The 42,788-nt window shown below is 72.3% G+C and carries 40 protein-coding genes and 5 tRNA genes; 28 read left to right on the top strand and 17 right to left on the bottom strand.

Annotated elements, in window-relative coordinates; genetic code table 11:
• Both ACIPM1_RS26835 and ACIPM1_RS26830 read left to right on the top strand, forming a co-directional pair.
• On the top strand, window positions 1-887 hold an 887-nt coding region (locus tag ACIPM1_RS26835), incomplete at its 5' end, for a carboxyl transferase domain-containing protein (RefSeq protein WP_356194946.1).
• A 56-nt stretch (window positions 888-943) separates the two neighbouring features.
• Window positions 944-1,141, top strand: coding sequence for an acyl-CoA carboxylase epsilon subunit (locus tag ACIPM1_RS26830; protein ID WP_356194943.1), 198 nt, complete (start codon window positions 944-946; stop codon window positions 1,139-1,141).
• A gap of 266 nt (window positions 1,142-1,407) precedes the next feature.
• On the opposite strand, the gene ACIPM1_RS26825 is transcribed toward ACIPM1_RS26830, so the two are convergent.
• The 8 genes from ACIPM1_RS26825 to ACIPM1_RS26790 form a co-directional block, all read right to left on the bottom strand.
• Complete coding sequence (locus ACIPM1_RS26825; RefSeq protein ID WP_030793786.1) at window positions 1,408-1,989, bottom strand: ATP/GTP-binding protein; 582 nt, start codon at window positions 1,987-1,989, stop codon at window positions 1,408-1,410.
• Complete coding sequence (locus tag ACIPM1_RS26820) at window positions 1,970-2,542, bottom strand: DUF742 domain-containing protein (RefSeq protein ID WP_402438890.1); 573 nt, start codon at window positions 2,540-2,542, stop codon at window positions 1,970-1,972. Before ACIPM1_RS26820 ends, ACIPM1_RS26825 begins: the two co-directional genes overlap by 20 nt.
• Window positions 2,543-2,638: 96 nt before the next feature.
• Window positions 2,639-3,052 (bottom strand): roadblock/LC7 domain-containing protein, encoded by a 414-nt coding sequence (locus ACIPM1_RS26815; protein WP_030948713.1) that lies wholly within the window; start codon window positions 3,050-3,052, stop codon window positions 2,639-2,641.
• A 10-nt stretch (window positions 3,053-3,062) separates the two neighbouring features.
• The gene (locus ACIPM1_RS26810; RefSeq protein ID WP_402438888.1) at window positions 3,063-6,311 is read right to left on the bottom strand and encodes a nitrate- and nitrite sensing domain-containing protein; all 3,249 of its coding nucleotides are present in this window, start codon (window positions 6,309-6,311) and stop codon (window positions 3,063-3,065) included.
• 401 nt (window positions 6,312-6,712) lie between these two features.
• Entirely contained in the window at window positions 6,713-7,288 is a 576-nt protein-coding gene (locus ACIPM1_RS26805) for an ATP/GTP-binding protein (RefSeq protein ID WP_356194935.1), read from the bottom strand.
• Entirely contained in the window at window positions 7,269-7,667 is a 399-nt protein-coding gene (locus ACIPM1_RS26800; protein WP_019058642.1) for a DUF742 domain-containing protein, read from the bottom strand. The genes ACIPM1_RS26805 and ACIPM1_RS26800 overlap by 20 nt, the downstream gene beginning before the upstream one ends.
• A gap of 111 nt (window positions 7,668-7,778) precedes the next feature.
• Window positions 7,779-8,192: a roadblock/LC7 domain-containing protein gene (locus tag ACIPM1_RS26795; RefSeq protein WP_003973453.1), complete on the bottom strand. Its 414-nt coding sequence runs from the start codon at window positions 8,190-8,192 to the stop codon at window positions 7,779-7,781.
• A gap of 9 nt (window positions 8,193-8,201) precedes the next feature.
• Window positions 8,202-11,927: a nitrate- and nitrite sensing domain-containing protein gene (locus ACIPM1_RS26790; RefSeq protein ID WP_402438886.1), complete on the bottom strand. Its 3,726-nt coding sequence runs from the start codon at window positions 11,925-11,927 to the stop codon at window positions 8,202-8,204.
• Window positions 11,928-12,526: 599 nt separating this feature from the next.
• Here ACIPM1_RS26790 and ACIPM1_RS26785 point away from each other — a divergent pair.
• From ACIPM1_RS26785 to ACIPM1_RS26745, 9 genes are all read left to right on the top strand, one after another.
• Window positions 12,527-12,715, top strand: a complete 189-nt coding sequence (locus ACIPM1_RS26785) for a hypothetical protein (RefSeq protein WP_356194930.1) — start codon at window positions 12,527-12,529, stop codon at window positions 12,713-12,715.
• A gap of 172 nt (window positions 12,716-12,887) precedes the next feature.
• Window positions 12,888-13,673 carry a fumarylacetoacetate hydrolase family protein gene (locus ACIPM1_RS26780; protein WP_356194928.1) on the top strand — a complete coding sequence of 262 codons (786 nt, stop codon included), beginning with the start codon at window positions 12,888-12,890 and terminating at the stop codon, window positions 13,671-13,673.
• Window positions 13,666-15,150, top strand: coding sequence for a glutamate--tRNA ligase (gltX, locus tag ACIPM1_RS26775; protein WP_402438884.1), 1,485 nt, complete (start codon window positions 13,666-13,668; stop codon window positions 15,148-15,150). The genes ACIPM1_RS26780 and gltX overlap by 8 nt, the downstream gene beginning before the upstream one ends.
• A 104-nt stretch (window positions 15,151-15,254) precedes the next feature.
• Window positions 15,255-15,992 (top strand): HAD family hydrolase, encoded by a 738-nt coding sequence (locus ACIPM1_RS26770; RefSeq protein WP_402438882.1) that lies wholly within the window; start codon window positions 15,255-15,257, stop codon window positions 15,990-15,992.
• A gap of 90 nt (window positions 15,993-16,082) precedes the next feature.
• A tRNA-Gln gene (locus tag ACIPM1_RS26765) sits at window positions 16,083-16,154 on the top strand.
• 40 nt (window positions 16,155-16,194) lie between these two features.
• Window positions 16,195-16,267 (top strand) — tRNA-Glu (locus ACIPM1_RS26760).
• Between the two features lie 86 nt (window positions 16,268-16,353).
• Window positions 16,354-16,426 (top strand) — tRNA-Glu (locus ACIPM1_RS26755).
• A gap of 21 nt (window positions 16,427-16,447) precedes the next feature.
• Window positions 16,448-16,519 (top strand) — tRNA-Gln (locus ACIPM1_RS26750).
• 28 nt (window positions 16,520-16,547) lie between these two features.
• A tRNA-Glu gene (locus ACIPM1_RS26745) sits at window positions 16,548-16,620 on the top strand.
• Window positions 16,621-16,703: 83 nt separating this feature from the next.
• Here ACIPM1_RS26745 and ACIPM1_RS26740 read toward each other — a convergent pair.
• Entirely contained in the window at window positions 16,704-17,354 is a 651-nt protein-coding gene (locus ACIPM1_RS26740; RefSeq protein ID WP_402438880.1) for a MerR family transcriptional regulator, read from the bottom strand.
• Window positions 17,355-17,514: 160 nt separating this feature from the next.
• Here ACIPM1_RS26740 and ACIPM1_RS26735 point away from each other — a divergent pair, with 160 nt between their 5' ends.
• Window positions 17,515-18,000 carry a DUF4188 domain-containing protein gene (locus ACIPM1_RS26735; RefSeq protein WP_402438878.1) on the top strand — a complete coding sequence of 162 codons (486 nt, stop codon included), beginning with the start codon at window positions 17,515-17,517 and terminating at the stop codon, window positions 17,998-18,000.
• 160 nt (window positions 18,001-18,160) lie between these two features.
• On the opposite strand, the gene ndgR is transcribed toward ACIPM1_RS26735, so the two are convergent.
• Window positions 18,161-18,877 (bottom strand): IclR family transcriptional regulator NdgR, encoded by a 717-nt coding sequence (gene ndgR / locus ACIPM1_RS26730; protein WP_189900496.1) that lies wholly within the window; start codon window positions 18,875-18,877, stop codon window positions 18,161-18,163.
• A 185-nt stretch (window positions 18,878-19,062) separates the two neighbouring features.
• Between ndgR and leuC the strand changes: the two genes are divergently transcribed.
• The 4 genes from leuC to ACIPM1_RS26710 all read left to right on the top strand — a co-directional run bounded on the left by leuC (window position 19,063) and on the right by ACIPM1_RS26710 (window position 22,419).
• Entirely contained in the window at window positions 19,063-20,496 is a 1,434-nt protein-coding gene (leuC, locus tag ACIPM1_RS26725; protein ID WP_356191608.1) for a 3-isopropylmalate dehydratase large subunit, read from the top strand.
• 3 nt (window positions 20,497-20,499) lie between these two features.
• Window positions 20,500-21,093 carry a 3-isopropylmalate dehydratase small subunit gene (leuD, locus tag ACIPM1_RS26720; RefSeq protein ID WP_356191611.1) on the top strand — a complete coding sequence of 198 codons (594 nt, stop codon included), beginning with the start codon at window positions 20,500-20,502 and terminating at the stop codon, window positions 21,091-21,093.
• A 306-nt stretch (window positions 21,094-21,399) separates the two neighbouring features.
• A complete protein-coding gene (locus tag ACIPM1_RS26715; RefSeq protein WP_356191614.1) occupies window positions 21,400-21,630 on the top strand; it encodes a hypothetical protein in 231 nt (76 codons plus the stop codon).
• A 135-nt stretch (window positions 21,631-21,765) separates the two neighbouring features.
• A complete protein-coding gene (locus tag ACIPM1_RS26710) occupies window positions 21,766-22,419 on the top strand; it encodes an HU family DNA-binding protein (RefSeq protein ID WP_402438876.1) in 654 nt (217 codons plus the stop codon).
• Between the two features lie 100 nt (window positions 22,420-22,519).
• Here ACIPM1_RS26710 and ACIPM1_RS26705 read toward each other — a convergent pair whose 3' ends face one another.
• Window positions 22,520-22,723: a hypothetical protein gene (locus ACIPM1_RS26705; protein WP_356191620.1), complete on the bottom strand. Its 204-nt coding sequence runs from the start codon at window positions 22,721-22,723 to the stop codon at window positions 22,520-22,522.
• A 9-nt stretch (window positions 22,724-22,732) separates the two neighbouring features.
• Window positions 22,733-23,383 carry a 2-phospho-L-lactate guanylyltransferase gene (gene cofC / locus ACIPM1_RS26700; RefSeq protein WP_402438874.1) on the bottom strand — a complete coding sequence of 217 codons (651 nt, stop codon included), beginning with the start codon at window positions 23,381-23,383 and terminating at the stop codon, window positions 22,733-22,735.
• Window positions 23,384-23,526: 143 nt separating this feature from the next.
• On the opposite strand from cofC, the gene ACIPM1_RS26695 reads away from it, so the two are divergent.
• Genes ACIPM1_RS26695 through ACIPM1_RS26685 form a run of 3 tightly spaced genes read left to right on the top strand, consistent with a single transcriptional unit; the run spans window position 23,527 to window position 26,548 of the window.
• Entirely contained in the window at window positions 23,527-24,324 is a 798-nt protein-coding gene (locus ACIPM1_RS26695) for a lysophospholipid acyltransferase family protein (protein ID WP_402438872.1), read from the top strand.
• The gene (locus ACIPM1_RS26690; protein ID WP_402438870.1) at window positions 24,321-25,331 is read left to right on the top strand and encodes an NAD(P)H-dependent glycerol-3-phosphate dehydrogenase; all 1,011 of its coding nucleotides are present in this window, start codon (window positions 24,321-24,323) and stop codon (window positions 25,329-25,331) included. The genes ACIPM1_RS26695 and ACIPM1_RS26690 overlap by 4 nt, the downstream gene beginning before the upstream one ends.
• Window positions 25,332-25,390: 59 nt before the next feature.
• The gene (locus tag ACIPM1_RS26685; RefSeq protein ID WP_402438868.1) at window positions 25,391-26,548 is read left to right on the top strand and encodes a D-alanine--D-alanine ligase family protein; all 1,158 of its coding nucleotides are present in this window, start codon (window positions 25,391-25,393) and stop codon (window positions 26,546-26,548) included.
• Window positions 26,549-26,564: 16 nt separating this feature from the next.
• Here the strand turns inward: ACIPM1_RS26685 and ACIPM1_RS26680 are convergent, their stop codons facing one another.
• Together ACIPM1_RS26680 and ACIPM1_RS26675 are read right to left on the bottom strand one after the other, a co-directional pair.
• Window positions 26,565-27,047, bottom strand: a complete 483-nt coding sequence (locus ACIPM1_RS26680) for a DUF3515 domain-containing protein (protein WP_402438866.1) — start codon at window positions 27,045-27,047, stop codon at window positions 26,565-26,567.
• Window positions 27,048-27,067: 20 nt separating this feature from the next.
• Window positions 27,068-27,301 (bottom strand): Lrp/AsnC ligand binding domain-containing protein, encoded by a 234-nt coding sequence (locus ACIPM1_RS26675; protein WP_356191634.1) that lies wholly within the window; start codon window positions 27,299-27,301, stop codon window positions 27,068-27,070.
• Window positions 27,302-27,507: 206 nt separating this feature from the next.
• On the opposite strand from ACIPM1_RS26675, the gene ACIPM1_RS26670 reads away from it, so the two are divergent.
• Window positions 27,508-28,473, top strand: a complete 966-nt coding sequence (locus ACIPM1_RS26670; protein ID WP_356191636.1) for a thiamine-phosphate kinase — start codon at window positions 27,508-27,510, stop codon at window positions 28,471-28,473.
• Entirely contained in the window at window positions 28,473-29,276 is an 804-nt protein-coding gene (thiD, locus tag ACIPM1_RS26665; RefSeq protein ID WP_356191744.1) for a bifunctional hydroxymethylpyrimidine kinase/phosphomethylpyrimidine kinase, read from the top strand. Before ACIPM1_RS26670 ends, thiD begins: the two co-directional genes overlap by 1 nt.
• A 275-nt stretch (window positions 29,277-29,551) precedes the next feature.
• Here the strand turns inward: thiD and rpmB are convergent, their stop codons facing one another.
• On the bottom strand, window positions 29,552-29,737 hold the full coding sequence (rpmB, locus tag ACIPM1_RS26660; RefSeq protein WP_003993230.1) for a 50S ribosomal protein L28: 186 nt from the start codon (window positions 29,735-29,737) through the stop codon (window positions 29,552-29,554).
• Between the two features lie 266 nt (window positions 29,738-30,003).
• Between rpmB and ACIPM1_RS26655 the strand changes: the two genes are divergently transcribed.
• Window positions 30,004-31,860, top strand: coding sequence for a DAK2 domain-containing protein (locus ACIPM1_RS26655; RefSeq protein ID WP_402438863.1), 1,857 nt, complete (start codon window positions 30,004-30,006; stop codon window positions 31,858-31,860).
• A gap of 143 nt (window positions 31,861-32,003) precedes the next feature.
• On the opposite strand, the gene ACIPM1_RS26650 is transcribed toward ACIPM1_RS26655, so the two are convergent.
• Together ACIPM1_RS26650 and ACIPM1_RS26645 are read right to left on the bottom strand one after the other, a co-directional pair.
• A complete protein-coding gene (locus ACIPM1_RS26650; RefSeq protein WP_402438861.1) occupies window positions 32,004-35,069 on the bottom strand; it encodes a tetratricopeptide repeat protein in 3,066 nt (1,021 codons plus the stop codon).
• Window positions 35,066-36,910, bottom strand: coding sequence for an HSP90 family protein (locus ACIPM1_RS26645; protein ID WP_402438860.1), 1,845 nt, complete (start codon window positions 36,908-36,910; stop codon window positions 35,066-35,068). The genes ACIPM1_RS26650 and ACIPM1_RS26645 overlap by 4 nt, the downstream gene beginning before the upstream one ends.
• A 165-nt stretch (window positions 36,911-37,075) precedes the next feature.
• Here ACIPM1_RS26645 and recG point away from each other — a divergent pair, with 165 nt between their 5' ends.
• From recG to rpmF, 6 genes are all read left to right on the top strand, one after another.
• Window positions 37,076-39,292 carry an ATP-dependent DNA helicase RecG gene (gene recG, locus ACIPM1_RS26640; RefSeq protein ID WP_402438858.1) on the top strand — a complete coding sequence of 739 codons (2,217 nt, stop codon included), beginning with the start codon at window positions 37,076-37,078 and terminating at the stop codon, window positions 39,290-39,292.
• A gap of 133 nt (window positions 39,293-39,425) precedes the next feature.
• Window positions 39,426-40,013 carry a 16S rRNA (guanine(966)-N(2))-methyltransferase RsmD gene (rsmD, locus tag ACIPM1_RS26635; protein ID WP_402438856.1) on the top strand — a complete coding sequence of 196 codons (588 nt, stop codon included), beginning with the start codon at window positions 39,426-39,428 and terminating at the stop codon, window positions 40,011-40,013.
• 26 nt (window positions 40,014-40,039) lie between these two features.
• Window positions 40,040-40,519 (top strand): pantetheine-phosphate adenylyltransferase, encoded by a 480-nt coding sequence (gene coaD / locus ACIPM1_RS26630; RefSeq protein ID WP_402438898.1) that lies wholly within the window; start codon window positions 40,040-40,042, stop codon window positions 40,517-40,519.
• Window positions 40,520-40,628: 109 nt separating this feature from the next.
• Window positions 40,629-41,750 carry an ATP synthase F0 subunit B gene (locus ACIPM1_RS26625; RefSeq protein ID WP_402438854.1) on the top strand — a complete coding sequence of 374 codons (1,122 nt, stop codon included), beginning with the start codon at window positions 40,629-40,631 and terminating at the stop codon, window positions 41,748-41,750.
• A gap of 216 nt (window positions 41,751-41,966) precedes the next feature.
• Window positions 41,967-42,611: a YceD family protein gene (locus ACIPM1_RS26620; RefSeq protein ID WP_402438852.1), complete on the top strand. Its 645-nt coding sequence runs from the start codon at window positions 41,967-41,969 to the stop codon at window positions 42,609-42,611.
• 2 nt (window positions 42,612-42,613) lie between these two features.
• Window positions 42,614-42,787, top strand: coding sequence for a 50S ribosomal protein L32 (gene rpmF / locus ACIPM1_RS26615; protein ID WP_003951102.1), 174 nt, complete (start codon window positions 42,614-42,616; stop codon window positions 42,785-42,787).
• The last annotated feature ends 1 nt before the right edge of the window (window position 42,788 follow it).

Raw genomic sequence — 42,788 nt, 5'->3', positions numbered from 1 at the left:
CGAGCGGGGTGTGCCACTTCGCCTACGACGACGAGGAGACGTGCATCGCCGAGGTGCGCTACCTCCTCTCCCTCCTCCCGCAGAACAACCGCGAGAACCCGCCCCGGACGGAGTGCTCCGACCCGGCCGACCGCCGCTCCGACGTCCTGCTCGACCTGGTCCCGGCCGACGGCAACCGGCCGTACGACATGACCAAGGTCATCGAGGAGATCGTCGACGACGGCGAGTACCTGGAGGTCCACGAGCGCTGGGCGCGGAACATCATCTGCGCGCTGGCCCGGATGGACGGCCAGGTCGTCGGCATCATCGCCAACCAGCCGCAGGTGCTGGCGGGCGTGCTGGACATCGAGGCGAGTGAGAAGGCCGCGCGCTTCGTCCAGATGTGCGACGCCTTCAACATCCCGATCGTCACCCTCCTCGACGTGCCCGGCTTCCTCCCGGGCGTCGACCAGGAACACGGCGGCATCATCCGGCACGGCGCCAAGCTGCTCTACGCCTACTGCAACGCCACCGTGCCGCGGATCTCGCTGATCCTGCGCAAGGCGTACGGCGGCGCCTACATCGTCATGGACTCCCAGTCGATCGGCGCCGACCTCACCTACGCGTGGCCGACGAACGAGATCGCCGTGATGGGCGCTGAGGGCGCGGCCAACGTCATCTTCCGCCGTCAGATCGCCGAGGCCGAGGACCCCGAGGCGATGCGTCAGAAGATGGTCAAGGAGTACAAGGCCGAGCTGATGCACCCGTACTACGCGGCCGAGCGCGGCCTGGTGGACGACGTGATCGACCCCGCCGGCACCCGCGAGACGCTCATCCGGTCCCTGGCGATGCTGCACAGCAAGCACGCCGACCTGCCCTCCCGCAAGCACGGCAACCCGCCCCAGTAACCGGGCGGACGCACCGCGGCAATGCCGCGGACCTCTCATCCACGGAGACTGAACCCATGGACAACGCCGACATCCGCGTCGAGAAGGGCCACGCCGAGCCCGAGGAGGTCGCCGCCATCACGGCGCTCCTCCTGGCCCGTGCGGCGGCCCGCCCCGCCGAGACGACCTCCGCCCACCGCCGCCGCCCCAAGGCCGGCTGGCGCCGCCTGGAGCGCGAGAACGGCTTCCGCGCCCCGCACAGCTGGCACGGGTGAGCCGCGGCCGGCACCACGACCGGCCGCCGCCGCACGCACGCGCGAAAAGGGCCCCTCTTCCGGGAGGGGCCCTTTTCGCTGTGCCCGCTTCTTCGCTGTGCCCGCTTCTTCGCTGTGCCCGCGACCTCGCGTGCCGCCGGGCCGCCGGGCCGCCGTGCCCCCGGGCCGTCGGGCCGCCGTACCCGCAGGGAAAAGGCGGGCGGCCCGCCCCGAGCCGGGGAGGGCCGCCCGCCTTTTCCGTCGCGCGGTCCGGTCGTCGCGCGGACCTACCGCAGCCGCGCCATCAGGGCGTGCTCGACCAGGGTGATCAGCGCCGACTTGGCGTCCGCACGGTGGCGGGCGTCGGTCGTGATGATCGGGGCGTCCGGGCCGATCTGCAGCGCCTCGCGCACCTCGTCCGGGTTGTACGGCTGGTTGCCGTCGAAGCCGTTGAGCGCGATGACGAAGGGCAGGCCGCTGTTCTCGAAGTAGTCGACGGCCGGGAAGCAGTCGGCGAGCCGCCGCGTGTCGACCAGCACGATCGCGCCGATCGCGCCGCGGACCAGGTCGTCCCACATGAACCAGAAGCGGTCCTGGCCCGGCGTACCGAACAGGTACAGGATCAGGTCCTGGTCCAGGGTGATACGGCCGAAGTCCATGGCGACCGTCGTGGTCGTCTTGTCCCCGGTGTGGGTCAGGTCGTCGATGCCTGCCGAAGCAGACGTCATGACGGCCTCCGTGCGCAGCGGGTTGATCTCCGAGACGGCACCCACGAACGTGGTCTTGCCCACGCCGAAGCCGCCCGCCACCACGATCTTCGCGGAGGTGGTGGAGCGGGAAGGACCGCCGCTAGAGCTTGCGAAGTCCACTGAGCACCCTTTCGAGCAGTGTCACGTCTGGCTGTCCACCGGCGTTCTCGTCGCCGCCGGGCTGATGGATGGCGACCAGGCCCGCCTCCGCCAAGTCGGCGACGAGGATCCTGGCCACGCCGAGCGGGATCGTCAGCAGGGCCGAGACCTCGGCCACCGACTTGATCTCGCGGCACAGATTGCAGATCCGCTGATGCTCGGGCAGTTGGCCCTGCATCTGGTGCGGCTGCGCTGTGGTGTGGACCAGCGCCTCGATGGCGAGCTGGTACCGCGGCCGGGTCCGGCCGCCCGTCATGGCGTACGGGCGCACCAGGGGATTGTTCGACGCCCCGGCGGGCGTCGGCTCAGGGGTACGTCGTTGCGGCTCCACCGGCAGGATGCGCGGCGCCGGCGGCTGATCGTACGGCGAAGGGCCGGGGCCCTGGGGCGCGTACGGCTGCCGGTGGCTCGGGGCGGAGGGGAAGTTGTACGGGTTCGCCGGACCGTCGCCCTGGCCCTGGGCAGGGCCGTACGACCAGTTGCCCGAAGACGAACCGCTTGGGGGTGTTGCCACTCTCTCTCCTCCTCCGACTGCGCCGGGCTCCAACCCTGTGGAAGCCGCGTCCCGAAACCTTACGGCCCCGGGACGCCAAAACGCACCGTCCGACTGTTAGTTGAGAAGGCTCCCCTGGAGCTCCGCACGGAGATCCGGGGTGAGAACCGTGCCCGCACGGTCCACCAGAAGAGCCATCTCGTACCCAATGAGGCCGATGTCCGCCTCCGGGTGTGCAAGAACCGCGAGCGAAGAACCGTCGGAGATGGACATGAGGAAGAGGAATCCCCGCTCCATCTCCACAACTGTCTGGTTCACGCTGCCGCCCTCGAAGATGCGCGAGGCGCCGGCGGTCAGCGAGGTCAGACCGGAGGCGACGGCCGCGAGCTGGTCGGCGCGGTCGCGGGGGAAGCCTTCGGACATCGCCAGAAGGAGTCCGTCGGCGGAGACCACCACGGTGTGGGACACCCCGGGGGTGTTGTCCACGAAGTTGGTGATCAACCAGTTCAGGTTCTGTGCCGCCTGGCTCATCGGGCTCACACTAACGCTCCTGGTTGTAGGTGCTGTCAGGACCGAAGCCCTGGCCGTTCTTTTCACTTCCTGCGCTGCGTCCCCGCTGCACGCCCCGGCGCAGGTTGCTCAGCCTGCCCCTGACGTCCTCGGGGGCGCGGGAGACCTGTGGGCCGCCCTGCGGGGTCGATTCCGCGGTCCCCTCGACCAGATTGGCCTTGGGCACCCGCCTCGGCAGACCGGAGGAGGTCACCCCGCCTGCCTTGGGCTTCCGGAGCTGCGAGGCCTGCTGCCAGCGCTCGTCGTTCGCCGAACGCCAGTCGCTGTCGCCGCTGCTCTCCGGGGTGCGGGCCGGCGTTTCCTGGTTCACGCGCCGCGCGCCGTTGGAACCGCTCGGGGTGGATCCGCGGCGGGGCAGCCCGGCGTCGGTCAGCTCGTGGACGGCGGAGGGGGCCGTTCCCGGACGATCGAAGCCTACGCGGTCCGGCTCGCTCACGTCAGCGGCCTGCGTAGATTCCGCTTCCGGAGCGTACTGGTCCGGGTAGCCGTTGCGGTAGCCGTTGCCCCGGGGCCAGTCGTCCTGGTAGGGCTGCTCGGCGAAGGCGCCGTACGTGTCCGACGCGGCGCCGTGCGCCTGCGCCTGCTCGTCCTGCGCCGGCTCCGCATACGGGGACTCCGGGTAGCCGCCGTTCGGGGCGTAGCCGTTGTTCTGCGGCAGGCCGCCGTTCGGCGCGAAGTACTGGTCGTCGTACGACGGCCGGCCCGGCTGCTCGTACGAGCTCCGCTGCTCCTCGTACGCCGTCTGCCCCTGGTCGCCGTACGCCGTCTGCGCCTCGTACCCGCCCTGCTCGGGGTAGGGCATCTGACCGGTGTCGTAGGCATGACCGCCGGTGGGTCCGTCGGTGTACGCGGGTGCCTCGGAGGTCTCCTGCCCGGTCTGCTCCCCGTGCGTCTGGGCCTCCAGGGCCGCGCGGCGCTCCTCGCGCATCAGCGAGCGGCCGACGGGGTCCAGGTCGCGGATGTCGTCCGGGACCTCGTAGCGGCTGTCGTCGAAGCCGAGCTCCGCGGCCGTCCGCATCGGCGGCTGCGACCGGCTGAAGTCCTCGCCCTGGAACTGCTGCTCCGGGATGATCTGCGAGACCGTGAACTCGTCGCGGTTCAGCGCCTGCTCGCCGCCACCGCCGTGGGTGATCGCGTCCGGCAGCATGACCAGGGAGGTCGTGCCGGCCTGCTCGCCGGAGGGGCGCAGCTGGACGCGGATGCCGTGCCGGTCGGCGAGGCGGCCGACCACGAACAGGCCCATGCGCTGGGAGATCGCCACGTCCACGGTCGGCGGGTTGGCCAGCTTGTGGTTGATGTCGGCGAAGTCCTCGGCGGTCAGGCCGATGCCCTTGTCGTGGATCTCGATCATGACGCGGCCGTCGGGGAGACGGGTCGCGGTGACGCGGACCTTGGTCTGCGGCGAGGAGAACGTCGTGGCGTTCTCGAGGAGCTCGGCCAGCAGGTGCACGAGGTCGGTCACGGCGCGGCCGTGGATCTCGGCCTCCGGGACGCCGGAGAGCTCGACGCGCTCGTACTGCTCCACCTCCGAGGAGGCGGCGCGCAGCACGTCGACCAGCGGGACCGGCTGGTCCCAGCGGCGGCCGGGCTCCTCGCCCGCGAGGACGAGGAGGTTCTCGCCGTTGCGGCGCATACGGGTCGCCAGGTGGTCCAGGCGGAAGAGGTTCTCCAGCTGGTCCGGGTCGGCCTCGTTGTTCTCCAGGTCGGTGATCAGGGTCAGCTGGCCCTCGATCAGCGACTGGTTGCGGCGCGAGAGGTTGGTGAAGATCGCGTTGATGTTGCCCCGCAGCAGGGCCTGCTCGGCGGCGAGCCGGACGGCCTCGCGGTGGACCTGGTCGAAGGCGCGGGCGACTTCGCCGATCTCGTCGGTCGAGGTGATCGGGATCGGCGCCACCCGGGTGTCGACCCGGCCGGGGTCGGTGCGCGAGAGCTGGTCGACCAGCATCGGCAGACGCTGCTCGGCGATGCCGAAGGCGGCGTTGCGCAGCTGGCGCATGGAGCGGCTCATCTGGCGGGCCACCATGCCGGCCAGGATGAACGCGGCGAGCAGGGCGACCAGGACGATGGCGCCGGTGATGAACGTCGACTGCTGGGCGTCGTCGGCGATGTTGGAGGCCTCGTTCACCGCCTTGTCGGCCATGTCCGACTCGATCTTCTCGTAGGCGTCGAACCTGAGGGTGTTGGCCGCCCACCAGTTCTGCGGGGTGATGCCCCTGCGGGCGAGCGCGAGGCGCTCGGAGGCGCTCGTGCTCTGCAGCGACGCGACGGCCCCGACCATCTTCTGCGGGTCGGCCGGCGGCGCGACGTAGTTCGGGTCCTTGGCCTTGGCCTGCTGGACCATCGCCGCGCCCTGGGCCTGCGCCTCCTTCAGGGCCGCGTCGAGCTTGTCGGAGTCCTCCTGGGTGCCGCCGCCGCGGTACTCCTCTGAGGCGATGCCCTCCAGGTAGGCGTACGAGGCGAGGGCGGTGCGCTGGCTGGCCATGTTGGGGGCGTCGGGGCCCGGCTTGACCAGCAGGTGCATGCCGATGGACCGCTCCAGCGACAGGGCGGCCTTGGTCAGCGAGATGGCGTAGACGGTACGGCCGTAGGAGGTGATGTTGCCGGTGCCCAGACCGAGCTCGTTGGCGAACTCCATCAGGGGGTGGGCGATCCGGACGTAGCCCTCCTCGGTCTGCACGCCGGTGAGCTTGGGGCTGTAGGCGGCGGCGCGCAGCTGTGCCAGCCCGGGCTCCGTCTCGCGGAACAGCTTCAGCCGGCGTTCGATACCGGGCGTCTCCGGCGCGCCCTGCGCGGCCCGGTCGAAGGCGTCGGCGGCCTTGTCGGTGAGCCGGCGGGCCTCGGTGACGGTCGAGTTGTTCTGGCCCTTGCCCTGGAGCAGGGGAGTGGCGGTGGTGTCGCGCTCGTTGTAGAGGGCGTTGGCATAGGTCAGCGAGGCCTGCACCAGACGCGCGGTCTTCTCCGCGTCCTGGGCTTCCTGCCAGGTGTCGATCGAGCTCTTGACCTGGAAGCCGCCCATGACGAGGCCGACCAGCACGGGTATGAGCAGGATCGCGTTCAGTCGGGTCGGCACCCGCCAGTTGCGGGGGGAGAAACGGCCACCGCTGGGAGCGGGAGCGGCCGTCGGTTCCGACCCGGGCACGGGTGCGGGCGCCGCACCGCGCGGCGGCGGGGTGAAGTTGCCCCGGGCCGACGGCTCGGGGCCGTTCTTGCTTCGCCTCACTCGACCAACAACCTCTCGGCGGTCGGCACCAACGTTGTGCCGCAGTGTCTCAGAGCCCAGGTACGACTCGACTGATGAGTACGTCTTTGACTATTGGGCAGTTCAGGCATTCCAGCACGTCAGCCAGCGCTCTTCCAAACAGTGGAAACGTGCGGAGCGCGCCGTTGTAAACCCCAGATAAATCGGTCATAAAGAGCGAGACCCGCCAAAAGGCGGGGCGCTTGTGCGCACAGCGACACCGGATGTGCGCGACGCGTGGCCGCACCACCGGATTCCTCTGCCGAAACGTTATGAACACCGGGGCCGACCGTGTCAAAGGACACAGTCGGCTCCGGTGGCTGCTACGACAACTGCCGTATGGATCTTTCGACTTGAGTGCTACCTGAAACGACTTCCGGGCGTTACCGCAGCCGGGCCATCAGGGCGTGCTCCACCAGCGTGATCAGCGCCGACTTGGCGTCCGCGCGGTGGCGGGCGTCGGTCGTGATGATCGGGGCGTCCGGGCCGATCTGCAGCGCCTCGCGCACTTCCTCCGGGTTGTACGGCTGGTGCCCGTCGAAGCCGTTGAGCGCGACCACGAAGGGCAGGCCGCTGTTCTCGAAGTAGTCCACGGCCGGGAAGCAGTCGGCGAGCCGCCGCGTGTCCACCAGGACCACCGCGCCGATCGCGCCGCGGACCAGGTCGTCCCACATGAACCAGAAGCGGTCCTGGCCCGGCGTACCGAACAGGTACAGGATCAGGTCCTGGTCCAGGGTGATACGGCCGAAGTCCATGGCGACCGTCGTGGTCGTCTTGTCCCCGGTGTGGGTCAGGTCGTCGATGCCCGCCGAAGCAGACGTCATGACGGCCTCCGTGCGCAGCGGGTTGATCTCCGAGACGGCACCCACGAACGTGGTCTTGCCCACGCCGAAGCCGCCCGCCACCACGATCTTCGCGGAGGTGGTCGCCCGGCCTCCGTCAGAGCTTGCGAAGTCCACTGAGCACCCTTTCGAGCAGCGTCACATCCGGTGCGCCGCCGTTGTTCTCGTCGCCGCCCGGCTGGTGGATGGCCACCAGCCCGGCCTCGGCCAGGTCCGCGACGAGGATCCGGGCCACGCCGAGCGGCATGGCCAGCAGTGCCGAAACCTCGGCGACCGACTTCACCTCGCGGCACAGATGGCAGATCCGCTGGTGCTCCGGGAGCAGTCCCATCAGCGCTGCCGGGTCGGCCGTCGTGCTGATCAGCGCCTCGATGGCGAGCTGATAGCGCGGCCGGGTCCGGCCGCCGGTCATCGCATACGGACGTACCAGCGGCTGGTCGCCCTCGTCCCCGTACGGCTCGGCGTACGGATCATGAGAGGCGGTGGGCGGGGTCATGAATCCTCCGGGCGGGACAGCAAGTCGGTCAGTCAAGCCGTCGGACGGGGCCGGTGGGGGGATTGTGGCGGCCGGACGGTGATTTGGTGAGGTGGGTGGTACCGGGACCTGTCAGTGGAGCAGACTGCCCTGTAGTTCGGCACGCAGGTCGGGCGTCAGTACCGCCCCGGCGCGGTCGACGAGCAGCGCCATCTCGTAGCCGACGAGGCCGATGTCGCACTCCGGGTGCGCGAGAACGGCCAGGGACGACCCGTCCGAGACGGACATGAGGAAGAGGAAGCCGCGCTCCATCTCCACCACCGTCTGCGCCACATTGCCTCCCTCGAAGATCCGGGAGGCCCCGGCGGTCAGCGAGGTGAGACCGGACGCGACGGCCGCGAGCTGGTCGGCGCGGTCGCGCGGGAACCCTTCGGACATCGCCAGAAGGAGTCCGTCCGCGGATACCACGACGGTGTGGGACACCCCCGGGGTGTTGTCCACGAAGTTGGTGATCAACCAGTTGAGGTTCTGTGCCGCCTGGCTCATCGGGCTCAACTAACGCTCCTGCTGGTGAGTGGGGCTGGGATAGCTGCCCGTCTGACCGGAGTTGGCCTGACGACCCTGTGCGATGCCCCGACGGAGATTGGTCAGCCGGCCGCGTACGTCGTCAGGCGCACGCGAGACCTGCGGACCGCTCTGGTGCTGTTGCTGCTGAGCCGTGCCCGGGACGAGGTTCGCCCTGGGCACCCGGCGCGGCAGGCCGGAGGTGGTGACGCCGCCCGCCGCCGGCTGCCGTACGCGCTCTGCCTGCCGGACGAGATCGTCGTTCGGCGAGCTGCGCCACGGCGCGGAGGCGGGACGCTGGGGGGCCGAGGAGGCCTGCGGCTGCTGCGGGGCCGGGGCCGCGGTGGAGCCGTTGTCCTGCTGCTGGCGGTCGCCGCCGCGGAACCAGTTGGTCTCCAGGGTGTCGTACAGCGGCGTCCGTCCGTCGCCGGGGCCCGCGGCCGGCGGAAGTGCCTCGGGCTCGCGACGGGCGGGACGCTCCGGGGCCGACGGACGCTGGGCGCCGAAGTCGGCACCCGAGCCGCCGGACTGGGGCCGGTCGAACTGGCCGGTGGACGACGGTTCCTGACGGCCCGGCAGGGAGTGCCGGCCCGTGGAACCGCTGTCGTACCCGGGCTGGGCGTACGGGCCCGTGGAGCCCGCGCCGTACCCCTGCGGGGCGGCGTACTGGCCGGTGGAACCGCTGTCGTAGGCCTGCGGAGCCGCGAACTGACCGGTGGCGGAGGGGTTGTTCTGCGGCGCCGAGGCGCCGTAGACGTCCTGGCGCACGAACGAACCGGTGCCCTGCCCCGAGTCGGCGCCGAACTGACCGGTGTTCTGCGCGCCGCCCGGACGCGGGGCGTCGAAGTCGGGGCGCGGGAACTCGGACGTGGAGCCCGGGCCCTGGAGGTCGTCCTGGCGCGGGACCACCGGCAGCTCCGCGGTGGCGCCCGGACCCTGCCGGTCGTCGACCCGCGGCATCCGGGAGGTGTGCGCCGGACCCTGGTCGTCGTGGCCGCGCGGCGCGTCGAGCGCGGCGCGGTCGTCGCCCCAGCCCGTGGACCGGGACGGCGGGTTGCCGCCGGGCAGCTCCGCGCGCGGACCGCCGCGCGGGGGCAGCTGCTGCTGCCGGCCCTGGTCGGCGGCGTTCGACCGCTGCGGGGGCACGGCGCCGCGGCCGCCGCCGAAGACGTCCTGGCGCTGCTGTCCGTCGCCGAAGCCCTGGGACCCGGCGGGAGCCTGGCCGCCGAAGCCGGCACCCGCGCCCGGCGCCGGGGACATCCCCTGGTCGAACGAGGAGGGGGACGTGGCGGGCGAACGGCCCTGCTGCTGTGCCGGACCCTGCGGCCCGCGCGGACCGCCCGGCCCGCCGGGACGGCCGCCCGTGCCGGGCAGCGCGGCGCGCGAACCCTGGCCGGCGCCCACCTGGCCGCGCGGACCGGCGCCGGCGCCGAGCCGGCCGGCACCGCCGCCCGAGGCGCCGCCGCCCGGCTGGCCGCCCTGGCGACGCGCCGCGGCGGCACCGGCCGCGGCCTGCGCGGCAGCCGGACCACCGGCGGAGGGAGCGCCGGGCTTGCCCGGAGCGGGCTTCTTGCCGCCCTGGGCGACGTCCACGGGCAGCATGACCAGCGCGGTCGTGCCACCGGAGTCGGACGGGCGCAGCTGGATGCGGATGCCGTGGCGCTGCGACAGACGGCCGACCACGAACAGACCCATGCGCCGGGAGACGGAGACGTCCACGGTGGGCGGCGAGGCGAGCCGCTCGTTGATCGCCGCGAGGTCCTCGGGGGAGAGGCCGATGCCGGTGTCGTGGATCTCGATCAGGACGCGGCCGTCGGGCAGCGCGTGACCGGTCACCTTGACCTTGGTCTGCGGCGAGGAGAAGGAGGTCGCGTTCTCGAGCAGCTCGGCGAGCAGGTGCACGAGGTCGTTGACCACGCGGCCGGCGACCTCGGTGGTCGGCACGGCGGCGAGCTCGATGCGCTCGTACTGCTCCACCTCGGACGCGGCGGCGCGGAGCACGTCGACCAGCGGGACCGGGCGGGTCCAGCGGCGGCCGGGCTCCTCACCCGCGAGGACGAGGAGGTTCTCACCGTTACGGCGCATGCGCGTCGCGAGGTGGTCGAGCTTGAACAGCGAGGAGAGCTGGTCCGGGTCGGCCTCGCGGGACTCCAGTTCGGAGATGAGCGACAGCTGACGCTGGATGAGGCCCTGGGAGCGGCGCGAGAGGTTGGTGAACATCGCGTTGACGTTGCCCCGCAGCAGGGCCTGCTCGGCGGCGAGGCGGACCGCCTCGCGGTGCACGTCGTCGAAGGCCGCGGCCACCTGGCCGATCTCGTCCCGGGAGTGCACACCGACCGACTCCACGGACGTGTCGACGTCCTGCGGGTCGGACTCGGAGAGCTGCTTGACCAGCTCGGGCAGACGGTCCTGGGCGACCTTGGTGGCGGTCTCCTGGAGCCGGCGCAGCGAGCGGATCATGGAGCGGGCCACGACGAAGGCGCCGACCAGCGATACGCCGAGGACGAGGAGGATCAGCGCACCGGAGATGATCGCGTCGCGCTCGGTGGCGCTGCGCAGCTCGCGGGCCTTCTGCTCCATGTCCTCGAGCAGCGTGTGCTCGATCTTCTTCATCTGCTCGATCTTGGTCGAGCTGTCGTCCACCCAGTCGCGGTACGAGCGCTTCTGCAGGCCGCCCAGGCCGTCCGCCGAGCCGAGGGCACGGCGGGCGTAGATGTCGGCGGCCTCGATCGTCGGGTTGCCCTCGTCGATGGGCTTGACGAGCTCCTCGGCGCCGTCGCCGTAGATGTTGCGGAAGCTGCTGAGTTCGGACTTCTGGCTCTCCAGCGCCGACTCGGCGTAGAGCCGGTCGTTCTCGGAGAGGCTGCCCGTGGTGGTGTTGGTCGAGGGCAGCGCCGCCGCGATGACGGCGCGCTGCACGGACGCGTACTCCTTGGCGGAGGAGAAGGCCGACAGGGCACGCGTGCGCTGGATCATCTCCGGGTTGCTGGTCGCCTCGGCCATGTCCTGGGAGAGGCTGAGCAGTTCGGTGATGAGCCGGTGGTATGCCTCCACCGTCTGGGTGGAGTTGTCCTTGGCCTGGTAGGCGTCCTGGCGGATCTTGCCCAGGCTGTTGAGCTCGCTGGCGAGGCCGACGAGGCTGTCGCGGACGCCGAGGAGGTTGCCGTCCTTGCTCGCGGCGTCGATCTCCTCGGAGGCGCTGAGGAAGTTCGCCTTGGCGCGGTCCGTCTTGTCCCGGTAGCCCTTGACCGTGTAGTCGGTCGCCTTCAGGCCGTGCGCCATGGGGCCGGCGGACTGGTCGCGCTCCTCCTGGAGCGCGGCGGCCAGCTCGGTGGCCTGCTTGGTCATGTCCGTCAGCAGCTTCATGTTGTCGAGCTGCTGGATGTCGTCCATGGACTGGTTGATGCGCAGCGCACCGAGCGAGGTGGCCGCGACCACGGGGAGCGCGAGCAGCGACACCAGGCGCGTCGAGATGCGCCAGTTGCGCAGGGCCACCCGCGAACCGGGGCCCGTCGCGCCCTTGGGGGGCTTCACCGGCGGAGCGGGGCTCTCCGACGGTGACACGGAGACACTGGACCGCCCGGCGCGGTCTCCGCCGTCGCCGGACGGGGCCGAGCCCGGGTTCTGGGCGTGCTGGGGCGAGGAACCACGGTCGGTCCCGCCGTGCGGCTCCGGCTCCGCCGAAGCGCTGCCATCCCTCTTGAAACGTCCCTGCACTAGCGTCGCAACCTCTGGACCAGGCGCCCCTCCGCGCGAACGGAAGGACGGTGTCGGCGTTGTGGGGAGCGTCCTGAACACGCCCCCCAGGGTGGTCGTGAGTGACCGGCGCTGGCTCCCCCTATCTCGCCGCCACTCGGCGCTGCGTTGCGCCCCCTGCGCGCCGGCTCGATCCCGCGGCGGTCCGTGGCATTCCAGCACAGTGCCGGATCTCCAACAAGGCTCGCGGACCTAGCTGTGACCTCTGTGACACCGCGTGAGTGCAGCGTTACCGGTGGTGGAAAGTGATCTCGAACATTGCGGACATATCGCTACGATCCCGCGAGTCGCGGACGGTGTCCCAGTCGCCATGATCAGGAGCGGAATGGAGGCTTCAGGGGTGCAATGTCCCTATTGTCAAGGCGGAAAGCGCGTCGGAATTGCCTCGAATGTCTGCGGTCTAGTGAGCAAACTCACACGCAGATCACGGGCTCTTCACGTCTTCGGCCGGGAATTGCATGTTTAGCCTGGCGCTTTACAGAGATGGCAAATCCGACAACCCGCGCCCGCGGGGGTTCCGTGACCTCCCGGCGCCCTACACGACAGGGCCTCGTACAACCGTGAAGACGACGCTGATGTTCCGCACCATAGCCAACCCGCGGCGCACGACTCTGGTGCACCTCGAGGACGCCGACGCACTGCAGACGCCGGAACAGCCGGAGCACTCCGTCATCCTCCCCGAGCAGACCGCCAACCCGCGGCGCACCGTCCTCATGGAGGTCCCCGTCGCCGCGTCCGTCGCTCAGTAGTACGCGCGCCGGCCGGCGGATGCTCAAAACGGCCGGCACGACGACAGGGGCGCCCCGGGACCGGGGCGCCCCTTCCTGCTGCGGGGGGTAATGCGCGAGGTGGCGGAGGTCCTGCCGCGTTAGCCTGGATCGTCAGACTCCAGCCAGTTCAGGTAAGGGGCGCAAGGATCCCGTGCGCATCGCCAGATTCTCCATCGACGGGAACGTCGCCTTCGGCGCGGTCGAGGGCGACAAGCCGGACGAGCTCGTCCTCGACATCGTCAAGGGCATCCCGTTCGCGGACTTCGCGCTCTCCGGCACGAAGGTGCCGCTGAGCAAGGTCCGGCTGCTGCCGCCGGTGCTGCCCAACAAGGTCGTGGCCTTCGGCCGCAACTACGCCGAGCACGCCCGCGAGCTGGGCAACGAGGTGCCGGACGCCCCGTTCGCCTTCTTCAAGCCGTCCACCTCGGTGATCGGCTCCGGCGACGAGATCCAGTACCCGCCCTTCTCCCAGGAACTGCACCACGAGGCGGAACTGGCCGTCGTCATCGGCCGCATGTGCCGCGAGGTCCCGCGCGAGCGCGTCAAGGACGTGATCTTCGGCTACACCTGCGCCAACGACGTCACCGCCCGCGACGTGCAGCGGCGCGAGAAGCAGTGGGCCAGGGCCAAGGGCTTCGACACCTCCTGCCCGCTCGGCCCCTGGGTGGAGACGGACCTCGACCTCGCCGCCGCGTCCGACCTGACCGTGCAGCTCACCGTCAACGGCGAACAGCGCCAGCTCGGGCGCACCAGCGAGATGATCCACCCCATCGAGGATCTGATCGTCAACATCTCCGAGGCCATGACGCTGCTGCCCGGCGACGTGATCCTCACGGGCACCCCGGCAGGGGTCGGCCCCCTCAACGTCGGCGACGAGGTCGCCGTCACCATCGAAGGCATCGGCACTCTCACCAACAAGGTTGTCAAGCGTGGCTAGCGCACCCGGCTCCCCCGTACGCGTCCGTTTCTGCCCGTCGCCCACCGGTAACCCCCATGTGGGCCTGGTGCGCACCGCCCTGTTCAACTGGGCGTTCGCCCGGCACCACCAGGGCACCCTGGTCTTCCGCATCGAGGACACCGACGCGGCCCGCGACTCCGAGGAGTCCTACAACCAGCTCCTCGACGCGATGCGCTGGCTCGGCTTCGACTGGGACGAGGGCCCCGAGATCGGCGGCCCGCACGCCCCGTACCGCCAGTCGCAGCGGATGGACCTCTACCGCGACGTCGCCCGGAAGCTGCTGGACGCCGGCCACGCCTACCACTGCTACTGCTCGCAGGAGGAGCTGGACAGCCGCCGCGAGGCCGCCCGCGCCGCCGGCAGGCCCTCCGGCTACGACGGCCACTGCCGCGACCTCACGGACGGACAGGTCGAGGAGTACAAGGCCCAGGGCCGGGCGCCCATCGTCCGCTTCCGGATGCCCGACGAGACGATCACCTTCACCGACCTGGTCCGCGGCGAGCTGACCTTCACCCCGGAGAACGTGCCGGACTACGGCATCGTCCGGGCCAACGGCGCCCCCCTGTACACCCTGGTCAACCCGGTCGACGACGCCCTGATGGAGATCACCCACGTCCTGCGCGGCGAGGACCTGCTCTCCTCCACCCCGCGGCAGATCGCCCTCTACAAGGCGCTGATCGAGCTCGGCGTCGCCAAGGGCACGCCCGAGTTCGGCCACCTGCCCTACGTGATGGGCGAGGGCAACAAGAAGCTCTCCAAGCGCGACCCGCAGTCGAGCCTCAACCTCTACCGGGAGCGCGGCTTCCTGCCCGAGGGCCTGCTCAACTACCTCTCCCTGCTCGGCTGGTCGCTCTCGGCCGACCAGGACATCTTCTCCGTCGAGGAGATGGTCGCGGCCTTCGAGATCGGGGACGTGAACCCCAACCCGGCCCGCTTCGACCTGAAGAAGTGCGAGGCGATCAACGCCGACCACATCCGGATGCTGGACGTGAAGGACTTCACGGAGCGCTGCCGTCCGTGGCTGCAGGCCCCGGCCGCGCCCTGGGCCGCGGAGGACTTCGACGAGGCGCGGTGGCAGGCGATCGCCCCGCACGCCCAGACCCGTCTGAAGGTCCTGTCCGAGATCACCGACAACGTCGACTTCCTGTTCCTGCCGGAGCCGGTCTTCGACGAGGCCTCCTGGACCAAGGCGATGAAGGAGGGCTCGGACGCCCTGCTGCGCACCGCCCGGGAGAAGCTGGAGTCGGCGGACTGGACCTCGGCCGAGTCCCTCAAGGAGGCCGTCCTGGCCGCCGGCGAGGCCCACGGCCTCAAGCTCGGCAAGGCGCAGGCCCCGGTCCGCGTCGCGGTCACCGGCCGTACGGTCGGCCTCCCCCTCTTCGAGTCGCTGGAGATCCTCGGCAAGGAGAAGACGCTGGCCCGCGTCGACGCGGCGCTGGCCCGGCTCGCCGCGTAGGCGGGACCACCACCGACACAGGGCCCGGTTCGCGGCACCCGCCGCGGGCCGGGCCCTGTGCCGTTCCCGCCGACGGCGGGGGCGCCTTCGCCTACGGTGGGGGCATGAGCGTCAAGGCCGTCGTCTGGGACGTCGACGACACCCTCTTCGACTACACGACCGCGGACCGCGCCGGGATGCGCGCGCACCTGGCGGCCGAGAGGCTGCTGGACGGGTACGAGTCCGCGGACCACGCCCTCGCCCACTGGCGGCGGATCACCGACGCGCAGTGGGCGCGGTTCTCGGCCGGGGAGGTGACCTTCGAGGAGCAGCGCCGGGACCGCGTGCGGGTCTTCCTCGGCCGCCCGGAGCTGTCCGACGGCGAGGCCGACGACTGGTTCCGGCGTTATCTCGGTCACTACGAGGCCGCCTGGACCCTCTTCCCGGACGTGCTGCCCGCCCTGGACGCGCTCGCCGCCAGCCACCGGCACGCGGTGCTGTCCAACTCCAGCCTGCACGTCCAGGAGCACAAGCTGCGCACCCTGGGCCTCCTGGACCGGTTCGAGGCCGTCCTGTGCGCCGCCGAGCTTGGTGTGTCCAAGCCGGAGGCCCGCGCCTTCCTCGCCGTCTGCGAGGCGCTGGGGCTGCGGCCGCACGAGGTCGCCTACGTCGGGGACCACCCGGAGATCGACGGGCGCGGCGCCGCCGAGGCCGGCCTGCTGTCGGTGTGGATCGACCGTGGTGGCGTGTACACGGCCGAGGCCGGCGCACCCACGCGGCGGCACCGGATCGCGTCCCTCACCGAACTCCCCGCGATCGTCGCCGCGGATACCCGTTTTGGAGCCCCGTCCACCTTCGGGTAATATTCTTCCTGCGCCGCCGGGGAGCGGGCCGAAAGGCCGGAACCGGAGGCGCAACGCTAGAACAAGATCCCTCCGGGGCTTGCGTTCCAGTGGCCTATGGTGTAATTGGCAGCACGACTGATTCTGGTTCAGTTAGTCTTGGTTCGAGTCCAGGTAGGCCAGCTCGCAGAGCTCATCTGCACCACGCGGATCATATCCGCGAGCCCCCGTTGTGTAGCGGCCTAGCACGCTGCCCTCTCAAGGCAGTAGCGCCGGTTCGAATCCGGTCGGGGGTACGGATCCTTCCCGCGAAGGCAACCGGGTCGCTCCCGTTGCTCTCACGTGGACAACATCCGGCTACCGCCGGGTGGGGATCGCTAGGGCCCCCGTTGTGTAGCGGCCTAGCACGCCGCCCTCTCAAGGCGGTAGCGCCGGTTCGAATCCGGTCGGGGGTACTGACTGGTCTAAACCATCATTGGTCTATGGTGTAATTGGCAGCACGACTGATTCTGGTTCAGTTAGTCTTGGTTCGAGTCCAGGTAGACCAGCTCGGACCTGCGGAAACGCAGTGTCCACGCCCCCGTTGTGTAGCGGCCTAGCACGCCGCCCTCTCAAGGCGGTAGCGCCGGTTCGAATCCGGTCGGGGGTACGCGATCGGAAGGGCCCTCCCTCGGGAGGGCCCTTCCGCGTTCTCCGCATCCCTCACCGCGCTCCCCCTCACCGCGCGACGCCTCACCGCGCGCCGAACCGGCGGCCCGACTCCTCGGCCTCCGCCAGCCGGCGCAGGCTGAGCAGCACGGGCTCGTACAGCACGGTCAGCGCCACCGCGGCCTCCACCTGCTCGTCCGGGGTCCCGTAGCGGTCCACCAGGTCCAGGTCGGTGACGGCGATCCGCTCCATCGCGCGGGCATAGGGCTCCAAGTCGTCGACGGCGCACGGGTACCCGAGCCGGGACAGCGCGGCGATCGCGGTCACCAGCATCCCGTACGCCGGCGCGGTCAACGGCTCGCCGGGGGAGCGGCCGCAGGACCAGCCGAGGCGGTCCAGGAGCGCGTCGGCGCTGTGCCGGGCGGTCTCGGTGGCCGGGTCGGTCTCGTCGGGCGCCGGGCCGTGCGGCAGGGCCCATACGGCGGTGCCCAGACGCCGGTTGCGGTCGAGGCCCTCGTCCTGGAGCGCGGCCAGCACCTCACGGGCGGAGTTCACCGGGATCCGCCCGACCTGGATCAGTGCCCGCACCAGCCGCAGCCGCCTCAGGTGCTCCTCGCCGTACTCGGCCTGGGTGGCGGTGATCCGGCGGCCGGGGTGCAGCAGGCCCTCGCGCAGGTAGTACTTGATCGTCGCCGTCGGCACCCCGCTGCGCGCGCTCAGCTCCGCCAGTCGCATTCCGTTCCGCACCCGCTTCCGTGCCGCCTTCTCTCGCGCTCTCCTCTTGAGCCCCACATCGGAGAGTGTCGCTATCCAAGCATGGATAGCGACGCTATCCAACGAGTCGAACCGGACCGGGTCCGGGGGCCGGAACGGGGACCAGGAGTTGGGGGACTTCATGAGTGCCGAGCCGATCGAAGGGCGCATGACCGCGGCGAGCGAGGACGGCGTGGTCGTCTTCCTCATCGGGATGCGCATCAACAGCTACGCCGCCGTGCGCAGTTGGCTCCCGGTGGCGAAGGCCATGGGGCCGATGCTCGCGGAGCTCTCGCGGGAGGAGGGCAGCGGACTGCTCGGGTACCAGTCCCTGCTGGGCGGGGTCCGCGAGGTGTACCTCGTGCAGTACTGGGAGTCGAAGGAGAAGCTCCTCGCCTACGCCTCCGCGCCGGACCGCGGCCACCGGCCGGCCTGGGCCGCCTTCAACCGGCGGCTGCGCGAGGGCAGGGGCCGGGTCGGCTTCTGGCACGAGACCTACGTCGTGCCCGCCGGCTCCTATGAATCGATTTACGTGAACATGCCGGAGTACGGCCTGGGCCGGGCCACCGGCGTGGTCCCGGTCGGCCGCCGCGGCGACCGGGCGGCGGAGCGGCTGCGGATGTCCTGAGGCGGGCGGCCCCCCCCGCACACGAGACCGGCCGGCTCCGGGTCCCGAGAGGGTCCGGAGCCGGCCGGTCGCGCCGTGGGTGTCGGTGGGGCGAGGTCCTGCCGGGTGGGCCTGCCGCGGCGTTGAGGCCGGCCCGTCCCGGTGGCGGGGTGCCCGGTGGTCAGCCGGAGCGGCGCAGGGCCTCGGAGAGGCGGCCGGCCGCGTCGATGACGGCCTGGGCGTGCATCCGGCCCGGGTGGCGGGTCAGGCGCTCGATGGGGCCGGAGACCGAGACGGCGGCCACCACGCGGTTGGAGGGGCCGCGGACGGGCGCGGAGACGGACGCGACGCCCGGCTCGCGCTCGCCGATGGACTGGGCCCAGCCGCGGCGCCGTACGCCCGACAGGGCCGTCGCCGTGAAGCGGGCCCCTTGCAGGCCGCGGTGCAGCCGCTCGGGCTCCTCCCAGGCCATCAGGACCTGCGCCGAGGACCCGGCCTTCATCGTCAGCGTCGAGCCGACCGGGACCGTGTCCCGCAGGCCGGACAGGCGCTCCGCCGCGGCGACGCAGATGCGCATGTCGCCCTGGCGCCGGTAGAGCTGCGCGCTCTCGCCCGTGACGTCCCGGAGATGGGTGAGCACCGGGCCCGCGGTGGCCAGGAGCCGGTCCTCGCCGGCCGCCGCGGCCAGTTCCGCGAGGCGCGGGCCGAGGATGAACCGGCCCTGCATGTCGCGCGCCACCATGCGGTGGTGTTCCAGGGCCACGGCCAGCCGGTGGGCCGTGGGTCGTGCCAGTCCGGTCGCCGCGACCAGACCCGCGAGGGTGGCCGGACCGGACTCCAGGGCGCTCAGGACGAGGGCTGCCTTGTCCAGAACGCCGACGCCGCTACTGTTGTCCATGCAACGATACTTGCGTCTCACTCTGTGAAACGCAAGTTCAATTTTCCGTGGAACACGCCACTCTGGAAGTCACAGCGGCCCGTGGACCGACGGGCCCGGCTGCGGACACCCGAGGGGGGCGCGGGTGCCGTTCCTCAAGATCTCTAGTTGGGCCGGCGCGTTCGCGTCCGGCCGGAGGGAAAGCGATGGGTAGGACACTCGCGGAGAAGGTCTGGGACGACCACGTCGTCCGGCGCGCCGAGGGCGAGCCCGACCTCCTCTTCATCGATCTGCACCTGCTGCACGAGGTGACCAGCCCCCAGGCCTTCGACGGCCTCCGCAAGAGCGGGCGCGCCGTGCGCCGCCTCGACCTCACCATCGCGACCGAGGATCACAACACCCCGACCCTCGACATCGACAAGCCCATCGCCGACCCGGTCTCCCGCGCCCAGCTGGAGACGCTGCGCAAGAACTGCGCCGAGTTCGGCGTCCGGCTGCACCCGCTGGGCGACGTCGAGCAGGGCGTCGTGCACGTCGTCGGCCCGCAGCTCGGGCTGACCCAGCCGGGCACGACCGTCGTCTGCGGCGACTCGCACACCTCGACGCACGGCGCCTTCGGCGCGCTGGCGTTCGGCATCGGCACCTCGCAGGTCGAGCACGTGCTGGCCACCCAGACGCTGCCGATGACCCGCCCGCGGACCATGGCGATCACGATCGAGGGCGAACTGCCCGACGGCGTCACCGCCAAGGACCTGATCCTGGCGATCATCGCCAGGATCGGCACCGGCGGCGGCCAGGGATACGTCCTGGAGTACCGCGGCTCCGCCATCGAGAAGCTCTCGATGGAGGCGCGCATGACCATCTGCAACATGTCGATCGAGGCCGGCGCCCGCGCGGGCATGATCGCCCCCGACGAGACCACCTTCGACTACCTCAAGGGCCGCCCGCACGCCCCCGAGGGCGAGGACTGGGACGCCGCGGTGGCGTACTGGAGGACGCTGCGCACGGACGACGACGCGGTCTTCGACGCCGAGGTCGTCATCGACGCCGCCGAGCTGTCGCCGTTCGTCACCTGGGGCACCAACCCCGGCCAGGGCGCGCCGCTTTCGGCCGCCGTCCCCGACCCGGCTTCGTACGAAGACGCATCGGAGCGCCTGGCCGCCGAAAAGGCCCTGGAGTACATGGGGTTGGAGGCCGGGCAGCCGCTGCGCTCCATCAAGGTGGACACCGTCTTCGTAGGCTCCTGCACCAACGGCCGCATCGAGGACCTGCGGGCCGCGGCCGCGATCCTGAAGGACCGCAAAGTCGCCGACGGCGTACGGATGCTGGTCGTCCCGGGCTCCGCGCGGGTGGGGCTGCAGGCCGTCTCCGAGGGCCTGGACGTGGTCTTCAAGGAGGCCGGCGCCGAGTGGCGGCACGCGGGCTGCTCGATGTGCCTCGGGATGAACCCCGACCAGCTCGCCCCCGGTGAGCGCTCCGCCTCCACCTCCAACCGCAACTTCGAGGGCCGGCAGGGCAAGGGCGGCCGCACCCACCTGGTGTCGCCGCAGGTCGCGGCCGCCACGGCGGTCCTGGGCCACCTGTCCTCCCCGGCCGACCTGACCGACGTCGACGCCGCCGCAACGCCCGCTGGAGTCTGAATCATGGAAGCCTTCACCACCCACACCGGCCGGGCCGTACCGCTGCGCCGCAGCAACGTCGACACCGACCAGATCATCCCCGCTCACTGGCTCAAGAAGGTCACGCGCGACGGGTTCGAGGACGGGCTGTTCGAGGCCTGGCGCAAGGACCCCGAGTTCGTGCTCAACCGCCCGGAGCGGCAGGGCGCCACGGTCCTGGTCGCCGGCCCCGACTTCGGCACCGGCTCGTCCCGCGAGCACGCCGTCTGGGCGCTGCAGAACTACGGCTTCAAGACCGTGATCTCCTCCCGCTTCGCGGACATCTTCCGGGGCAACTCGCTGAAGAACGGCCTGCTCACGGTGGTCCTGGAGCAGAAGGTCGTGGACGCGCTGTGGGAGCTCACCGAGAAGGACCCCACGGCTGAGGTCACTGTGGACCTTGAGGCTCGTGAGGTGCGGGCCGAGGGCATCACCGCCTCCTTCGAGCTGGACGAGAACTCCCGCTGGCGGCTGCTGAACGGGCTGGACGACATCTCCCTCACCCTCCGGGACGAGGCCGACATCGCCGCGTACGAGGCGAAGCGCCCGTCGTTCAAGCCGCGGACCCTGCCGGTCTGACCCGGCTCCGCCCCGGTTCGGTGATCCACTGCTGAGACAGCGCCGATCACCCCCGGGCAAGTCGAGTTTCGGCCATCGCGAGACCCCCGCCGTGCCCCCGATCACCCCGATCGGGGGTACGGCCTTTTTCGGCTCCCGCATCCCGGCGCGCCGCCGTGCCGGGCCCCAACGTCCCACGTTATGCAGGGTGTTGCCGGGGTAGGCGCTTTCCCAAGCCCCGACCGACGCAGGCGCTCGTGAGACCGTTCGACGCGGCAGTTGCCCCCTGGGCAGGCGACAACTCGCCCCAGATGGCACAATCTGTGCATGGACGACGACGGCCAACTCGAGCTCTATACGGCGGTCGCGGCCCAGCTGAAGGAAGCGCACGGAAGAGTGCGCGCACTGCAAGTCCCGGAGGGCGTACGGATGGCGCTGACCCGGAAGCTGCTGGTCATTACGGCCGCGGCCAAGCACGATCTCGCCGACGCGGCAAGGCGTCTGGACCGGTTCACGGCAGACCTCGACGAGGGTCGACTCCCCGAAGAGGAACGCTGAACCAGCCGAGACCGTCGAGTCCGTTGCGGCACAAGGGTGATTAGCCCGTTTCGTGTTTGATTTGCGGTATATATCTGCCTAACGTGCGAAAAGCTTGAACACTTTCGTTCTGGCGAGGTCTCCGAAGGGGAAGACGTGAACAAGGCGCAGCTCGTAGAAGCGATTGCCGACAAGATGGGCGGCCGGCAGCAGGCCGCCGACGCCGTCGACGCGGTGCTGGACGCCGTCGTCCGTGCGGTGGTCGCGGGAGACCGGGTCTCGGTCACCGGCTTCGGGTCCTTCGAGAAGGTGGACCGCCCCGCCCGCTACGCCCGCAACCCGCAGACGGGTGAGCGGGTCCGGGTCAAGAAGACCTCCGTTCCCCGCTTCCGGGCCGGCCAGGGCTTCAAGGACCTGGTGGGTGGCTCCAAGAAGCTCCCGAAGCACGACATCGCCGTGAAGAAGGCGCCCAAGGGCAGCCTCACCGGCCCCACGGCCACCATCGCCAAGGCCGCCGGCAAGAAGGCCGCCGCCAAGAAGGTGACGGGCGCGGCGAAGACGGCCGCCGCGAAGAAGGCCGCGGCCAAGAAGACCACGGCCGCCGCCAAGAAGACCGCGGCGAAGAAGACGACCGCCAAGAAGACCACGGCGGCCGCCGCCAAGAAGACCGCGGCGAAGAAGACCACGGCCAAGAAGGCGACGACGGCCCAGAAGGCCCCCGCCAAGAAGGCCACGGCCAAGAAGGCCCCCGCCAAGAAGTCGACGGCCCGCAAGACCACCGCCAAGAAGACCGCGGCCCGCGGCAAGTAGGGCACACGGGTGCACACGGGTCCTCGCGCGCCGGGCCGGACTCCTCGGGGAGCCCGGCCCGCGGCGCGTCCGGAGGCCCTGACGTGCCCGCCCGGCCCGTTCAGAAGGTCTGCAGGGTCACCAGCGTGATCCGCGGGGCGCCGTCGGCGCCCTCCGTCTCGATCCGCACCCGCTGCCCGGGGCGCAGCAGCCGCAGACCCCCCGCGTCGAACGCCGGCGCGTCGAAGGGCACCGGCGTCCCGTCGTCCAGGAGCACCTGCCCGCTGCGGGTTTCGGGGTCGTACGTGTATGCGGTCGCCTGCATGACGGCAGCCTACTGTCCGGTGACCCGCACCCGCTCCGGCAGCCGCGCGGCGGCGGCCGCCGTCCGCGGTCCCACCCCGAGCGCGAGCGCCGCCCGCAGATCCGCGCCGGTGTCCACGTCCTGACGTACGGAGTCCACCGCCTCCAGCGCCAGTTCCACCGCGCCGGACGCCCGGTGGCGGGCCCGTGAGGCCGGGCCAAAGGCCGGGAGCAGGGCATGCCCCGGTCCGGCCGCCAGCAGGGTCGTGCCGAGGTCCGCGGCGTCCGGGAGAAAGGCGCGCGGGAATCCGGCGGCGGCCTCCAGCACCCGGGCCAGTTCCGCCGGACGCAGCGCGGGGAGATCGGCGTTCAGGGCCGCCACGGGAGTTTCGGGAAGCGACGCGCGCACCACCGCGGCCCCGTGCGCCAGCGCCGGGTTCAGCCCCCCGCGCGGCTCGTCCGGGACGATCCCGGCGCCCAGCAGCGCCAGCTCGGCCCCGGCGACGGCGTCGTCCGTGACGACCACCACACCCCCGACCGCCGGGCAGGACAGGGCGGCCGCCACGGTGTCCTGGGCGAAGGCCAGCGCCAGGCCCGGCCGCACCCCGTCGTCCGCGGCGTCCGACAGCCTGCTCTTCGCCCGGGCCAGGGGCTTCAGCGGGATGACCACGGTCCACTGCACGAACGTTCGCCCCTCTCTTGTCGCGGACATTGTCCCCTGGCGCATCCGGGTGGGCCGGAGTCGGGGCGTACGGTGTTCTCGACAGACCGGCGGCCCGGGGTGACACTTGTGCGGCTCCCCAGGCCCTAGAGGAAGGTGTCCGCGTGCCCCGCCGCAGAATCGGCTTCTGGTACCGCTTCGCAGCGGTGATCTGCAAACCGCCGCTGGTGGTTCTGATCAAGCGGGACTGGCGAGGAATGGAGAACATTCCGGCCGAGGGCGGATTTATCACCACGGTGAACCACAATTCGCACATCGATCCCTTCGCCTACGCCCACTTTCAGTACAACACCGGGCGAGTACCGCGATTCCTCGCGAAGAGCGGCCTTTTCAGGAAGGGATTCGTCGGCGCCGCGATGCGCGGCACCGGGCAGATCCCCGTCTACCGCGAGAGCACGGACGCGCTGAGCGCCTTCCGCGCCGCGATCGACGCCGTGGAACGCGGCGAGTGCGTCGCCTTCTACCCCGAGGGCACCCTGACCCGCGACCCGGACCTCTGGCCGATGACCGGCAAGACGGGTGCCGCCCGTGTCGCCCTGCAGACCAAGTGCCCGGTGATTCCGGTCGCCCAGTGGGGCGCCAACGAGATCCTGCCGCCCTACACCAAGAAGCCGCACTTCTTCCCGCGCAAGACCCACCACGTGCTGGCCGGGCCACCGGTGGACCTGTCGCGCTTCTACGACCAGGAGATGACCCCCGAGCTGCTGAAGGACGCCACCGAGGCGATCATGGCGGCCATCACCCGGCTCCTGGAGGAACTCCGCGGCGAGCGGGCACCCGAGATCCCGTACGACCCGCGCCGGGAGCGGCTGGAACAGCGCCGCAGAACCGAGGCGCAGACCCACGGCAGGGGCGCCGTGGCCGGACGGGAAGCCGTACAGGAAGAGGGGCAGGGCACGTGAGCAAGCCGGTCAAGGCGGCCGTCTTCGGTACCGGATCGTGGGGGACCGCCTTCGGCATGGTCCTGGCCGACGCCGGCTGCGAGGTGGTCCTCTGGGCCCGCCGCGCCGACCTCGCCGAGGCGGTCAACTCCACGCGGACCAACCCCGACTACCTGCCCGGCGTCGAACTCCCGGAGAACCTGCGGGCCACCACGGACGCCGCCGAGGCCGCCCGGGACGCCGACCTCACCGTCCTCGCGATCCCCTCGCAGACCCTGCGCGCCAACCTCGCCGAGTGGGCGCCGCTGCTCGCCCCCGGCACCGTCCTCGTCTCCCTGATGAAGGGCGTCGAACTGGGCTCCGCCATGCGGATGAGCGAGGTGATCGAGGACGTCGCCAAGGTCGGCCCGGAGCGCATCGCCGTGGTCACCGGCCCGAACCTGGCCCGCGAGATCGCCGCCCGGATGCCGGCCGCCGCCGTGGTGGCCTGCACCGACGAGGAGGTCGCCCGGCGGCTCCAGGCCGCCTGCCACACCCCGTACTTCCGGCCGTACACCAACACCGACGTCGTCGGCTGCGAACTCGGCGGCGCCGTGAAGAACGTGATCGGACTGGCCGTCGGCATCGCGGACGGCATGGGCCTCGGCGACAACGCCAAGGGCTCGCTCATCACCCGCGGCCTCGCCGAGACCACCCGGCTGGGCGTCGCCCTGGGCGCCGACCCGCTCACCTTCTCCGGACTCGCGGGCCTGGGCGACCTGGTGGCGACCTGCTCCTCGCCGCTGTCGCGCAACCACACCTTCGGCACCAACCTCGGCAAGGGCATGACCCTGCAGGAGACCATCGCGGTCACCAGGCAGACCGCCGAGGGCGTCAAGTCCTGTGAGTCGGTGCTGGATCTGGCCCGCCGGCACGGTGTCGACATGCCCATCACCGAGACCGTCGTCGGCATCGTCCACGAGGGCAAGCCGCCGGTGGTCGCCCTCAAGGAGCTGATGTCGCGCAGCGCCAAGCCGGAACGACGCTGAGCGACCCCGCCGGTCCAACGCTGTCTCCCGGCCCTACCAACGGGTACTCTCATCGCGATATGAGCACCGAGAACCTCCCCCAGAGCCCTGAGCAGCCGTCCCGCAAGCCGCGCGTGGCCGTCGTGTGCGGCGGCCGCAGCTCCGAACACGGGATCTCCGTGGTCACCGCCGGAGCGGTGCTGCGCGCCATCGACCGGACCAAGTACGAGGTTCTGCCGATCGGCATCACGCGCGACGGCCGTTGGGCCCTGACCGCGGACGACCCGGAGCGCATGGCGATCACCGACCGCCGTACGCCCAGCGTCGATGAGCTCGCCGAGTCGGCCGAGGGCGGCGTGATCCTCCCCGTCGACCCCGCCAACCGCGAAGTCGTCTACAGCGAGCCGGGCTCGGTGCCCAAGGCGCTCGGCGAGGTCGACGTGGTCTTCCCCGTGCTGCACGGCCCGTACGGCGAGGACGGCACCCTCCAGGGCCTCCTGGAGCTGTCCGGTGTGCCGTACGTGGGCTCGGGCGTGCTCGCCTCGGCCGTCGGTCAGGACAAGGAGTACATGAAGCGGGTCTTCACCTCCTTCGGGCTCAAGGTCGGCCCGTACGTGGTGATCCGGCCGCGCGAGTGGGTCCAGGACCGGCCGGCGGCCCGCAAGAAGATCGTCGACTTCGCCGGCGAGCACGGCTGGCCGCTGTTCGTGAAGCCCGCGCGCGCGGGCTCGTCGATCGGCATCACCAAGGTCGAGGACCTCTCCGGTCTCGACGAGGCCATCGAGGAGGCCCAGCGGCACGACCCGAAGGTGCTCGTGGAGGCGGCCCTGCGCGGCCGCGAGATCGAGTGCGGCGTCCTGGAGTTCGAGGACGGCCCGCGGGCCTCCGTCCCGGCCGAGATCCCGCCGCCCGAGGCGCACGCGTACTACGACTTCGAGGCGAAGTACATCGACTCCACGCCCGGCATGGTGCCCGCCCCGCTGACGCCCGAGGAGACCGCCGAGGTGCAGCGGCTCGCGGTGGAGGCGTTCGAGGCGGCCTCCTGCGAGGGCCTGGTCCGAGCGGACTTCTTCCTCACCGAGGACGGCGAGTTCGTGATCAACGAGATCAACACCATGCCCGGCTTCACGCCGATCTCGATGTACCCGCAGATGTGGCAGGCCAGCGGCGTCGCCTACGAGGAGCTGGTGGACCGGCTGATCCAGGCGGCCCTGCGCCGGTCGACCGGCCTGCGCTGAGCGGCGCGGAACGGGACTAGGAGGCGATCCCCTCGGGGATCGCCTTCTTGACGGCCGGGGCCAGGCCGACCAGCGGGGCCACGCCGTGGCCGGTCCGCTCCTTCGGGATCGTCACCTCGACGTACGCCTTGCGCAGCGTGGTGGTGAAGCGGAACGACCCGTCGCCCCGCTTCTCCAGCAGCCAGCCCACGCCGTTCACCTCGGCGCCGTCCGCGTCCGGGTCCGTCATCCGGCCGGGCCGCTCGACACCGCAGCGCAGTATGATCGCCGGGCTTCCCCAACCCGCGGTCAGCGCGGAGGCGGGCGCGGGGTCCCGGCGTTCCAGTCCGTCCACCGTTCCCGGCAGCGCCCTGTCCAGGTTCCGGCACAGCTTCGTGACCGCCGGGCCCGGGCTGGGAACCGCCGCGGTGGCGCTGTCGTCGCTCCAGGAACAGCCCGCGGCGGTGATCAGCACGGCGAGGACAGGCAGACCGATGAGCCGGTGACGCGAAGAGTTCACCGGCCCAGGGTAGACGGGGGCTACAGATGCACGACCGGGCAGGTCAGGGTGCGGGTGATGCCGTCCACTTGCTGGACCTTGGCGACCACCAGGCGGCCGAGGTCGTCCACCGTGTCGGCCTGGGCGCGCACGATGACGTCGTAGGGTCCGGTGACGTCCTCGGCCTGGATGACTCCTTGGATCGTGCTGATCGTCTCGGCGACGGTCGACGCCTTGCCGACCTCCGTCTGGATCAGGATGTACGCCTGTACCACGGAACCTCCAGAGCGGCCACGAGGATCATGTGGGGAAAAGGAACGCCACGGTATCGCGTAGCCGCACGCCGCGGGGAGACCCGCGAGAACCGCGGTCCGCGCGCCCGGGTGCAGGTACGACAGAAGTTGACGGTCATCTCGACCGTAGCGAGGACCGTGATGACGCGCGAGTGGGAACGGACAGGCACGGAAGGGGCGGAAGGGCAATGAAGGGCACTGTGGGTGAGCTGGGGGAGTTCGGGCTCATCAGGGAGCTCACCTCCCGTCTCACCACCACCCCGGCGGTCCGGGTCGGCCCCGGCGACGACGCCGCCGTGGTCGCCGCACCCGACCGCAGGGTCGTGGCGAGCACCGACATCCTCCTGGAGGGCCGGCACTTCCGCCGCGACTGGTCCACGGCGTACGACGTGGGCCGCAAGGCGGCCGCGCAGAACCTCGCGGACATCGCCGCCATGGGCGCGGTGCCGACGGCGCTGCTGCTCGGCCTGGTCGTCCCGGCCGAGCTGCCGGTCACCTGGCCCACCGAGCTGATGGACGGACTGCGCGACGAGTGCCAGGTCGCGGGGGCCTCCGTGGTCGGCGGCGACGTGGTGCGCGGCGACACGATCATGGTGTCGATCACCGCCCTCGGCGATCTGCGCAACCACGAGCCGGTGACGCGCGGGGGCGCACAACCCGGCGACCTCGTCGCGGTGACCGGCTGGCTGGGCTGGTCCGCGGCCGGGTACGCGGTCCTCTCCCGCGGCTTCCGCTCGCCGCGCGCCTTCGTCGAGGCGCACCGCCGCCCCGAGCCGCCGTACCACGCGGGCCCCGCGGCCGCCGGGCTCGGCGCGACCGCGATGTGCGACGTCAGCGACGGGCTGATCGCGGACCTCGGGCACATCGCCGAGGCCAGCAAGGTCCGCATCGACATCCGCTCCGGCGCCATCGACATCCCCTCCCAGATGAACGACATCGGGCAGGCCGTCGGCGTCGATCCGCTGCAGTGGGTGCTGACCGGGGGAGAGGACCACGCGATCGTGGCGACCTTCCCGCCGGACGTGAAGCTGCCCGCCCGCTGGAAGGTGATCGGCGAGGTGCTCAACCCCTCGGCGCTGCCCCAGGTCACGGTCGACGGGGCGCCGTGGACCCGGCAGGGCGGCTGGGACCACTTCGGGGACGTGGAGCAGTGATCCCGCCCCGGGTGCTCACCGTGGCCGGTTCGGACTCCGGCGGCGGGGCCGGCGTCCAGGCCGACCTGAAGACGATGCTCGCGCTCGGCGTGCACGGCATGAGCGTGATCACCGCGGTGACCGCGCAGAACTCCCGCGGCGTGCAGGGCGTCTGGGAGCTGCCGGTGGAGGCGGTCCGGGCGCAGTACCGCAGCGTCGTGGACGACATCGGCGTCCAGGCCGTGAAGACCGGGATGCTCGCCTCGGCGGAACTGGTCGAGGCGGTGGCGGAGTTGATCAACGGCACGGACGCCCCCGCGGTCGTCGACCCGGTCGGCGTCTCCAAGCACGGGGACCCGCTGCTGACCGCCTCCGCGCTGGACTCCGTGCGCACCCGGCTCCTCCCGGCCGCGACGGTCGCCACGCCGAACCTCGACGAGGTGGCGCAACTGACCGGCGTGCGGGTCGAGTCCGAGGAGCAGCTGCGCGAGGCGGCCCGGGCCGTGCTGGAGTACGGGCCGCGCTGGGTGCTGATCAAGGGCGGCCACCTCGCGGGCGACGCCGTGGACCTGCTCAGCGACGGCTCCGAGGAGCACTGGCTGCGCGCCCCCCGCCACGACAACCGGCACACGCACGGCACCGGCTGCACCCTCGCGTCGGCGATCGCCGCGCGGCTGGCGCAGGGACGGACCGTGCCCGAGGCGGTCACCGCGGCCAAGGAGTACGTCACCGGCGCGATCGCGGCCGGGTTCCCCCTCGGCGGCGGCATCGGCCCCGTGGACCACGGCTGGGCGCTCGGAGCGCGGAACGCGCGCTCCTCGTAGGGACGCCGGGGCCGGACGGCGTGAGCCCATCGGGGCGGCGGGGGCCGGACAGTGTGGACTTGCTGAAAACGGCGGAGGGCCGGAGAGCGTGAGCCCGCCGGGGCCGAAGGGCCGGCCCTCGTGGACCCGCCGGTTGGAGGGCCGCCCAATCCGTGGACCCGCTGAAACGGCGGAGGGCCGGGGGACGGAGGTCCGGGCACGGCAAAAAGCCGGTCCACCCGAGGTGGACCGGCTCTGTGCGGCGAACCGGCGTGGGCCGCGCGCTCAGCTGAGCGTCAGCGCGAGACCTTGCCGGCCTTGATGCACGAGGTGCAGGCGTTCACGCGCTTCGGCGTCCCGCCGACCACGGTACGCACACGCTGGATGTTCGGGTTCCAGCGACGGGACGTACGGCGGTGCGAGTGCGAGATGTTGTTGCCGAAGCCCGGCCCCTTGCCGCAGACGTCGCAGTTGGCAGCCACGGGTCACTCCAAAGACTTCAGATCCACTTACGGTTGATCCCGGCAGGCCGGGATCGAGATCCTAGGCTCCAGTACGGGCTCAGAGATCTGAAGGGCGTTGCCAGGGGAAAAGCCCGACCAGGATCGGGCAACCGGAGCAGCATACAACGACTGCGTCCGTACAGCGAAACTACCATGGCCGCCCCGGGGCCCGCTGCGGCCCTCTTCCGCCCGGCACCACCCCGGGGTCTACGCTGCGTCCAGTCCAGCAGCTCAGGGAGGCGCAGGTGGCGCAGGTGCCGCAGACGTTCGATGCGCTCGCGGTGCGCACCTGGTGCGGTCTGGCGCTGCGGGCGCTGGGCCGGGCGCGCGAGGAGATCGACGCGATCAACGTCTACCCCGTGGCCGACGGGGACACCGGCACCAATCTGTACCTGACCGTCGAGTCCGCCGTGGCCGCGGTGGAGGCCGTCTTCGCGGCCCACGAAGTGCACGGCGGGAGCGCCGGGGCCGGTGCGTCCCGACGGGGGCGGGGGGCCGCCGCCGGGCCGTCGCTGGCCGACGCCGTGCGGGCCATGGCGCACGGGGCGCTCATCGGGGCGCGGGGCAACTCCGGCACGATCCTGGCGCAGCTGCTGCGCGGTATGGCGCAGGTGCTCGCCGCCGACGGTGAGAGCGCTCACACCGACGAGCGGGGCCTGCGGCTCGCCCTGCGGCAGGCCGCCGACTCCGCCCGGCGGGCCGTGGCGCACCCGGTCGAGGGCACGGTCCTCTCGGTCGCCTCGGCCGCCGCCGAAGCGGCCACCGGCGCCGAGGGCGACTGCGGCACGGTCGCGCGGGCCGCCTACGAGGGAGCGCGCGCGGCCCTCGCGGCGACCCCGCGCCAGCTGGCGGTCCTGGAGCGCGCCGGAGTGGTCGACGCCGGCGGGCGGGGCCTGGTGACGGTGCTGGCGGCCCTGGTGGAGACGCTCACCGGGGAGGCGCCGGCGGCGGGGGCCGCGTGGACGGCGGGCGCGCAGGCGAACGTGCCGCACGCCCGCGTGGACGACGAGGTGACCGACCGTCCCGCCGGGGCGCACCCCTACGCCGACCACGCGCAGGCCCCGGACGCGGCGAGCGCGGAGGCCGGCCTCACCGAAGGCGCGGCCCAGGCGCACGCGCGCGCGGCCGCGTCCGGCCGGGAGGCCCCCGGCGCGTGCGGCCCGGACGACCGGGGCCCCGCCTTCGAGGTGATCTACCTCCTGGAGGCGGAGGACGCTGCCGTGGACCGGCTGCGCGCGCGGCTCGACGCGCTCGGGGACTCCCTGGTCGTGGTCGGCGGCGACGGGCTGTGGAACGTCCATGTGCACGTCGACGACGCGGGCGCGGCCGTGGAGGCGGGAGTGGAGGCCGGCCGGCCGTACCGCATCCGGATCACCCACTTCGCGGCCGGCGACGTGCACACCACCGGCGCCGAACGGCCGCCCCGCGAGCGCACCCAGCGCGCCGTGGTGGCCGTCGTGCCCGGCGAGGGCCTGGCCGGGCTGTACGCCGAGGCGGGGGCGATCACCGTCCCCGCCCGGCCGGGGGAGCCGCCCGGGAGCGGGGAGCTGGTGGAGGCCGTGCGCCGGGCCCACGCGCGCGAGGTGGTGCTGCTGCCCAACGACGCCGAGCTGCGGCACACCGCGGCCGCCGCGGCCGAGCAGGCCCGCGGCGAGGGCGTCCGTGTCGCTCTCATCCCCACCCGCTCCGCGGTCCAGGGCATCGCCGCGCTCGCCGTGCACGAGCCCGAGCGCCGCTTCGACGAGGACGTCGTCGCCATGACCTCGGCGGCCGGGGCCACCCGCTACGCCGAGGTCACCGTCGCCGAGCGCCAGTCCTGGACCACGGCCGGCATCTGCCAGGCCGGTGACGTGCTCGGTCTGATCGACGGCGACGTGGCCGTGATCGGCTCGGACGTCACGGCGACCGCCTGGACCGTCCTCGACCGGATGCTCGCGGCGGGCGGCGAGCTGGTCACCTTGGTCCTCGGCGACGAGGCCCCCGCCGCCGAGTCGCTCGCGGTGGCCCTGGAGGCCCGGGTGCGCGAGTCGTTCCTGGCGGTGGACACGGTGGTGTACCGGGGCGGGCGGCAGGGGTCCCTGCTGCTCATCGGGGTGGAGTGAGCCACCCGGGGCGCCCGGGCCGCGCGGACTGATCCGCGGGGGCCGGTTCGCGGGGGGGCGCCGACCGGGGACGCGGTGGGTGCGGGCCCGGTGGTGTGCCGCGCCCCCTCAGGGACGGCACACCACCCGGCGCCCGCGCGGGGTCACCGCTCCTCCTCGGCCTCCGACAGCCTCAGCAGCGCTTCCGCCTCGGCGATCCGCGCCCGTACGGTCCCGTCCCCGCCGTCCCCGGCATCGGCACTCCCGGCATCCTGGGCGCCGTCGTGCGCGTCGTACGCGTCGAGCACGGTACGCGCGTGCGCCGCCGCGGCGGCCGGACGGCCCAGGTCGACCGCCAGCCGGCCGGCGGCGAGTTCGGCGTCGGTCCGCTCGTGCAGCGCGGCCCCGCCCAGCGAGGCGAACACCTCCGCGGCCCGGACCATGGCGGACAGGGCCTCCTCCAAGGTGTCCCGCACCGCGTCGTCCGCCGCGCCCTCGGCGACGGAACGGGCGAGCAGGTCACCGAACTGCCGGTGCGTCCCGGCGAGTTCGCCCAGCAGCCGCTGCCGCGCCCCGTCGTCGCCGCCCAGGGCGTCCAGCGCGGTCGCGCACTCCCGGACGGCGGCGGCCATCAGCTCACGCGCCTTGTCCGTGCCGCCGCCCGGCCCGTCCACCCCTTCCACCTCGTCCGTGCCCGCGCCGGGCTCACGACCGGGGTCCGCCTCGCGCCCGTTCGCACCGCCCCCCTCCTCCTCCGCCCGCAGGGCCAGCCAGGCGCGGGCGCGCAGGGAGCGTACGAGGCCGTGGACGTCGCCGAGCGAGCCCCACAGCTCGCCGGCGCGCGCGTAGGCCCGGTCCGCCTCGGCGAGGAGGCCCGCGTGGCCGAGCGACTCGGCGGCCAGGTGGGCGAGCGTGGCGTGGTCCCGCTGCTCGGGCCAGTGCCGGGCGATCTCCGCCGCCCGCAGCCGGCGTTCGGCGGCCGCGCGGTGCTCCCCGAGCTCGCTCAGGCAGTCCCCGAGCCACCACTGCGTCTGCACCACCGCCCCGTCGCCGTGCGTCTCGGCGGACAGGTCGAGCAGCGCGGACTCCAGCACCTCCGCGGCCTCCGCCCACCGCCCCAGCCGCAGCAGCAGCCCGCCGAGCTGCTGCCGGGCCCAGGCGCCGAGCCCGGGGCCCTCGCCGGCCTCGTCGGCCCAGTGCGCCGCCTCGAGGGCGTGGTCCGCGGCCTCCTCGGCCCGCCCGCGCCCACCGAGCACCTCGGCGAGCTGGAGGTGCAGCTGGGCCCGCCCGGCCGGCTCCAGGTGCGGCCCGCCGTGCTCCAGGGCCGCCCGCAGCGCCCGTTCGGCCTGGGCCGGGTCGCCCAGGTGGTACGACAGCCCGGCCAGCCGGACCTCGTACTCCACCGCCAGCCACGGCAGCCCCGCCTCCACGTACTCCGCCGCGGACCGCGCGAACAGCTCCGCGGCCGAACGGATGTCCTCGGCGTGCACGGCGACCTCCGCCAGCATCGCCCGCGCCTCCGCCGTCCGTGACGCCAGCCGGACGTCGTCCCCGGCGCGCCCCTCGACGAGCGCCAGCACCTCCCGGGCGGCGGTCGCCGCGGCGGCCAGGTCCTCCGGCGCCACCGGCCCGTCGGCCCCGTGCACCCGCCGCATCAGGATCCGCGCCCGCCCGATCAGCACGGACGCCGTCTGCCGCAGACCGGTGCCGTCCTCGGCGTACAGCGCGAGGACACGGTCGTACGGCTCGGCGACCGCGGCGAGCGCCTCGTCCACGGCACCCGTCAGCGCCCGGACGTACGCCGCCCGCGTGCGCGCGGCCAGCGCCTCCCCGGGATCGCCCGCCTCCGCGTACAGCCCGGCGGCCCGCTCGAACAGCTCGGCGCCCTCCGGCCCCCGGTCCATCGCCTCGTGCTCGGCGATACGGGCGCGGTCGCGGGCGTCCAGTTCGGCGTCCCGGGCGGCCCGCGCGACGGCCGCCCACGCCTCCACGGCCTCCGGCCGCAGCGTGTCCGACAGCCGCCGCGCCTCGGCGAGCAGCGCGGGCAGGCCGGCCGCCTCCGGCTCCGCGGCGGCCGCGCGCTCCACCCGGGGGACCGCCGCGTCCTTGGCCGGCCGCGCCGTGCGCACGCCCAGGGGCAGCCGGTCCACCAGCGGGCGCTGCGCCATGCGCGCGCGTGCCTGTCGGCTCACGTGGGCCGTGCCGTTGCGCCGGTCGAAGCGGGCGGCCAGCGCCTCGGCCTCGGCGCGCGCGTGCCCGGCGAGCTCGCCTGCCGTCCAGGTTCGCCCGGCCGGACCGGGCACCGGCTGCCCCGCCATGCCCAGCTCGGTCACCCGGTCCATCAGCAGGGCCACCACCGCCAGGAAGTCCAGCCTGCTGCGCGGATGCCCGGAGTCGGTGAAGTACGCCGGCCGCTCCGCCAGCAGTTCCAGACCGCGCGCCTCGTTGCCGGTCAGGGCGCAGAACTCCACGTGGTCGGCGTACGCGCCGCGCATGCTCTCCATCGGCCGCACCAGCCGCAGGCCCCGCAGATGGTGGGCGCGTGCCTCGTCGAGGCGGCCCAGCCGCAGCAGCGGTGCCAGGGAGGAGGCGAGAGCGGTGTGCGGCTCGTGCGCGCAGGTGAACTCGCCCTCCAGGACCGGCCGCCACAGCTCGATCGCCTCCGCGTCCCGGCCGCGCTCCGCCTGCCACCAGCCCTGCGCGTGCAGCTCGCACGCGTGGCAGTCGGCCATCCGGTCCCGGTCGGCCGCCAGCCACGCCGTGTACGCCCGCTCGGCCCGCGCCAGGTCGCCGACGTGCGCGGCGACGCTGAACTCGGCACTGCGCACGGCCCGTTCGGAGTACCCCGCGAGCCGGTAGCGGTGCTCCATCTCGCCGAGCCACTTCTCGATCGAGGCCAGCGGGACGTGCGGCTGGTCCAGCATTCCCGCCGACATCCACTTGAAGAACCAGTGCAGCCCGCGGGCCTCGTACTCGTCGAAGTCCTCGGGGTGTTCGTCCCACATGCGCAGCAGCCGCGCGAACGGGACGAACATCTTGTCCTTCTCAGAGCTGTAGTTGTAGACCTGCAACTGGTGCCCGAGCGCCTCGATCACGGCGAGCGGGATGCCCAGCCGCTCGGCCTCGGCGAGCAGGTGCTCCGCGCGCGCGTTGCGCGCCGGCCCCTCCGGCTGCCCGGAGTTGTCCGCCATCGCCCGGCGCAGCGCGCCGAAGTCGGTGATCGAGCTCATCGGGCCCCGCCCTCCGTCGAGTCGCCGTCGCTGTGGGTGGCCCACTCCAGCAGGCCGAGGAACGCGCGGTTCAGCAGCGCCGAGTCGGCCGGGCGCAGCGGGCGCTGCGCCATCAGCAGCGCCTGCCCGTACAGGGACTCCGCGGCCGTGCCGACGAGGTCCGCGTCGCGCAGGGAACTGATCCGCCGGATCAGCGGGTTGAGGTGGTTGAGCACCAGACGCGCGCGCGGGGCGCCGCCGCGCAGCGAGCCGAGGATGCCCGCCCACAGGTCGTCCGCCGACGCCTCGGCGTCCGCGCGGGCCTGCTCGTGCCGGGCCGCCCGGTCGTCCAGGTGCAGCGCGGGCACCGACAGCGGATGGAAGGCGCGCAGCACCACGTCGCAGCCCAGCGGGTCGAGCCTGGCCCGCGCGGCCGCCAGGAAGCCCGACAGGGCCAGCTCCTCGGCCGGGTCGACCGCGTCCAGGTGCGCGGTCACGGTGTCCGCGTCCAGCTCGGCGACCACCGTCCCCGGGCGCACCGACGGCAGCGCCTCGACCAGCTCGCCGTCGTACGTGTAGCCGCCGTTGATCACCCCGATGCCCTGTGCGGAGGCGATCGGCGCGACCTGCCGGTACTCCTCGACCGTCCGCGTGAAGTGCACGACGGGGTGCCGCTGCGCGAACTCCTCGAGGGACAGCCGCCCGTCGGTCGTCTCGAACGGCAGCCACGGCAGCATCGTGCGCAGCATCTCCGTATCGTGCCGGGCGAGGGACTTCACGCCCAGGTGGTGCACGGCGAGGAACGCGGCCAGCCGCTCCGGGTCGCCCGCCGCCAGACCGGTGAGCCAGGAGCGGATCCTCTCGCCCAGCGCCTCCCGCACGGCGGCCAGCGTCTCGTCCTCGTACAGCGACTCGCGCGAGGCGGTGGGCCGCAGACTGTCCGTGTCGAGCACGCAGCGCACGAAGAACGCCCAGTCGGGCAGCAGCTGTTCGGCCCGCTCGGTGAGCAGCATGCCCTTCAGGTGTACCCGGTGGCCCGCCCGCTGCGCCGGGCTGACCGCCGACGGCAGCACGTACGCCACCCCGCGGATCCCGGCGAGCGGCACGTCCAGGCCGATCGAGTCCAGCGGCGTGAAGCCGAACAGGTCGTGGCAGTGCCGGGCCAGCGCCACCCGGCGGGCGGCGGGGGAGGCGTACGACCGGTCCCAGGGGGCGGGCAGGTCCGTCACCGGGGTGTCGCCGACCCGGACGTCGTACGGCAGCAGCGACCCGAAGTCCCGTGCCAGCTCCAGCACCCGCTCCGGAGCGAGCCACTCGGCCGCTCCGGCCCGCGCCTGGAGGTGGACGGTGGTGCCGGGTTCGCGGCGGGCCTCGTCCGGCAGGGTCCGCACGGTGTACGAGCCGTCGTCGCGCGCCGTCCACTCCACGGGCGGCGCGCCGGGCACCCGGGCGCTGCGGCTGACCACCCGGATCCGCTCGGCGACCACGAAGCAGGCCAGCAGGCCGATGCCGAACTGCCCGAGGAAGTCCGAGCGGGCCTCCTGCAGCCCCTCGGCCCGCTTGGAGCTGCGGCCGATCGTCGCCAGCAGGTCGTGCAGGTCGGACTCGGTGAGACCGACGCCGGTGTCCTCCACCCGCAGCGTGCCGCCGTCCGCGGTCAGCCGTACGCGGGCCGGGGCGCCGGGGTCCCCGGCGCGCCGGGCGGTGACGGCGTCCACCGCGTTCTGCAGCAGCTCGCGCAGATAGACCCGGGGGCTGGAGTACAGATGGTGTGAGAGCAGGTCCACCAGGCCGCGCAGATCGACCTGGAAGGTGTGGGCCGGCTGAGGTTCCTGGGATGACTGTGAGATCTGGGAGTCCATCGTCACAGCGCCGGTGGGGGGACTTCGGGGCGGCGCGGGGTAGGGCGGCCCCTGGTGGGGAGGTGACCGCGGGAGGGCCGGAGCGCGTCATCCTAAGGCGACGACGACCCGTCTGACCAGGGGTTTCCCAAGACGTCTACGGCAATGTCAGTGCGGTGGTGTGCAATGGATCTCGTGCCCGCACTGGAAGAACCACTGAAGAAGGTGCTCGGCCCCGCCACCGCGAAGGTGATGGCCGAGCACCTCGGCCTGCACACCGTCGGCGACCTCCTCCACCACTACCCGCGCCGGTACGAGGAGCGCGGCCAGCTCACCCACCTCGCCGACCTGCCCATGGACGAGCACGTCACCGTGGTCGCCCAGGTCGCCGACGCCCGCCTGCACACCTTCGCCTCGCCCAGGGCCCCCCGCGGCAAGGGCCAGCGCCTGGAGGTGACGATCACCGACGGCAGCGGCCGCCTCCAGCTCGTCTTCTTCGGCAACGGGGTGCACAAGCCCCACAAGGAGCTCCTGCCGGGCACCCGCGCGATGTTCTCGGGCAAGGTCTCCGTCTTCAACCGGCGCCTCCAGCTCGCCCACCCCGCCTACGAGCTGCTGCGCGGGGACGGCGACGGCGCGGAGGAGACGGCCGAGAGCTGGGCCGGCGCCCTCATCCCCATCTACCCGGCCACGGCCAAGCTGGAGTCCTGGAAGATCGGCAAGGCGATCCAGACCGTGCTGCCCGGCGCGCAGGAGGCGCTCGACCCGCTGCCCGACTCGCTGCGCGCCGGACGCGGCCTGGTCACCCTCCCCGAGGCCCTGTTCAAGATCCACCGCCCCGGCACCAAGGCGGACGTCGCCGACGCCCGCGCCCGGCTGAAGTGGGACGAGGCCTTCGTCCTCCAGGTCGCCCTCGCCCGCCGCCGGTACGCCGACGCCCAGCTCCCGGCCGTACCCCGCGAACCGAGGAGCGACGGCCTGCTCACCGCCTTCGACGACCGCCTCCCCTTCACCCTCACCGAGGGCCAGCGCAAGGTCAGCAAGGAGATCTTCGACGACCTGGCGACCGAGCACCCGATGCACCGGCTGCTCCAGGGGGAGGTCGGCTCCGGCAAGACGATGGTCGCGCTGCGCGCCATGCTCGCCGTCGTCGACGCGGGCGGCCAGGCCGCGATGCTCGCGCCCACCGAGGTGCTGGCCCAGCAGCACCACCGGTCGATCACCGAGATGATGGGCGAGCTGGCCGAGGGGGGAATGCTGGGCGGCGCCGAGCACGCCACCAAGGTGGTGCTGCTCACCGGTTCGATGGGCGCTGCCGCCCGCCGTCAGGCGCTGCTCGACCTGGCCACCGGCGAGGCCGGCGTCGTGATCGGCACGCACGCGCTGATCGAGGACAAGGTCCAGTTCCACGACCTCGGGCTGGTCGTCGTCGACGAGCAGCACCGGTTCGGCGTCGAGCAGCGCGACGCCCTGCGCGGCAAGGGCAAACAGCCGCCGCACCTGCTCGTCATGACCGCCACGCCGATCCCGCGCACGGTCGCCATGACGGTCTTCGGCGACCTGGAGACCTCCGTCCTGGACCAGTTGCCGGCCGGGCGGTCGCCGATCGCCAGCCATGTCGTCCCCGCCGCCGACAAGCCGCACTTCCTGGCGCGGGCATGGGAGCGGGTGCGCGAGGAGGTGGCGGGCGGCCACCAGGCCTACGTCGTCTGCCCGCGCATCGGCGACGAGGAGGACGACCCGAAGAAGGGCGCGCGGAAGGAGTCCCCCGAGGACGAGGCCGAGAAGCGCCCGCCGCTGGCCGTCCTGGACGTGGCCGAGCAGCTCGCCCGGGGACCGCTGAAGGACCTCACGGTCGAGGTGCTGCACGGCAGGATGCCGCCCGACGACAAGGACGCGGTCATGCGCCGCTTCGCGGCCGGCGAGACCCACGTCCTGGTCGCCACCACGGTCGTCGAGGTCGGAGTGAACGTGCCCAACGCCACCGCGATGGTGATCATGGACGCGGACCGCTTCGGGGTCTCCCAGCTGCACCAGTTGCGCGGCCGCGTCGGCCGTGGCTCCGCGCCCGGACTGTGCCTGCTGGTCACGGAGATGCCGGAGGCGAGCGCCGCCCGCCAGCGGCTGAACGCGGTGGCCTCCACCCTCGACGGCTTCGAGCTCTCCCGACTCGACCTCGAACAGCGGCGCGAGGGCGACGTCCTGGGCCAGGCCCAGTCCGGCGCCCGCTCCAGCCTGCGCGTGCTCGCCGTCATCGAGGACGAGGAGATCATCGCGGAGGCCCGCGAGGAGGCCGCCGCGCTCGTCGCGGCCGACCCCGGCCTGGAGCGGCTCCCCGGCCTGCGGACCGCGCTGGACGCCCTGCTGGACGACGAGAGGGAGCAGTACCTGGAGAAGGGGTGAGCGGCCTTGCCCGGAGACGCGCGCGGACCGTGGGGCTGCCGCGGCCGTCCCGCGGCCGCCGCGGGACGCGCGGCACCCCCCACCTCCGCCTGCCAGACTGGACCTGTCACCAGCCCACGACCAAGGACCCGAAATGACCCGCGTGATCGCCGGCGCAGCCGGCGGACGCCGCCTGGCCGTCCCGCCGGGAACCGGCACCCGCCCGACCTCCGACCGCGCACGCGAGGGCCTCTTCTCCACCTGGCAGTCCCTGCTCGGCGGCCCACTGCGCGGCGAGCGCGTCCTCGACCTGTACGCGGGCTCCGGCGCGGTGGGCCTGGAGGCCCTGTCGCGGGGAGCCGGGCACACCCTCCTCGTCGAGGCCGACGCCCGGGCCGCCCGCACCGTCCGGGAGAACGTGAAGTCCCTCGGCCTGCCCGGCGCCGAGGTGAGGGCGGGCAAAGCGGAACAGATCGTCCAGTCCCCACCCCCGGCCGAGCCGTACGACATCGTCTTCCTCGACCCGCCGTACGCCGTCTCGGACGACGATCTTCGCGAGATTCTGCTCACACTCCGCACCCAGGGGTGGCTCGCGGAGGAAGCCCTCGTCACCGTGGAGCGCAGCACCAGAGGCGGCGAATTCCGGTGGCCGGACGGCTTCGAGGCGATCCGGGCCCGTCGCTACGGCGAGGGAACGTTTTGGTACGGTCGCGCCGCCTCTACGTGCGAAGACGCACGATGACCGGACCGGAGAGCGAGGGATCACTAGTGCGCCGCGCCGTCTGTCCCGGGTCGTTCGACCCGATCACCAACGGACACCTCGACATCATCGCCCGCGCCTCCAGGCTGTACGACGAGGTCTACGTCGCCGTGATGATCAACAAGTCCAAGAAGGGCCTGTTCGAGATCGACGAGCGGATGGACCTCATCCGCCAGGTCACCGCCGAGTTCGGGAACGTCCGGGTCGAGGCCTTCCACGGCCTCCTCGTGGACTTCTGCAAGCAGCGCGACATCCCCGCCATCGTCAAGGGCCTGCGCGCGGTCAGCGACTTCGACTACGAGCTGCAGATGGCCCAGATGAACAACGGCCTCACGGGCGTCGAGACCCTCTTCGTGCCCACCAACCCCACCTACAGCTTCCTGTCGTCCTCCCTGGTCAAGGAGGTCGCGGCCTGGGGCGGCGACGTCTCCCACCTGGTGCCGCCGCAGGTCTTCGCCGCGCTCGGCGAGCGTCTGAAGCAGGACTGAGGACCCGGCGGGGGCTGACGGGCCGTCACCCGGTGTCCCGCGGCCGCGCCATGGCCGTACAGTCGTCCCGTCCGTCTCCAACACATCGGTAGAGAGTGGCGAGCACACGGTGGACGTGCAGAAGAAGCTCGACGAGATCGTCTCCGCGGTCTCCAGCGCCCGGTCCATGCCCATGTCGGCCTCGTGCGTGGTCAACCGCGCCGATCTGCTCGCGATGCTCGAAGAGGTGCGCGAGGCCCTGCCCGGCTCGCTCGCGCAGGCCCAGGAGCTGATCGGCGGCCGCGAGCAGATGGTGGAGGAGGCCCGCCGCGAGGCCGAGCGGATCATCGACGGCGCGCACGCCGAGCGCGGTTCGCTGATCTCGGACACCGAGATCGCCCGCCGCTCCCAGGCCGAGGCCGACCGGATCCTCACCGAGGCCCGCACCGAGGCCGAGGAGATCCGCGCCGAGGCCGACGACTACGTCGACTCCAAGCTCGCCAACTTCGAGGTCGTCCTCACCAAGACCCTCGGCTCGGTCGGCCGCGGCCGCGAGAAGCTCCTCGGCACCGGCCCCGGCCTCGACGAGCAGGGCTACGAGGACGAGGACGCCCCTGAGCGCAGCCACGACCCCGACACCCTGCGCCGCGACGCGGACGCTTACGTCGACGCCAAGCTGGGCGCCTTCGAGGCGGTCCTCGCCAAGACCCTGGACGCGGTCGGCCGCGGCCGGCAGAAGCTGCACGGCCGGATCGCCACCGACGACCTCGGCGCCCTCGCCGACGACACCACGACGTTCCGGCACTCCAGCGACGCCGACTACCTGGCCGACCTCGCCGCCCTCGCCGAGCGGGACGCCCCGGCCGAGCAGACCTCCGCACCGCAGCAGCCGGCCGTGCCGCCGCAGCCCGCCGTGGCCCGGCAGTACGACCAGCAGCCCGCCTACGGCTACCAGCAGCAGGACGCGTACGGCGGCTACCAGCAGGAGTACGCCCAGCCGGACCCGTACGGCTACCAGCACGCCGACCCCTACTCCCCCACCTCCGGCTACGCTCCGGCGGGAGGTGCCCCCTACCAGGGCTACGACGGCGGGCAGGGGGCGTACGACCAGCACCAGGTCCAGGACCAGGCCCATCAGCCGCACCAGGCCCAGCAGGGGCAGGGCTACGCCCTCGACGAGACCAGCCTCTTCGACACCAGCATGATCACGCCCGAGCAGATGCGGGCCTACGAACGGGAACGCGGCCTCTAGAGGCCAGGGACCGCCAGGGGGCCGCTCCGGACCGGCCACGGGCCGTCGGCGGACCGCGGCGCGACGCCCGTGCGGGCTCGGAGTGCGCACCCGAATTGGGCCGACAGGGAAAGGTCCAGTATCCTGTTTCTTCGGTCGCGCATAAGCCCGCGATCAGCGCTGCCCGGCGACACCGCAGGGCAGTGTCCCTCTGAGCTCAGAAGATCGAAAGCAGGAATGGCCTCCAACGCCCGCCTCGACCACCGCAACCCCCTCGTGTTCGACACGCACGAGCTGGGTCGGCGTCCCGGTGCGCTGCAGCGGCTCACCCGCTCGATTCCGGCCCCCAAGGACTTCGGCGTCCAGGGAGTCGTCGGAGTGCCGGAAGGCGCCCCGGTGGAGCTCGAACTCCGACTCGAGTCGGTCATGGAAGGTGTGCTCGTCACCGGCACCGCCCGTGCACAGGCCGAGGGGGAGTGCGTAAGGTGTCTGGAGCCGGTCGAGCTGGAGCTCGACGCGGACTTCCAGGAGATGTTCTCGTACCCTGACGCCGACGACCGGGGCCGCGTGATCGCGGAACCGGGCGACGACGCCGAGGACGACGAGGACAGGCTCTTCCTCGAGGACGGCCTGTTCGACCTCGAACCCGTGCTGCGTGACGCGGTGGTGCTCGCACTGCCGATGCAGCCGGTGTGCCGGGAAGACTGCCCGGGACTGTGCTCCGAGTGCGGAGCGCGGCTCGCGGACGACCCGGACCACCACCATGACGCCGTCGACATCCGTTGGGCGGCACTGCAGGGACTCGCCGGTTCACTCGAAGACGGCGAGAAGGACGAGATGAGCGGCGCCGAAGCGGGCGTCGACGAGAAGCAGGAGAAGTAGCCGTGGCTGTTCCGAAGCGGAAGATGTCGCGCAGCAACACGCGCCACCGCCGGTCGCAGTGGAAGGCTGCGGTCCCCACCCTGGTTGCGTGCGAGCGCTGCCACGAGCCCAAGCAGCAGCACATCGCGTGCCCGTCGTGCGGCACCTACAACAAGCGCCAGGTCCTCGAGGTCTGAG

The sequence above is a fragment of the Streptomyces sp. NPDC086766 genome (genome assembly GCF_044746005.1).
In the GTDB taxonomy this organism is placed as follows: Bacteria; Actinomycetota; Actinomycetes; order Streptomycetales; family Streptomycetaceae; genus Streptomyces.
The sequence above is the reverse complement of the archived record's forward strand: the minus strand, read 5'-3'. Positions and strand labels throughout refer to the sequence as shown.

Excerpts from the sequence above, each read along its gene's own strand:
- ACIPM1_RS26620 (WP_402438852.1), top strand. The coding sequence starts at position 41,967 with ATGGCCTCCAACGCCCGCCTCGACCACCGCAACCCCCTCGTGTTCGAC.
- ACIPM1_RS26650 (WP_402438861.1), bottom strand. The coding sequence starts at position 35,069 with ATGAGCTCGATCACCGACTTCGGCGCGCTGCGCCGGGCGATGGCGGAC.
- leuC (WP_356191608.1), top strand. The coding sequence starts at position 19,063 with ATGGGTAGGACACTCGCGGAGAAGGTCTGGGACGACCACGTCGTCCGG.
- ACIPM1_RS26735 (WP_402438878.1), top strand. The coding sequence starts at position 17,515 with ATGAGTGCCGAGCCGATCGAAGGGCGCATGACCGCGGCGAGCGAGGAC.
- ACIPM1_RS26645 (WP_402438860.1), bottom strand. The coding sequence starts at position 36,910 with ATGGACTCCCAGATCTCACAGTCATCCCAGGAACCTCAGCCGGCCCAC.
- ACIPM1_RS26670 (WP_356191636.1), top strand. The coding sequence starts at position 27,508 with ATGAAGGGCACTGTGGGTGAGCTGGGGGAGTTCGGGCTCATCAGGGAG.
- rsmD (WP_402438856.1), top strand. The coding sequence starts at position 39,426 with ATGACCCGCGTGATCGCCGGCGCAGCCGGCGGACGCCGCCTGGCCGTC.
- leuD (WP_356191611.1), top strand. The coding sequence starts at position 20,500 with ATGGAAGCCTTCACCACCCACACCGGCCGGGCCGTACCGCTGCGCCGC.
- ACIPM1_RS26795 (WP_003973453.1), bottom strand. The coding sequence starts at position 8,192 with ATGAGCCAGGCGGCACAGAACCTCAACTGGTTGATCACCAACTTCGTG.
- ACIPM1_RS26685 (WP_402438868.1), top strand. The coding sequence starts at position 25,391 with ATGAGCACCGAGAACCTCCCCCAGAGCCCTGAGCAGCCGTCCCGCAAG.
- recG (WP_402438858.1), top strand. The coding sequence starts at position 37,076 with ATGGATCTCGTGCCCGCACTGGAAGAACCACTGAAGAAGGTGCTCGGC.
- ACIPM1_RS26715 (WP_356191614.1), top strand. The coding sequence starts at position 21,400 with ATGGACGACGACGGCCAACTCGAGCTCTATACGGCGGTCGCGGCCCAG.
- ACIPM1_RS26740 (WP_402438880.1), bottom strand. The coding sequence starts at position 17,354 with ATGCGACTGGCGGAGCTGAGCGCGCGCAGCGGGGTGCCGACGGCGACG.
- ACIPM1_RS26830 (WP_356194943.1), top strand. The coding sequence starts at position 944 with ATGGACAACGCCGACATCCGCGTCGAGAAGGGCCACGCCGAGCCCGAG.
- ACIPM1_RS26770 (WP_402438882.1), top strand. The coding sequence starts at position 15,255 with ATGAGCGTCAAGGCCGTCGTCTGGGACGTCGACGACACCCTCTTCGAC.
- ndgR (WP_189900496.1), bottom strand. The coding sequence starts at position 18,877 with ATGGACAACAGTAGCGGCGTCGGCGTTCTGGACAAGGCAGCCCTCGTC.
- ACIPM1_RS26800 (WP_019058642.1), bottom strand. The coding sequence starts at position 7,667 with ATGACCCCGCCCACCGCCTCTCATGATCCGTACGCCGAGCCGTACGGG.
- ACIPM1_RS26705 (WP_356191620.1), bottom strand. The coding sequence starts at position 22,723 with ATGCAGGCGACCGCATACACGTACGACCCCGAAACCCGCAGCGGGCAG.
- ACIPM1_RS26815 (WP_030948713.1), bottom strand. The coding sequence starts at position 3,052 with ATGAGCCAGGCGGCACAGAACCTGAACTGGTTGATCACCAACTTCGTG.